Raw genomic sequence first — 56,326 nt, forward strand, 5'->3', positions numbered from 1 at the left:
TCGACGTCGGCCTTGATGCGCTGCAGTGCGTCGAGCAGCATCTTGTCGGTGTCTTTCAGCTCGACGGTGACGTCTTGCATATAGGGCTTCGAATCCTTGTCCGGATCGTAGCGGTAGATCTTCAGTTGGACAGTGCGTGCCATTGTTTTTACCTTTGGTTGGGACCTCGCAAACCCTGCTGCGCGTTGCAATGTCGCCCTGCGATGCTCGCCGTACCTTAAGTACGGCTGCGCTTCTCGGACAACATTGCTGCCGCTCGCGACGGTTTTTCCAGGTCCTTTAGCTATGTTTGTTAGAACGTGCGTGGCTTCGGTTTGAAGGTGTCGACCGTCAGCGGCTTGGTAATGACCGGCTTGTAATCCAGGCGGTTACCTTCCGAGAAGAACAGCGAGTGCTTCATCCAGTTGTCGTCGTCGCGGTTCGGGAAATCGCTGTGGGCGTGGGCGCCGCGCGATTCCTTGCGCGCCGCGGCCGAGACGATGGTCGCCTTCGCCACTTCGATCAGGTTGTCCAGTTCGATCGCTTCGATGCGCGCGGTGTTGAACACCTTCGACTTGTCCTTGAACGAGACGTGCTTGCGGCGCTCGTCCAGCTTCATGATCTCGCGCACGCCTTCGTCCATCAGGGCCTGGGTACGGAACACGCCGCAGAACTTCTGCATGGTGGCGCGGATGTCGTTGGCCACGTTCTGCACCTTCTCGCCGCCGGTCGAGTTTTCGAGGCGGTTCAGGCGGTCCAGCGCGTAGTCGGCGAAGTCCTTCGGCAGCGCGCGGTTGCCCTGCGCCTTCAGGTTCTGGCCGACGATGTGGTTGCCGGCCGCGCGGCCGAACACCACCAGGTCGAGCAGCGAGTTGGTGCCCAGGCGGTTGGCGCCGTGCACCGAGACGCAGGAGCACTCGCCGATCGCGTACAGGCCGTTGACGATCTTCTGGCCGCCGGTGCCGTCCGGCGCGATGACCTGGCCGTGGATGTTGGTCGGGATGCCGCCCATCTGGTAGTGGATGGTCGGGACCACCGGGATCGGTTCCTTGGTCGCATCGACGTTGGCGAACTTGTGGCCGATTTCCAGGATCGACGGCAGGCGCTTGCGGATGGTGTCCGCGCCGATGTGGCGCAGGTCCAGCAGCACGTGGTCCTTGTTCGGGCCGACGCCGCGGCCTTCCTTGATCTCCTGGTCCATCGAGCGCGAGACGAAGTCGCGCGGCGCCAAGTCCTTCAGGGTCGGCGCGTAGCGCTCCATGAAGCGTTCGCCGTTCGAGTTGATCAGGATACCGCCCTCGCCGCGCACGCCCTCGGTGATCAGGACGCCCGCGCCGGCCACGCCGGTCGGGTGGAACTGCCAGAACTCCATGTCTTCCAGGGGCAGGCCGGCGCGTGCCGCCATGCCCAGGCCGTCACCGGTGTTGATGAAGGCGTTGGTCGACGCGGCGAAGATACGGCCGGCGCCGCCGGTGGCGAACACAGTGGTCTTCGCCTGCAGCATCATCACGTCGCCGGTTTCCATTTCCAGCGCCATCACGCCCAGCACGTCGCCGTCCTGGTTGCGGACCAGGTCCAGCGCCTGCCACTCGACGAAGAAGTGGGTGCGCGAACGGACGTTACGCTGGTACAGGGTGTGCAGCAGCGCGTGGCCGGTACGGTCGGCGGCCGCGCAGGCGCGCTGCACCGGCTTCTCGCCGAAGTTGGCGGTGTGGCCGCCGAACGGACGCTGGTAAATCGTGCCGTCCGGATTGCGGTCGAAAGGCATGCCGAAGTGTTCGAGTTCGTACACGACCTTCGGCGCCTCGCGGCACATGAATTCGATCGCGTCCTGGTCGCCCAGGTAGTCCGAGCCCTTGACGGTGTCGAACATGTGCCAGTACCAGTCGTCTTCGCTCATGTTGCCCAGCGAAGCACCGATGCCGCCCTGGGCAGCCACGGTGTGCGAGCGGGTCGGGAAGACTTTCGACAGCACGGCGACGTTCAGGCCGGCTTCCGACAGTTGCAGCGCGGCGCGCAGGCCGGAACCGCCGGCGCCGACGATCACCACGTCGAAGTGGCGGGTAGGGATTGAAGAATTGAATGCTGCCACGATTAAACGCTCCAGAGAATTTGCACAGTCCAGGCGGCGCAGCCGAGCAGCCACAGCATCGTCAGGGTCTGCAGGGTCAGGCGGATGCCGACCGGTTTGATGTAGTCCATCCAGATATCACGGATGCCGACCCAGACGTGGTAGAACAGGCCGAAGAAGGTGACCATCGTGAAGAGCTTGAACCACTGGCGCGAGAACAGCCCGGCCCAGCCTTCATAGCTGAAATTCTGGCCGGTCAGGAAGGAGACCAGCAGGACGATGGTGAAGACCGCCATCAGGATCGCGGTCAGGCGCTGGGCGAGCCAGTCGCGCATGCCGTAGTGGGCGCCGACGACCAGGCGGCGCTGTCCGATATTCTTTTTAGTGTTGGTGGATTGCATGATTTAAAACACTCCGAACAGTTTGAGGGCAACCAGCACGGTCAGCGCCAGGCTGATGACCAGCACCCAGCGCGCGGTCTTTTGCGACGCGTCCTTGTCCAGGGCAATGTGGTTGTCCATGAACAGGTGGCGCACGCCGGCGCAGAAGTGGTGCAGGTAGGCCCACGACAGGCCCAGGATGATGATCTTGGTGAACGGGTGGCCGACAACGCCGGCGAAGTGCGCGAACGAGATTTCCGAGCGCAGGCTTTCCTGGAGCAACCAGAGCAGGAACGGCAGGAACAGGAACAGACCGGCGCCGCTGACGCGGTGCAGGATCGAGACGATCGCCGACGGCGGCTGTTTGTAGTAACCGCGGTACGTGATATCGCCAAAGTCGACATTACGGATCACGGGTCGGCCCTTCTTTTGAGCCTCTCTCACGGCTTCGGACATTGCAACACCTCCCTCAAATACTGACTAAATTTATCCAACCCAAATTCATCGATTTTGTGACCTGCGCGGATCCGTTTCCGGACGCCGGGGAACGCCGGCCGGGCTTCGCCAACGCTTTCCCAAAATCAATCCATTTTACTCGCTCGAGGCGATTCCTGCACCAGCATAGATCTAGCACAAAAACTTATCAGGACAATTCATTCTGGTAATGGTGCGAGGTGGTCAGATACAGACCACGGCGCAGTTCCACTGCCTTGTCTCCATACGTAAACGAAATCCGGTCGGCGCACAGCAGCGGCGTGCCCTCCGGCACTTTCAGGTACTCGGCCGCGCCGGCATCGGCCACCACCGCGCGGATCTTTTCCGTCGCGCGGATCATGCGGGTGCCGAACTCGGATTCGAACAGGCCGTACATCGCGCCCTTGTATTCCGCCAGGCGCTCGGCCGTCAGGCCCTTGAACAGCTGTCCCGGCAGCCACAGCTCTTCGAGGATCGTCGGCGCGCCGTCGAAGGACATGGTGCGCTTGATATAGACGACCGCGTCGCCCGACTTCAGGTCGAGCAGGCGCGCCACCTCGGCCGGCGCACGGATGCGCTTGACTTCGAGGTAGTGGTGATCGGCAGGATGGGGAACGCCCTCGTCGGGCATCAGCTTCAGGAAGCGGAAGTGGGCGCGCGCCTCGTTGTGGCTGGCCACGAAGGTGCCCTTGCCCTGGCGCCGCACCACCAGGTGCTCGGCCGCGAGTTCGTCGATCGCCTTGCGCACCGTGCCCTGGCTGACCTTGTAGCGGCCGGCCAGCTCGACTTCACTGGGGATGAGTTCGCCCGGCTTCCACTCGCCGGACTGCAGGCTCTGGGTGATCAGGGCCTTGATCTGCTGGTACAGCGGAGAAAACGTGGGAGACGTGCTCGTCGGGGACATGCCCGTTCCGGAGGCGCCTCCGGCACTGCCCGCATTGTTGTTGCCTGCGGCGCCATTGCTGTTCGGATTGGACGGGACCTGATTCATAGCCTGCGATTTTTTCACAAATCCCTCTCTGCGTCCAGTGGGCGGAGCGTAAGATTATCTGTCTTATATAAGACATATGATATGAATTGACAGATGGAATATTGGAGGTCTAAACTCGCGGTCGACTAAGCGCCCGAAGCTGGATGCGCTTTTGGTATGATTGCAGTTTCTCGAACTGGCGTATCCTCGGCGTCGCTTGCGAGGTCGTCCGCGAGGTCGACCGTATTCTTTCCCACTTTTGGAGATTCATCATGGCTAAAACCCCAATGCGCGTCGCGGTTACCGGCGCGGCCGGCCAGATCGGCTATTCCCTGCTGTTCCGCATCGCCAACGGCGACATGCTGGGCAAGGACCAGCCGGTCATCCTGCAGCTGCTCGAAATCGACAACGAGAAGGCACAGAAGGCGCTGAAGGGCGTCATGATGGAAATCGACGACTGCGCATTCCCCCTGCTGGCCGGCATGACCGCCCACAGCGATCCGATGACCGCATTCAAGGATGCCGACGTCGCCCTGCTGGTCGGCGCCCGTCCGCGCGGTCCGGGCATGGAGCGCAAGGACCTGCTGGAAGCCAACGCCCAGATCTTCACCGTGCAGGGCAAGGCGCTGGACGCCGTCGCTTCGCGTAACGTGAAAGTCCTGGTGGTCGGCAACCCGGCCAACACCAACGCCTACATCGCCATGAAGTCGGCCCCGAACCTGCCGGCCAAGAACTTCACCGCCATGCTGCGCCTGGACCACAACCGCGCCCTGTCGCAGGTCGCCGCCAAGACCGGCAAGCCGGTCGGCTCGATCGAGAAGATGGTCGTGTGGGGCAACCACTCGCCGACCATGTACGCCGACTACCGCTTCGCCACCGTCGACGGCCAGTCGGTCAAGGACCTGATCAACGACGACGTCTGGAACCGCGACACCTTCCTGCCGACCGTCGGCAAGCGCGGCGCAGCGATCATCGACGCCCGCGGCGCCTCGTCGGCAGCCTCGGCCGCCAACGCAGCGATCGACCACGTGCGTGACTGGGTCCTGGGCACCAACGGCAAGTGGACCACCATGGGCATCCCGTCGGACGGTTCGTACGGCATCCCGGAAGGCACCGTGTTCGGCTTCCCGGTGACCACCGAAAACGGCGAGTACAAGATCGTTCAGGGCCTGGAAATCGACCAGTTCTCGCAAGAGCGCATCAACCACACGCTGAACGAGCTGAACGAAGAGCGCGCCGGCGTCGCTCACCTGCTGGGTCAGTAATATCGTAGGGTGGGCTCGCCGAGCCCACCAACCGCGTGGGCACGGTGTGCCCACCCTACATTCATTTTCAATCATGCATCCTTCCGAGGTTTTATTCCAGGGTCAACGCCAGCCGCTGCTGCTGCCCGCCTGCGATCACTATGCCGGCAGCGAAAAGCTGATGCGCAAGTCGATGGCCCTGCAACAAGAGCTTGGCCCGGTATTCGACATCACCTTCGACTGCGAGGACGGCGCCGCCGCCGGCAACGAAGCGGCCCATGCCCGCCTGGTGGCGAGCCTGCTGAACGACGACGCGAACCGCTTCGGCCGCATCGGCGCGCGCCTGCACGACGTCGGCAGCGAATACTTCGAGCAGGACGTCGAGTTGATCGTCGGCAACGCGGCGCAGCGGCTTGCCTACGTGGTATGCCCGAAGCCGAACGGCATCGACGATGTGCTGCGTGCACAACGGATCGTCAATGCCGCAGCGGAAAAGGCCGGCCGTCCGCACCTGCCGCTGCACGTGCTGATCGAGACCCACGGCGCGCTGCACGATGCCTACGCGATCGCCGCCCTGCCCCAGGTCGAATGTCTTTCGTTCGGCATCATGGACTTCGTGTCGGCCCACTATGGCGCGATTCCGGCAAGCGCCATGCGCACTCCGGGGCAATTTACCCATCCTCTCGTAGTACGGGCAAAGCTGGAGATGGTTGCGGCATGTCATGCGCATGACAAGGTCCCCTCCCATAATGTGACGACCGATATCAAGGATAGTGCGGTCGTCGCCAACGACGCCACCCGCGCCGCCGGCGAATTCGGGTTCACGCGCATGTGGAGCATCCACCCTGACCAGATCAAGCCGATCGTCAAGGCCTTTACCCCGCGCGTGTCGGAAGTAAACGAAGCAAGCAGCATCCTGCTCGAAGCAATGGCAGCAGATTGGGGGCCGATTGCCCAGCATGGCCGCTTGCATGACCGCGCCAGCTACCGATATTATTGGGCGGTGTTGCAGCGCGCGAAGCTGGCCGGCCTTGCGCTGCCAGATGCGGCGGCGGCAATCGTCAATCAACCGGAATCCATCTGATGGCCATCACCCTGAAACAACTCACCGCTGCCTGCGCCGTCGCGCTCGCGGCCGCCAGCCTGTGCGCGCCCGCGTCCGCCGCCAACAACGTCCACGAATCGCATCCCAAGGCCACCAAGGTCTTGAAGGAAAAGGCCAAAAAGGCCACAAAAGGGAAAAAAGAAGAAGCGAAGCAGGAAGTCGCCGACGACGAACCCGAACCGGACATCACCGACACCGTCGTCACCGACTATGCCTGCGAATTGAGCAACAAGGTCACCATCTATACCAACGAAAAGGATAGTGGCCACATCGCACTGCGCTGGAAGAACCGCCTGCACCGCCTGTCGCGCGTGGGCACCACCACCGGCGCGCTGCGTTTCGAGAATACCAAGTTCGGCCTGATCTGGATCGGCATCCCGTCGAAGGGCATCCTGCTCGACTCGAAGCAGAACCGCCAGCTGGCCAACGAATGCAAGAACGCCGAACAGGCCAAGCCGCTCGTTGCGGCTGTGCCGACGGAAAGGAAAAGCTGACGCCGGCGATCGGTCTTAGCTCATAGCTGTACTAAAAGGGGCTCGAGAAACCGTAGCGAGCGGCAGCAGTTCTGGCCGAGAAGCGCAGCCGTACTTGCGGTACGACGAGCATCGCAGGCCAGAAATGCAACGCGCAGTAGGTTTATCGAGCCCCCACCATAACTGAAGGAGAGTTTATGTCCCACAACACCTTGAACACGCTGAAGGATTTCCCGCTCCTCGCGGGCCAGACCGGCCAGTTTTACTCGCTGCCGGCACTGGGCGAAGCCCTGGGCGTGAACCTGTCGCGCCTGCCGGTGTCGATCCGTATCGTTCTGGAGTCCGTGCTGCGCAACTGCGACGGCAAGAAGGTCACCGAAGAACACATCCGCCAGCTGGCGAACTGGGGCCCGACCGCTGCCCGCACCGAAGAGATCCCCTTCGTCGTCGCCCGCGTCGTGCTGCAGGACTTCACCGGCGTGCCGCTGCTGGCCGACCTGGCCGCCATGCGCAACGTCGCCGCCAAGATGGGCGCCAACGCCAAGAAGATCGAGCCGCTGGTCCCGGTCGACCTGGTGGTCGACCACTCGGTCACCATCGACCACTTCCGCACCCCGGATTCGCTCGACCTGAACATGAAGCTGGAATTCCAGCGCAATAACGAACGCTACCAGTTCATGAAGTGGGGCATGCAGGCCTTCGACACCTTCGGCGTCGTTCCTCCGGGCTTCGGCATCGTCCACCAGGTCAACCTCGAGTACCTGGCGCGCGGCGTGATGAAGAACGGCGGCATGTACTACCCGGACACCCTGGTAGGCACCGACTCGCACACCACCATGATCAACGGCGTCGGCGTCGTCGGCTGGGGCGTGGGCGGCATCGAAGCGGAAGCCGGCATGCTGGGCCAGCCGGTCTACTTCCTGACCCCGGACGTGATCGGCGTGAACCTGACCGGCTCGCTGCGCGAAGGCTGCACCGCGACCGACCTGGTGCTGACCATCACCGAAATGCTGCGTAAAGAGAAGGTCGTCGGCAAGTTCGTCGAATTCTTCGGCACCGGCACCGCCTCGCTGTCGACCACCGACCGCGCGACCATCGGCAACATGGCGCCGGAATACGGCGCGACCATGGGCTTCTTCCCGGTCGACGAAAAGACCGTCGACTACTTCCGCGGCACTGGCCGTACCGAAGAAGAACTGGCTGCCTTCGAAAACTACTTCAAGGCCCAGCAGCTGTTCGGCATCCCGCGCGAAGGCGAGATCGACTACACCCGCGTGGTGTCGCTCGACCTGTCGACCGTGACCCCGTCGCTGGCCGGCCCGAAGCGTCCGCAGGACCGTATCGAACTGGGCGCGATGAAGTCGACCTTCACCGACCTGTTCTCGAAGCCGACCACCGCGAACGGCTTCAACAAGTCGGCCGACGACCTGAACAAGGTCTACGAGACCACCAACGGCGTGCGCGTGAAGAACGGCGACATCCTGATCGCCGCCATCACCTCCTGCACCAACACCTCGAACCCGAGCGTGCTGCTGGCCGCCGGCCTGCTGGCCAAGAAGGCCGTCGAGAAGGGCCTGACCGTCGCGCCGCACATCAAGTCCTCGCTGGCTCCCGGCTCGCGCGTCGTCACCAACTACCTCGAAGCCGCCGGTCTGCTGCCTTACCTGACCCAGCTGGGCTTCGGCGTCACCGCCTACGGCTGCACCACCTGCATCGGTAACGCCGGCGACCTGACCCCGGAACTGAACGCGACGATCACCTCGAACGACATCATCGCCGCCGCCGTCCTGTCGGGCAACCGCAACTTCGAAGCGCGTATCCACCCGAACATCCGTTCGAACTTCCTGGCCTCGCCGCCGCTGGTCGTCGCCTACGCGATCGCCGGCAACGTCAACAAGGACCTGATGAGCGAGCCGGTCGGCAAGGGTTCGGACGGCGTCGACGTCTACCTGGGCGACATCTGGCCGACTTCGCAGGAAGTCCAGGACCTGATGAAGTTCGCGATGAACTCGGAGGTCTTCAAGGCCAACTACGCCGACGTCAAGGGCAACCCGGGCCAGCTGTGGGAAGCCGTGTCCTCGACCTCGGGCCAGGTGTACGACTGGCCGGTGTCGACCTACATCGCCGAACCGCCGTTCTTCGCCGACTTCGAGATGACCCCGAAAGCCGCCGCCACCGGCGTCGCAGGCGCGCGCGCACTGGGCGTGTTCGGCGACTCGATCACCACCGACCACATCTCCCCGGCCGGTTCGATCAAGGAAGATGGTCCGGCAGGCAAGTACCTGAAAGAGCACGGCGTGCTCAAGGCCGACTTCAACTCCTACGGCTCGCGCCGCGGCAACCACGAGATCATGATGCGCGGCACCTTCGCGAACGTCCGCATCAAGAACAAGATGATCCCGCCGAAGGCCGACGGTTCCGCGGTCGAGGGTGGCATCACCATCCACCAGCCGAGCGGCGAACAGATGTCGATCTATGACGCCGGCATGAAGTACATCGCCGAAGGCACCCCGACGATGATCTTCGCCGGCGAAGAGTACGGCACCGGCTCGTCGCGCGACTGGGCCGCCAAGGGCACCCAGCTGCTGGGCGTGAAGGCCGTGATCGCCCGTTCGTTCGAGCGTATCCACCGTTCCAACCTGGTCGGCATGGGCGTGCTGCCGCTGCAGTTCCTGGGTGACGACAGCGTCGAGACCCTGGGCATCACCGGCAACGAGACCTACGACCTGAAGGGCCTGGAAGGCGAGATCCGCCCGCAGATGCAGGCAACCCTGGTGATCCACCGCGCCGACGGCTCGGTCAAGGAAACCCAGGTGCTGCTGCGTATCGACACCCCGATCGAAGTCGACTACTACAAGCATGGCGGCATCCTGCCGTTCGTGCTGCGCCAGTTGCTGGCTGCGTAATCAGTCTTCCTGCCCGCTTCGCGCGGGCAGCGCAAGAAAGGCCGGAACCCGCGAGGGCTCCGGCCTTTTTCTTTCCACAAAGATTTCCCGTGACCCGAAGCTTCTGTGATAGGCTGTCCGGTGCCCGATGCTCGGGCCCCCGCCTCTCTTCGCCTGCCAAGACTCTGCAGGCCCCTCAACGGCATCGTTTGCCAACGCATTGCAGAGTCCATGACCCTACCCATACCGCAGGCCAACCGGCGCCTGCTTCTTGTCGATGACAACGTCGACGCGCTTGACCTGATGCAGATGCTTCTCACTGTTCACGGATTTACTGTGGAAACGGCCAGCAATGGCGAAGATGGACTGGCAAAGGCGCGCGCCTTCCTGCCCCAGGTCGTTTTTCTCGATCTCGGCATGCCCGGCATGTCGGGCTATGAAGTAGCCGACCGGCTCCGGTGCATCCCAGGACTCGAGCAGGTCTTCCTGCTGGCCCTGACCGGCTGGAATGACCAGGCAACGCGTGCGGCAGTGATCAAGGCGCGTTTCGATCGGCACCTGCTCAAGCCGCCCCAGTACGAACAGATCACCGGCATCCTGGAAGAATACTTTGCCGGTGTTGCATGAGTTCCCCTTAGGTCTCCGCCCACTGCCGCAGCAGGTTGTGATAATGCCCGGCCAGGCCCACCAGCTCCGGCCCGTCCCCATGCTTCGCGCGCAAGGACTGGATGTTCGCATCCAGCTCGTACAGCATCGCCCTCCTCCAGTCGTCCCGCACCATCGATTGCACCCACAGGAAGGACGCGATGCGTTCGCCGCGCGTTACCGGCTGGACCTCGTGCACGCTGGTCGCCGGATAGACGATCGCATCGCCCGCCGGCAGTTTCACCTCGTGCGTGCCGTAGGAATCGATGACGGTCAGCTCGCCGCCCTCGTATTCATCGGGATCGGACAGGAACACCGTGCAGGAGACATCGGTGCGGAGCGGCGAAGCGCCCCGCTGCGCGCGGACCGCGCCATCGACGTGCGGGCCGTAATGCTCGCCGCCGGCGTAGCTGTTGAAGAAAGGCGGCAGGATGCGCAGCGGCAGGACGCTCGAAAAGAACAGCGGATTCGCGCTCAGGGCCGCGCTGACGAGCTGGCCGAATTCCAGCGCCAGCGGCGACCCTTCCGCCAGCTGGCGGTTGCGCTTGACCTGCGCTCCCTGGCTGCCGACGCTGGCGCGGCCGTCGATCCAGTCGGCGGACGCCAGGCGTTCACGCATCGCCTTCACTTGCGCCGGCGACAGCACGCCAGGGATATGCAGCATCATGATGGCCTCGGACTCAGAACTTGAAGTTGGCGGTCAGCGTCGCCGAACGCCCCGGCGCCACGCCCGCGTAGTGCGGCGACGACACCTTGTCGAAGTACAGTTTATCAGTCAGGTTCTGCAGGTTCAGCTGCAGCGAGACGTCCTTGTTCAGCGCATAGCTGGCCATCGCATCGAAGCGCGCATAGCCCGGCGCGTATTTGTTGTTGTTCACGTTCGCATAGACCCTGGACATCGCGCTCATGCCGAAGCCGGCGCTGAAGTCCTTGCTGAAGGCATAGCTGGTCCACAGGGTGGCGCTGTGCTTCGGCGTGGTCGGGAAACGGTTGCCGTTGTAGGGCGACGGGGTCCAGACCGGGCTTGCGGTCGTGCCGGTGTTCACATAGCCGTTGTCGGCGATTTCCGCGTCCAGCCAGGTGTAGCCGCCGAACACGGTCCAGGCGCTGGCGAGCTTGCCCGAGAAGCCCAGTTCCACGCCCTGCACCTGCTTGCGGCCGACGTTCTGGCTGCTGCCGTCCGGCGCCGTGACGCGGGCATTGTTCATGGTGCTCTTGAACAGCGCGCCGGTGACGGACAGGCGGCCGCCCGGCAGCAGGTCCCATTTGCTGCCCAGTTCGAGGTTGCGGCTGCGCTGGGGCTGCAGGTTCTGCACCGCCGCGCTCAGGGCATCCAGGCCGTCGCCGGCGTCGTTGCCCGGCGGGGTCGCCGAGCTGGCGTAGGACAGGTACACGCTGCCGTTCCTGGCCGGCTTGTAGACGATGCCGGCCTGGGTGCTGGCGAAGCTGGTGTCGACCGTGGCATGGGCGGCGGCCGTGGTGGCGGTCGCCAGGGTGTCCAGCGTGCTCTGGAAATCGTCCCAGCGCAGGCCCAGGTTCAGCAGCCACTGCGGGTTGATCTCGATGGTGTCGAAGGCGTAGGCGGCGCGGGTCCTGGTGCGCACATGGGTCAGCGCGCCGGACAAGGCGCGGCTATAAACCCACGGGTCGTAGGGATTCGGATCGACCAGGGTGGTGCAGTTGTACAGCGTGGCCGCGCCGGACGTCGGGCAGGTGAAGGTGCCGGTCAGCGGATTGTTGGTGCCGGGCGTGAACACATAGGCGGCGCGGTCGGTCGTCTCGCGGTCGAATTCGACGCCGGCGTTGAAGCTGTGCTTGAAGCCGGCGGTCGTCAGCTCGCCGGTCAGGCTGGTGACGTTGGCAAGGGTACGGGTCTCGGCGGCGCGGGTGTTGGCGCGGCGCCAGACGGTGCCGTACAGGACGGTGTTGCCCTTCGAATCGTCGGGCTGGGTCCAGACGTAGTCGTTGCTCGACTTGCCGTAGCGGGTCACGTTGCGAAGCGCCAGGCTGCGACCCGGGACGGAACTGAACTCGTGGCGCAGGTCGATGGTGCCGACGTCGCTCTTGGTGTCGCGGAAGTCGCGGTTGGCCAGGCCGTAGAAGGTCTCGCGGTCGACCGCGAACGGGGCGCCGTTGCCGTTCTTGCCGACGTTGGCGCCGGTCGCGATCGGGTTGTTGAAGGGGATGCCGGTGTCCGGGATCTCGTGCGAGGTCAGGTGGTAGAGGCTGACGATGGCGCGGTCCGGTCCCTGCAGGCCGAAGGTGACGGTCGGCGCCACGCCCCAGCGCGTGCCGCCGACGACCTTGCGGCCGGGGACGTCGTTCTCGTGCGCCATCACGTTCAGGCGGAAGGCGCTGTTGCTGCCGAGCGCGCGGTTCACGTCGCCGGTGATGCGGCGGTACTTGTCGCTGCCCACGCCGACCGAGGCGCCATTGAAATCGTAGGCCTGGGCGGTCTTGCTGATCAGGTTGACGCCGCCGCCGGCCGAGGACCGGCCGCCATAGGCCGAGTTCGGGCCCTTCACCACCTCGACCTGCTCGAGGTTGAAGACTTCACGCGACTGCGAACCGGCGTCGCGGATGCCGTCGATATAGGTATCGGTCTGGGCGTTGTAGCCGCGGATGAAGAGATTGTCGCCGACCGGGTTGCCGCCCTCGCCCGCGCCGATGGTAATGCCGGGCACGGTACGCAGGGCGTCGGTCAGCGACACGGCGCCGGTCTGCGCGATCACGTCGCTCGATACCACGGTGACCGACTTCGGCGTGTCCAGCAGCGGCGCCGTGAATTTCTGGTTATCCGAGACCGGCGCCCGGCTCGCGCCCGTCACCTGCACGGTCGGGATGCTCTGGTCGATCGCATTGTCCGGCGCGGCATGGGCGACCGGCATGCCGAGGCTGGCCAGCAAGCTCAGGGCCAGTGCGGGCGCGGGCGCCGGCAACGCCGAACGGACGGACACCGCATGCTTGCGGCTCTTGATGAAGGATGCTTGCTGCGCTGTGGTCGAGGTCATGGTGCCGGCGTGTGAATTTAAATGAGAACGATTCGCATTATGATTCTTATTGTGGTCTTTGACAAGACGGATGAGAAAATCGTTCGCCGGCCGAGCTTGCCTGTGTGTTACAGGCATGTGGCCGAATCAACTACAATACCGTGGATAAGGGTTTATCATGCCCCTCTGGACCATCGTTCCACATTCAATTACCTACTATGCGTCGCTCCTCCAAAGACTCACCCAAACTATCGGCAGAAAGCCAGCGTCTAGTCAGTACCAGCCAAGCCATCGTGCAGGCCGCCAGCCGCGTTGAAGAACGAACCTGGGAGCGCAATCTCGACTCGCAGCTGCAGAAGCTGCTCAAGACCAACCACCAGGACAGCATCGACGCCGCGCTGAACGTCCTGTTCAAGGGCGACCTCGCGGTCTACGACGTGCTGATGGACAGCGTCGAGGCGGTCAGCGAATCCTCGACCATGACGGAACAGGCCAACGGCGCCGAAGTCACCTGGCAGGCCCTGCTGGTGGCCGCGCCCGTGCTCGCCTGGACCCGCTTCTCGATCGCGTCCGGCACGATCCCGAACGAGATCGTGAGCACGCTGTCGGCCCACTTCTCGGCCCACCTGCTGGCCGAGGGCGCCCGCATGGCGATGGCGCCGACCCTGTATTCGCTCGACCAGCTGCCGCGCACCCATGCCGAAACCTACGGCCTGACGCACAAGCTGGCCCAGGCCGCGCACAAGGGTTCGAGCGTGAAGCCGGCCGCGCCGGGCCCGGACGCGTCCCAGTTCCTGGCCGACACCCGCTACCTGCTGGTGGCCGTCATCGCGCCGGTGGGCGCTCCGCTGTTCCGCTGGCAGGAGCCGCAGCACCTGCTGAACTTCGAAGCCGAACGCGAAGCCGCGCTGGAGCAATGGCGCGCGCAGGCCGGCCCCAGCGTCGCACGCCTGCTGCCGGGCTGCGGCACCGAGCTGCTGCTGCCGGAAGCCTATTACGTGGCCTGCCGCGAGGCGGACAAGCTGATCCGGCCGGTGTCGGTGCGCGCCGCCGTCCACTATCTCACCTACACGCTGGGCGTCGAGGCGGGCGACCTGCGCGCCGTGATCGCCGGCTTCGGCGACGAAGTGAACGACAGCCAGGTCGACGAATACCGGGTCGGCTTCACCCTGCGCCAGTCCCCGGACGTGGTGTACGGCATCGTCTGGCCGCTGTACGGCCAGGAAGACGAAGAAGGCACGCCGATGGAAGGCCCGGTGCACGGCGACCGTCCGCTGGCGCCGATCGACGAGATCGTCAAGCACCTGAACGAAATGGGCATCGCCCACGTCAAGCGCATCGGCGAGCGCTATGTCGCCGAATACTGCGACGACTGCGGCGCCCCGCTGTTCGCCGACCCGAGCGGCGAACTGGTGCATGCTGAGATGCCGGAGGACACGCCGGCGGGGAACGAGCACTTCCACTAAACCCCGCCATGTCGTCTCCGCGCAGGCGGGACCCTGGTTCTGCATGCGTTACCGTAGCGCCGGCAAACTTGGATCCCCGCCTGCGCGGGGACGACGAGCTGGCGCGGGGATGACGGCTTAATTGGCCAGATAAGCATGAATCTGCGCCACCACCGCCGCGCCCTCCCCGGCCGCGGCGGCGACGCGCTTGGTCGACCCCGCGCGCAGGTCTCCCACGGCAAACACCCCATCCACGCTGGTTTCCAGCGCGCGCGGATGATGGTCGCGCCCGGCCTCGCGCCCGGTCAGCACGAAGCCCTTGTCGTCCAGCGCCACGCCGCATTCGCCCAGCCAGTCGCTGTTGGGATCGGCGCCCACGAACAGGAACATGTGACGGGTTTCGAACTCGACCATCCGGCCGTCCGCGATGCCGCGGCAGCGCACTTTGTTCAGGCCGCCCTCGTCCCCTTCCAGTCCCGCCGGTTCCAGGCGGGTGTGCAGCACGATGTTCGGCGCTGCCGCGATGCGCTCGATCAGGTAGCTCGACATCGTCTCCTCCAGCCCGGCGCGGCGCACCACCAGGTGCACCTGCGAAGCATGCGCCGACAGGAACACGGCGGCCTGCCCGGCCGAGTTGCCGCCGCCGACCAGCAGCACCGGCTGCTTGCGGCACAGCCCGGCCTCCACCGGCGAGGCCCAGTAGTAGACACCGCGCCCTTCCCAGCGCCCGAGGTCCGGCATGTCCGGCCTGCGGTAGCGCGCGCCGGCTGCCAGCACCACGGCGCGCGCGCGCAGGCAGCTGCCGTCCGCCAGTTCCACCTTCAGCGGCCGCTCATGGCACAGCAGGCGGGTCGCCTGGGCCGGGATCGCAATTTCGGCGCCGAACTTGATCGCCTGCACGTACGAACGTCCCGCCAGCGCGCGTCCCGAGATGCCGGTCGGGAAGCCGAGAAAATTCTCGATGCGCGCGCTGGCCCCGGCCTGGCCGCCATATGCGCGCTGGTCCAGCACCAGCACCGACAGGCCCTCGGAGGCCGCATACACGGCGGTCGCCAGGCCGGCCGGTCCGGCGCCGACCACCAGCACATCGAAGACCTTGCCGTGCTCGATCCGCGGCAGCGTGCCGAGGCAGCGTCCCAGTTCCACCAGGCTCGGATTGCGCATCACGAAGCCGTCGGGCAAGGCCACCAGCGGCCAGTCGGCCTCGTCATGCCAGTGCTCGCGCACCAGCTGCGCGGATTCGGGGTCCGAGGCCGGGTCGCGCCGCGTGTAGGGATAGGCGTTACGGGACAGGAAGTTCTCGAGTTCGAACAGGCCGGCATGCGCGGGCGGGCCGATCAGGATCGGGCCGCCGGGATGGCCGCCGATCAGCAGCACCCGGCGCAGGATGAAGGCGCGCATCAGGCGTTCGCCCAGTTCGGCCTCAGCCATCAGCAGGGCATGCAGCGACTCCCTATCGACCGCCAGGGCCTCGAGCACGCCCACCGCGACGCCATCGACCAGCGGCGGACGGCCGGACAGGACCGCCACCTCGCCGCTGAACTGGCCGGGTCCGTATTCGACCACCTCGACCCGATTGCCGAGCGCATCGGTGCGGCTGCACAGCAGGTGGCCGGCCAGCACCACGATCATGCCGGGCGAGGCGCCGCAGGCGTGGAATACGCACTCGCCATCGTGCCAGCGGCGCGGGACGCCGAAGCGCTGCACCCGCCGGATATCGTCGGCGCTCAGGACGGGAAAGATCTGGTGGCCGCGTGTGGCGAGGTCGACCGCGGCACGGGATTCGGCATCGGCCCCGAAGGCATCGGGACCGAATACGGGAAGCTGGTCTGGCATGGCGCGTATCTCTCGATGAGGATCGTGCCCGCCAATCTACCTTACTTTTGCCTGATCGCCGCGATCACGCGCCTGGCAAACTCCGCCGGATTGCCCGCATGCCAGCGCCACACGATGAGCAGGTCGTGCTCCGGCGACACCACGATGTCGTTGCTGCCCGCGCCCAGCGCCGCGAAGGCGGTGGCGGGCAGGCCCGGCAGGTTCTTGCCCCTGGTGTTCAGCCACCACAGGTAGCCATAATCGGGGCCGTGCTCGCTCGGGCTGAGGGCCGCCTTCACGTAGCCGGCCGGCACGATCTGGCGGCCGTTCCAGGCGCCGCCACGCAGCCACAGGTAGCCGAAGCGCGCCATGTCCCAGGAGTCGATCCACATCCCGCCGCCCCAGCGCGTGCCGCCGCTCACCGAGGGCACCAGCTTGCCGTTCAGCTCGACGTAGCTGTTGGTGTAGGGCACCCACTTCCAGCCATGCGAGGCGCCGATCGGGTCCATCACTTCCTGCTGGAACACGTCCGGCACCGGCTTGCCGAACACGCGCAGCAGCGACAGCGCGAAGCGGTTGATGCGCGCGTCGTTGTATTCGTAGTGCTGGCCCGGCGCTTCCAGCGCGCGCGGCTTGCGCTCGCCGGCACCGAAAGCGTCGTGGCCGACGAAATCGGCGTTCTTGCCCCACATGCTGCCTTCCCACTCGCTCTCCTGCTGCAGGTGGTGCTTCCAGGTGATCGGCGCGTTGTGCGGCGAGGCGTAGCCGCCGTCCTGCACGGTCTGGCCGACCGGCTGGTTCAGGTCGGCGATCCTGCCCTCGCGCACGGCGATCCCGGCCACCGTCGACAGCATGCTCTTCGCCACCGAATAGGTCGGGTCGACGAAGTGCGTGTCGCCGAACTCGGCCACCACATAGCCCTTGTAGATGACGACGCCGTTGGTCGCGGCGCGCTGCGTGGGCAGCGAGCCGAGCGGTTCGCCGAAGGTCTTGCGCTGGTCCGAGAAATCCTTCGCGCGCTCGGTCTCGTGCGCGCTGGCGTAGGCGACGGCCTCGGCCAGTTTGGCCGGGTCCATGCCCAGCGCCTCGGGCGACTGGCGGGCCCAGTTGCCGGCTGGCGGGAAGTAGGTCTGCGCGGAAGCTGCGGCACAAGCCGCGAGGGGAAGGAATAAAGCCAGCGACAGCAGGGAGCGGCGCATCATGCGGGTTTTTCCCACTTGGCGTAAGGCAGCCGGATCAGGCTGGAGTTGTAGTAGCGCGGCTCGCCCGTCACTTCCTTGCCGATCCAGTCGGGTTTCTCGAAGGCCTCTTCTTCACTGCCCAGTTCGATCTCGGCCACCACCAGGCCGGCGTTCTCGCCCTGGAACTCGTCGACTTCCCAGGTGTGGCCGGCATGTTCGATGCGGTGACGGACCTTCTCGACCAGCGGCTGCTCGCACAGGCGGTCGAGCAGTTCGGCGGCATCCGGCACGGGAACCTCGTATTCCCACTCGCCGCGGCTGGCGCCGGTGCTCTTGCTCTTGATCGTGATGACGGCCCGCTCGCCCTCGATGCGCACGCGCACGGTGCGCACCGGATCGGCCACCAGGTAGCCCTGGCGCATCAGGGTCGGCTGGCCGAGCCCGCGCCAGCCGTCGCCGTTGAGGAGGAACTTGCGCTCGATTTCGATGCCCATGATTCCTCCCCCGCCTCAGTCGTCCAGCGACAGCAGGATCGGCTGCAGCATCGCCGCGCCGAGCGCGCTGCTGCGCGCACCGTTCCAGCCGACGTGCGGGTCGGGCAGGTTGGCGTTGTCCTTGAACGGCATTTCCAGCGTCAGCGACAGGCATTTATAGGTGTGGCCGATGTACTTCGACGCCAGGGTCAGCAGCTCCTCGTTGTACTTGCTGGCGGCGTAGCCATGGACGTTCTGGAAGTCCGGGCTGGACGCCATGTAGCGCTCGATGAAGGCGTTCTGGCTTGCCAGGCGCTCGGGCGTGAAGTCGGTCAGCATCTCGCTGCCGGCCACGAAGTTGTAGGGCAGCGCTTCGTCGCCGTGGATGTCGAAGAACATGTCGACGCCGGTTTCCTCGATCTTGTTCTTCACGCACAGCACTTCCGGGCTGCGTTCCGGCGACGGCGTCATCCACTCGCGGTTCAGGTTGGCGCCGGCCGCGTTGGTGCGCAGGTTGCCGCGCACCGAGCCGTCCGGGTTCATGTTCGGCACGATGTAGAACACGGCGCGGGCCAGCAGCTTGCGCGAGACCGGATTCGAATTGTCCAGCAGCGCATCCATCATGCCCTCGACGAACCACTCGGCCATCGTCTCGCCGGGGTGCTGGCGTGCGATCACCCAGATCTTCTTTTCGGCGTTCGGATTGCCGATCACCACCAGGTTCATGTCGCGGCCGTCGACCGTGGTGCCGATGTCGTGCACGCGCGCGATCGGGTTCTCGGCGACTTCGCCCAGCAGGCGCAGGTGGCGCTCCCAGGTGTAGGGCTCGAAGTAGGCGTAGTAGATGCTGTCCAGTTCCGGCGTGTGGTTAACGGTCATCACCTGGCCGTCGAAGCTGGTCGGCACCCGGAACCAGTTCTCGGTGTCGTAGCTGGCGGCGACCTGGTAGCCTTCGAAGCCTTTCGGATAGGTCGCCTGGCCGGCGTTCAGGAAGCGAATCGTGCAGGCCTGGCCGCGCGCGCCCTGCAGGCGGAAGTGGAACCACTGGTGGATGTCGGCATGCGAATCCTTGCGCAGGTTCAGGTCGATCCGGCGCGGATTGTCGGCATTCACGACCTCGATGGCGCCGGAATCGAAGTGCTGGCTGATCTTGATGGGCATGATGGCTCCTTCCTTATGCTTCGAGGTCGATCAGGTCGCGGCTGTAGGCGGCCAGGATCTGGCGCATCATCTCGACATTGCTGCGGTCCAGGACCAGGGTCAGGTCCGGCTTGACGTCGAGGTTGAAAGTCATGCTGATCTTGCCGGGCAGGACCTTGCAGTTGACCGTGAAGGCGCGCGGCAGGTTCGGACTGTCCCAGTCCCACTGGGTGATCTGCGGCGGCGCCGGCGGCGGCTGCAGGGTGGGATCCTGGTTGACCGGCAGGTTCTTGAGCAGGAAGAACACGATCGAGGCCGGGATGACGAAACAGATGTCATTCGCCCCCTGGGCGGAGAACTTGGCCAGCAACAGATTACCGACCCGGTCGCAGGACATGGCCATGCTCTTGACTTGACGGATGACCGCAGATTTCACGACAACTCCTATGAGATTGGACAAAAAGGCGCAGCGATTCTACCGCATCCCATACGCGAATTGTGTGAAAGAAAAACAAAACGGGGAGCCTGCGCTCCCCGGTTTTTTACTGGCTCGGAGGGGCGGCGCCGCCACCGCCCTTCCCAGCCCGCACTTACTGCTTGTTGCCGCGCGACGAGCTGCGCGACGAGCCCGATGCCGACTGGCGATTGCCGTGGCTCATGCTGCCTGCGCGACGCGCCTCTTCCGAGGTGAACTCGTGCGCGGTGCCTTTCTGGTGAGCAGCCTTGCCGCCCTGGCTGGCGATCTCGCGCTGACGCTCGGGGTCCATCGACGCAAAACCGCGGTTTTTGGTACCGCCACTCTGTTTGTTGCCCTGGTTATTCGATGCCATGATGCTCTCTCCTCGTTGCTCTAAAAACCGCCGCGTCCTGCGGCAGGCCAATTCCGACGCTCTCGGCTAACACCGATGAGTGCTCGGTCGGATTCATCTTAGGCATGCAGGATGGATGAGGCTATAGGACGTTTTCAGATGACTTTGTAGGACAATGTGAGACAGAAAATGCACAGCTGAAATCTACTTCCAGTAGTAAATTGTTAAGCGTGCAGTCGTCAGTATTAGTCCTACAATCACCCGCCGTCTCTTCCTATACTGAAATGCGCATGGAGGGCGCATTATCTTAATGAGAATGCATCGTTCCAGTTGAAAGGAGACGACCATGGACGCAAACCAACGTAGTGAAGTCAACAACCAGACGAATAACGTCGCCAACGAAAAATGGACGCCCGGCTCGAAGGGCAAGACCGCGGACGACGGACCGCTCGACCACACCTATCCGCAAGGCCTCGGCGCGCAGCAGCAGGGCAACCAGGGCATCGACACCATGGGCACGCAGCAAAGCGGCGCCGGTCCCGGCGCACAGCCCGGCGGCATGGGCGGCCGCGAGGACGCGGGCAAGCGCTCCGAGGTCCCGGGCGGCTCCATGCAGACCCAGATGAGCGGCGGCTCGGGCCCGGTGCAGGGCATCACCGACAGCCACCAGCGCCAGATGGAACAGAAGTCCGGCGCCTACGGCATACTGGAAGAGGCTGTCGGACACCGTCCGAAAGATTCCGGCGTGGATCTGAAGCATGAGCGCAATATGCAGCGCGACGTCGTGCGCGGCCAGATGGCCTCGCAGAATGCGGCGCAGCCGGACTTGCAGGGCGGCTCGCTGGGGCCGAACCATGGCAATATGCAGGCGAGTTCGCAGGGCACCAGCGGCGGCGGCATGCATGGTCCGCAGAGCCCGCCGACCAGCCTGAACGCCGGTTCGGTCGGCAACCGCCAGCAGGGCAGCAGCCTGTACGTGTCCGACAACTCCACCCGCAGCGGCGGCGGGATGCGCGGCCCGCAGGACGCATCGCAGGACCTGCCCGGTGAAGAAGCCCAGCGCGGCAATACCCAGCTCGGCGTGGCCGGCTCGCATTCGATGGCGAACCAGGCACCCAGCATCGGCGGCGTGCACCAGTCGAACGACGTGGCCGGCGGCCTGCCGCGCTCGCCGGGCAACACCGGTGCGCAGCATGCGGCGAGCAGCACCGACCGCCTCGGCTCGCAGACCGGCGATCACCAGTCGAACGACGCCGCCGGCGGCTATCCGCGCAGCCCGGGCTACGCCAACCGCCTGAACGGCGACGAGAACATGGACGACGACACCGGCTTCAAGCGCAAGCCCTGAACCCGTGAGCGCCTAGACCCGACGCGGCCCTTCCCGGGCCGCGTTTTCTTTTGATTCAGATTCAGGCTCTCCACCGGCAAGGGAACCCTGCCGTTCCACCGCAGTCGAACCGGTCACATCATCGACGAGGGGAAAAGGCCATGCGCCGCCTGAACATCCTGACCTGGCACACGCACGGCATCCGCGTCACCGCGGTGGTGGCCGGCGGCATGCGCACGCCCTTCCTGCCGGACCGCTTCCCCGCGCTCGATCCCGCGCTGCCGGTGCGCGAAACCTCCTGGCCCTGAGCGTATGAAAGCGGTTTTCCTGGACAAGGACGGCACCCTGGTCGACGACCTGCCCTACAACGTCGAGCCCGGACGCATCACCCTGTGCAGCGGGGCCGGCGCGGCCCTGCGCCTGCTGTCGCGGCTCGACTACCGGCTGTTCGTCGTCAGCAACCAGGCCGGCATCGCCTTCGGGCGCTTCCCCGAGGCGGCGATGGACACCGTCCACGACCGCCTGCAGGACCTGCTGTTCAGCGAGCAGCTCGCGCTCGACGGCTTCTACTACTGCCCGCACCACCCGGACGGCAGCGTCGCCGCCCACGCCCATGGCTGCCACTGCCGCAAGCCCTTGCCCGGCCTGCTGCTGCGGGCGGCGCAGGACCATGGCATCGACCTGCGCGCCTCGTGGATGATCGGCGACATCCTGCACGACGTCGAAGCCGGCAACCGCGCCGGCTGCCGCACCCTCCTGCTCGACAAGGGCAACGAGACCGAATGGCGGCTCGGGCCGCGCCGCATCCCGACCCGCATGGCGCCCGACCTGTATGCGGCGGCGGTGCTAATCGCCAGCCACGGAGATCCAGCGTGAGGCCGGCCCCGATGCAGGCCCCGCTGCCGACCCGGATGCAGGCATGGGAAGGGGCGCGCCGCGTCCTGTGCGTGCGTCTCGATGGGCTCGGCGGCGTCCTGATGTGCACGCCGGCGATGCGGCTGCTGCGCGACGCCCTGCCCGGGCGCAGCCTGACCCTGCTGACCTCGCCCTCCGGCGCGGCGCTTGCCCCCTTCGTCCCGGAAGTCGAGGACACCATCGTGCATGCGGCACCCTGGATGAAGGAAGGCGCGCCGGCCGCGCCGGCGGAACTGCCGGCCCTGGCCGCGACCCTGGCCGCGCGCCGCTTCGATGCCGCGGTCGTGTTCACGAGCTATACGCAAAGCGCCCTGCCGGCCGCCCTGCTGTGCTGGCTGGCCGGGATTCCGCTGCGGCTGGCCCATTGCCGCGAGAATCCCTACCACCTCCTCACCGACTGGATCGCGGAACCGGAGCCGCAGGCCATGGTGCTCCACGAGGTGCAGCGCCAGCTCGAACTGGTGCGGCATGCCGGCGCGCAGCGCCAGGCCGGACCGGCGCCGGGCCTGTCCTTCGCGCTGCGCGCCGCCGACCTGGCCGCGGTGCGCGTGCGCCTGCTCCGCCTCGGCATCGACGCCGACCGGCCCTGGTTGCTGCTGCATCCGGGCGCCAGCGCGGCCTCGCGCCGCTATCCGGCCAGCCACTGGGCGCGCGCGCTCGACCTGCTGGCGCGGCGCTGCGCCCTGCCCGTCGTCCTTGCCGGGAGCAGCGCGGAGACCGAACTGGTCGAGGAAATCCGCGCCGGCTGTGGGGTGGCGGTGCACTCCCTCGCCGGCCAGCTGAGCCTGGGCGAGCTGGGGGCGGCGCTGCACCTGGCCGCGGTCGCACTGACCAACAACAGCGGGCCGGCCCATGTGGCGGCTGCGGTCGGCACCCCGCTGGTCGACCTGTATGCGCTGACCAGTCCCCAGCACACGCCCTGGCGCGTGCGCAGCCGGGTACTGTTCCAGGACGTGCCCTGCCGCTTCTGCTTCAAGAGCAGCTGCCATGCCGGCCACCACGCCTGCCTGGCCGGGGTGGCGCCGGAGCGCGTGGTCGATGCGGTGCTGGAGCTGCTGCCGCCGGACGCCCGCTCCCCTCCCGTGGCGGCCGCCGATACCGGCGCGGTCGGCCTCGGCACCGGCTGACCCGGTGCCGGCTGGCTCAGTGCTTGCCGGCGCGCGCCACCGCGCTGGTGCTGCCGGCCACGCTGCTCAGGCTGCGGAACAGCTGCAGCGGAATCGCGTTGGCCATGGCCTGCATGCCGAGGTCGTTCGGATGCAGGTGGTCGCCGCTGTCGTAGGCCGGCAGCATGCGGGTCGGATGGCTCGGGTCGCGGACCGCGCGGTCGAAGTCGATCACGCCGTCGAACTCGTCGCCCGAGCGGATCCAGTTGTTGACGGCCTGGCGGATCTGCTCCTTCGCCGGCGTGTAGTAGCCCGGGAAGATCGTGCCTTCGAACGGCGTCAGGGTGGCGCCGTAGATCGCGATGCCTTTTTCGTGGGCGCGGGCGATCAGCTGGCGGTAGCCGGCGATCAGGTCGGCCGGGGTCGGTTCTTCCGAGATCGGGATGGTGCCGGTGCCCGGATGGCCGATGTCGTTGATGCCGATCAGGAGCACCATGTAGCGCACGCCGGCGGTGGCCAGCACGTCACGGTCGAAGCGCTCCAGCGCGGCGCGGCCGAACAGCGGCTGCTCGCCCGGATCGCGCAGCAGGCGGTTGCCGCCGATGCCGCGGTTGACGACGCCGAGACGGGCGCTCCAGGCCACCAGGCCGGCCGTGCCCAGCGCCGGCCTGCCGGCCTTGCTCTTGACCACGGCGAGCGGCTCGCGCGCGGTCTGCAGGCGCAGGGCCAGCAGGTCGGGCCAGCGGTGGTTGGCGTCGACCATTGTGTTGGAACCGTCGGTGATCGAATCGCCCAGCGCCACGATGGCGGACGCGCCCGGGGCGTTGACGTCGACCTCGGTCAGGAAAGGCCAGGAGGTGATGGTCCGCTCCAGCGGGAAGGCGGCGGCGCCGGTGAAGTTCCCCGGCAGCGAGACGTAGTTGGTCTGGAAGGCCGAGGCGTGGATGGTGGTGGCCTGGACGCTGCCCGGCAGGTGCAGGCTGACCGCCAGGTCCGACAGCGCCGGCACCTCGAGGTCGACCGGATCGGACAGCACCGGCGCGCCCGGCGGCACCGTGATCGAAGCGCTGCCGCTGAAGGTCAGCGGGCGGTCGCTGCCGGCGACGATGCTGGCGCCGTTCCGGCGCAGCGCGATGTGGGCTTCGCCGATCCGCAGCGGCGCCGCGCCAAAGGTATTCGAGATCCGGATCCGGACCTGATTTCCTCCGATACTGGTGTGCACGATCAGGCGCAGGGTCTGGTCGTTGAAGGTCATCACCTGGGTGCTCAGCGGCGGGCCGGCCGGCCCCGTGCCCCAGGTGCCGACCCACTGCTCGGTGGTCCAGCCGGACTGGGCCATGGCGGGCAGCAGGGGCAGCGCCACGCCGGCCATCGCCAGCAGGCTGGCCGCCAGCAGGCGCCTGGCCGATTGCGCGGGCCGTCGGCGGCGCCAGGCGAACAGGCCCGGCAGCACGGCGGCGCGGACCCGGTGGAGCAGATCGGAAACTGGCGGCGGCTTGCGCTTCATGATGGTCTCCTCGGTATGGGAATCGGGAAGCCGCCGGCGCTGCTTGGATAAGCGAACTCGACGGCACGGACCAATCTAGCCACCGCCAAGGGGCGCAACAAGACAGGGTCGATGAGGACTCTTGCGCCATATCGAGAAGAGCGAATGAATGTGATGAAAGCCGGAAATGCTTACTTGATGACCACTTCCTGAGAGCTAGAAACGGCCTGTTCCTTGCGCAGCAGCAGGTCGAGCGCCTCGCGGTCGACGGTTTCTTTTTCCAGCAGCGCATGCGCCAGCGCATCGAGCAGGCGGCGCCGCTCGCGCAGGGTCGCGCGCACGCGCTCATGGGCCTCGTCCAGCAGGCGCGCGATATCGGCGTCGATCATGCGCGCGGTGCGCTCGCTGTACTCGCGGCGCTGGCCGGGCGGCATCGCGTACAGCGTGCTGTTGGGCGCCTGCTCGAAGGCCGCCAGGCCCAGCCGCTCGCTCATGCCGTACTGCGTCACCATGTGGCGCGCCAGCTCGGTCGCCATCTGCAGGTCGTTCTGGGCGCCGGTGGAGACGTCGCCGAAGGCCAGCTCCTCGGCTACCCGGCCGCCGAGGTAGACGTCGATCCGGTCCAGCAATTCGCTTTTCTTGAGCAGGTAGCGGTCTTCGAGCGGCAGCTGCTGGGTATAGCCGAGGGCGGCAATGCCGCGCGGGATGATCGAGATCTTGGCCACGCGGTCGGCGTGCTGGCGGAACTCGGCCACCAGCGCATGCCCGGCCTCGTGCCAGGCGACCGTCTCCTTCTCGAGCGGATTGATCAGGCGCGAGCGCTTTTCCATGCCGGCAATGACGCGGTCGATCGCCTCGTCGAAGTCGACGCGCTCGACCCGGTCCTTGCCGCGCCGCGCCGCCAGCAGCGCCGCCTCGTTGACCAGGTTGGCAAGGTCGGCGCCGGACAGCCCCGGCGTGCGCGCGGCGATGCGGGCCAGGTCGACGTCGCCGGCGAGCGTCACCGTCCGCGCATGCACCTGCAGAATCTGCTGGCGTCCGCGCAGGTCGGGGCGGTCGAGGGCGACGTGGCGGTCGAAGCGCCCCGGGCGCAGCAGGGCCGGGTCGAGGATCTCGGGACGGTTGGTGGCGGCCAGGATGATCACGCCCTTGCCGGTGTCGAAGCCATCCATCTCGACCAGCAGCTGGTTCAGGGTCTGCTCCTGCTCGTTGTAGCCGCCGATGGCGCCGGCGATGCCGCGCGCCCGGCCCAGCGCGTCCAGCTCGTCGATGAAGATGATGCAGGGCGCCACCTTCTGGGCCTGCACGAACAGGTCGCGCACGCGCGCCGCGCCGACGCCGACGAACATCTCGACGAACTCCGAACCGCTGATCGAGAAGAACGGCACCCCGGCCTCGCCGGCCACGGCCTTGGCCAGCAGGGTCTTGCCGGTGCCGGGCGCGCCGACGATCAGCACGCCTTTCGGGATGCGTCCGCCGAGGCGGTGGTAGCGCTGCGGGTGCTTCAGGAATTCGACGACTTCCATCAGCTCTTCCCTGGCCTCGTCGGCGCCGGCCACGTCGCCGAAGCTGACCCCGGTCTTGCTCTGCATATGGACGCGGGCGCGGCTCTTGCCGATGTCAAACAGGCCGGCCGTCATGCCGCCGCGCTTGAGCATGCTGCTCCACAACCAGAACAGCAGCAGGATGGGCAGCACCCAGGACAGCAGGCTCGACAGCAATTCGCTGTGCGCCTGTCCGGCATAGCGCACCTTGGCCGCCTCGAGCTCCTTGGCCAGGTCGGGGTCGGTCACGCGCACCGTGGTGAAGGGGCAGCTGCCATCGGCGCCGCACTTGATCGACGCCGCGCGCGCCTTCGGCAGCACGGCGTCGAGGCCGCTGTCCTTGAGGGTGCCGGAGACCGTCGTGTCCGACACCGTGACTTCCTTCACCTGGCCGGCGCGCAGCAGCTGCTTGAACTCGCTGTAGGCAAGCGGCGAGCTCGTCATCAGCTCGAACAGGGACTGCGACAGCATGAACAGCAGCAGCCCGAACATCCAGTACCACAGGAAGGGCCGGATCGCCCCGTTTTTATCATCGGCTTTGTGGTCGGGTTGGTCCTCGGCCTTGTTGTCGGCCTTGCTGTCCACGCGCGTTCTCCTGGCGGCTGCCGTGCCGCGTCATTCATACGTTGTTCTTCAGAATAGTCCTTGCTTTGACCTTAATCAAACCCGGCCCGTGACTCACAGCGTTTCGCGCACCTGGCGCACTGCCTCGGCGGCATCGTGGGCGATCTCGGCGATGTCCTTGCTGCGGCGCCGCTCGAACCACAGCAGCAGCGCACCGACGACCCACCAGGCCGGCAGCCCGGCCAGCACCACGAAGGGGGTGGCCGCCAGCAGCACGCCGAGTTCGGCCGGCCCGCCGGCCAGCACCGCGAACTGCCCGCCCGACGCGAACAGGGCCGGCCACCAGCAGTAGGCGGCGATCGCCAGGCATGGCCCCGCCACCGCGCAGCCCAGCAGCGTGCAGGCGAAGCGCGCGGCCGCCTCGCGTCCCGACTTCGGCCACAGGAACAGGAAGCCGAGGCCGGTCGCCGCCAGGCCGGCGGCAAACGGGACGGCGGCGAGCTTGAAGAATATGAACGCGTGCATGGCGGGGTCTCCGATGGTTGATCTTCGGCTTCCGAAGGTTTAGTATTTCGATTAAAGTATAGAACTCTAAACTGATAAACGTCAAGAATACTAAACCAATCGAGTTTAGGATGCTAAACATGAATACACTCTCAGAACGCCTCGATCGCATCTACCGCGACCTGCCCCAGCTGGAAGGCGAACGCGGCCAGACCGGCCTCGTGAAAGCCTCCGGCGCCTCGAAGAGCGTGGTCAACCAGTGGCTGACCGGGAAGATCAAGTCGATGGATATCCGCTATGCGCTGAACATCGAGCGCGCGCTGGGCTTTTCCCACATCTGGCTGATGACCGGCGACGGCGACCCGCAGCAGGCGCCGCTGCACGGCATCAGGAATGCGCTGCCGGTACGCGCCGCCGCCAACGACGATGCCGACTTCGTCGAGATCCAGATGGTGAAACTGCGCCTGTCGGCCGGCATCACCGGCTACCAGACCGAGCCGGAGCGGCGCGACGGCGGCACCCTCGGCCTGCGCCGCTCCTGGATCGAGCGCCACCAGCTGCGGCCCGAGCACCTGATCGCCATCCTGGTCAAGGGGGAAAGCATGGAGCCCTCGCTGTACGAGGACGACATCGTGGTCGTCAATACCCTCGACACCCGGCCGGTCGACGGCGCCGTCTACGCCTTCAACTACGAGGGGGAAGCGGTGGTCAAGCGCCTCGCGCGCGACGCCGGCCAGTGGTGGCTGACCTCGGACAATCCGGACCAGCGCAAGTACCATCGCAAGCTGTGCAAGGGCGCGGAATGCCTGCTGATCGGGCGCGTGGTGCGCAAGGAAAGCGACCGGATCTGAGCGCGCATCCGATACCATGAAGATCCGGGTCGCGGTGACGGTATTGAAGGGGGTGCGGGTGGCGGTGGCCTTCCCGCCGCCGGCCTGGGTCGTGCCCGGCATGGGCGACGCGCTGCTGGCGCGCCTGCAGCCGCACTTCCCTGCCCTGCCGGTGATGCTGGTGTCGAAGCAGGCGCATGCCCTGCGGGCGCATGCGGCCTTCCAGGCCCAGGCCCTGGCGGAGGGCGCAGACCTCGACGCCTTGCCGACGGTCGAGATCGACCTCGACGCGCCGCCGGCGGCGCCGGAGGAAGCGCCGCCTTTCTAGCGGTCGGGCCGCCGCGGGTGCGCCAGGCCGGGCATCCGGCTGGTCATCGATCGATGTCCGTTCGAAAACAGGCGTCATGGCTGGCCGAAATCCGGGACAATTGATTCCCTACCTCAAAACCGGGAGCGAGGCCGGATGCCAGATCGACGGTTTTCCACACTGCGCAAGATTCCACGCCCGATCTGGGTGCTCGGCTTCGTCAGCATGCTGATGGATATCTCTTCCGAAATCGTCCACAGCCTGCTGCCGATGTTCCTGGTGTCGGGGCTGGGCGCCAGCGTCGCGGCGGTCGGGCTCATCGAAGGCATTGCCGAGGCGGCCGCGCCGATCGTCAAGGTGTTCTCGGGCGGACTCAGCGACTACCTGGGCAAGCGCAAATGGCTGGCCGTCGCCGGCTACGCACTCGGCGCGGCGAGCAAGCCCTTCTTCGCCATCGCCACCTCGGCGAACCTGGTCCTGGCGGCGCGCTTCGTCGATCGCATCGGCAAAGGCATCCGCGGCGCGCCGCGCGATGCGCTGGTCGCCGATATCGCGCCGCCCGAAAGCCGCGGCGCCGCGTTCGGCCTGCGGCAGTCGCTGGACACCCTCGGCGCCTTCACCGGCCCCCTGATCGCCGTCGCCCTGATGTTCCTGTGGGCGAACGACTATCGGCGGATTTTCTGGATCGCCGTGATACCGGGCGCATGTGCCGTGCTGCTGCTGGCGCTGGGCGTGAAGGAACCCAGACATGCGTCCGCATCCAGGGGCATCAATCCGATCCGCAGGGAGAGCCTGCGCAAGCTGTCGGCCGACTATTGGTGGGTGGTCGCGATCGGCGCCGTGTTCGCCCTGGCGCGCTTCAGCGAAGCCTTCCTGGTCTTGCGCGCCATGGAGGGCGGCATGCGGCCGGCCCTGGTGCCGCTGGTGATGGTCGCGATGAACCTGGTCTATACCCTGTCCGCCTACCCGTTCGGAAAGCTGGCCGACGCCATCAGCCACCCGCGCCTGCTCGTCATCGGACTGGGTTTTCTGGTGCTGGCCGACCTGGTGCTTGCGCAAGGCAATGGCTGGCCGGTGGTGCTGCTCGGGGTCAGCCTGTGGGGGCTGCACATGGGCATGACCGAGGGCCTGCTGGCCGTGATGGTCGCGAATACCGCGCCGCCCGAACTAAAAGGGACGGCGTTCGGCTTTTTCAACCTGGTGTCCGGCATCGCCATGCTGCTGGCGAGCCCCCTTGCCGGCCTGCTGTGGGAAGGCCACGGCGCCGCGGCCACCTTCCATGCCGGCGCGGCGTTCAGCATGCTGGCCGCCATGCTGATCGTCGGCCTCGGCAGGCGGCAAGCATGAATTGAATTCGCCGTCCCTTGAGTTTTCCTCGTTTGGCGGCGCGCCCGCAATCCGGGAACATGGCGTCACCATCGAATATCAAGGAGACATCCATGTTACTGAAAGAACGAGTGGCCATCGTCACGGGCGGCGCCGGCGTCAACGGCCTGGGTTTTGCAACGGCGCGCATGCTGGCGGCGCACGGGGCCCGCGTCGTGATCCTCGACCTGGCGGCGAGCAAGCCTGCCGGCGCCGCGGCTGAGCTCGGGCCGGACCACCTGGGCCTGGTCGCCGACGTCACCAGCAAGGAACAATGCGAATCGGCCGCCCGCGCGGTGCTGGAGCGCTACGGCCGCATCGACATCCTGTTCAACAACGCCGGCATCACCCAGGCGCGCAAGACCGTCGACATCTCGGAAGCAGACTATGACGCCGTGCTCGACGTCAGCCTGCGCGGCACGCTGCTGATGTCGCAGGCCGTCCTGCCCGCCATGCAGGCCCAGAAGGGGGGCAGCATCATCTGCACCTCGTCGGTGTCGGCGCAGCGCGGCGGCGGCATCCTGGGCGGACCGCACTACTCGGCCGCCAAGGCCGGCGTGCTCGGCCTGACCCGGGCCATGGCGCGCGAATTCGGCCCGGACGGCATCCGCGTGAATGCGATCACGCCGGGGCTGATCGCCACCGACATCATCAAGGGCAAGCTGACGGAAGAACGCAAGGGCGAGATCGCCTCGGATATTCCGCTGGCGCGCCTGGGCCGGGCCAGCGACATTGGCGGCGCGGTCGTGTTCCTCGCCAGCGAACTGTCCGCCTACTGCACCGGCATCACGCTGGATGTGAATGGCGGGATGCTCATTCACTGAGCCCGCTACCGTCAGCGTCGAAGTCCGCAAATCCCCGCATCCACTCCAGGACCGTCTTCACGGCCTGGAGCCCTTCCCTGCTCTTCGGCACCGCCAGGTGATGCGCGGTGGCGTCGATCGCAAGCTCGCCGAACGGGCAGACCAGCCTCCCCTGCTGCAGGTATTCGTGCACCAGCACGGTACTCTCGATGCACATCCCGAGTCCGTTTTCCGCCGCGCCGAGCGTCATGAAGGCCCGGTCCAGGCGCAGGCCGCGGACCGGGTGGCCGCAGCCTGGCACAAAGCGTGCGATCCATTCGTCCCATGAGGTCAGCGAGACGTCGTTCTGGATCAGGTAGAAATTCTCGATGTCGCCGGGCGGCAGCGGCAGGGTCCAGCCGTCGACCAGCGTCGGGCTGCACACCGGCAGAAACCGTTCGCGGCGCGAGATCGGCTCGACGTGCACGCCGGCCGAGGCCGCGGGGCGGCCATACGTGACCGCGACGTCGACGCCGCTGTTCGAAAAATCCGGCGCCTGGTGCACCGCCCACAGCCGCACGTCGAGGTCGGGATGGGCGCGCAGGAAGGCGGGCAGTCTCGGCATGATCCAGATCGCGGCGAAGCTGGGCGCGCTCTGGATCGTCACCACCTGCTGATGGCGGCCGCGGTCGAGGATGGTGCGCAATTCGTCGTCGATGTCGCCGAAGGAACGGCGGATCACCTCATACAGCCGGGCGCCCTCCTCGGTCGGCACCACGCCGCGCCGCGCGCGCTCGAACAGGAGCGTGCCGAGCGCTTCCTCGAGCGTCTGGATCGCGTGGCTGACGGCCGAGGCCGTGATCGAGAGCTCCTGGGCCGCGGCGGCAAACGAACGGTGCATGCAAGCGGCCTCGAAGGCCTGCAATCCCTTGAGTGAAGCCTTGCGCAGGGCGCGGTATCGCTGAACTGGTTTCATCTATCACCAAGAATTACTCGCTATACGGTTCATGTGTCACTTCATACACTGGAATCGATTCGAACAACGTACTGGAGACACACATGGAACACCAACAGGAGCAACAGCACTCCCTCGCCGGGCTGAAGAGCGCGGCCTACCGGATCCGCCGCTACGCACTGCGCATGGGGGAGGTCCAGGGCCAGGGCTACGTCGGGCAGGCCCTCGGCATGGCCGACATCCTGGCCGTCGCCTACCGGCACGCGCTGAATTATCGGCCGGATGAGCCCGAATGGGAAGGCCGCGACCGCTTCCTGCTGTCGCACGGCCATTATGCGATCGCGCTGTACGCCGCCCTCCTCGAAGCCGGCATCCTGCCCGAATCGGAGCTGGAAACCTACGGCAGCGACGACAGCCGCCTGCCGATGTCCGGCATGGCCACCTACACGCCCGGCATGGAAATGTCCGGCGGCTCGCTGGGCCAGGGCCTCTCGATCGCGGTCGGCATGGCGCTGGGCCTGCGCCGGAAGAACAACCCGGCCTTCGTCTACAACTCCATGTCGGACGGCGAACTCGACGAAGGTTCGACCTGGGAAGCCGCGATGTCGGCCGCCCACTTCGGCCTCGGCAACCTGATCTGCCTGGTCGACATCAACAACCAGCAGGCCGATGGGCCGTCCGGCAAGATCCTCGGCTTCGAGCCGCTGGCCGACAAGTGGGAAGCCTTCGGCTGGCTCGTCCAGCGCGTGAAGGGCAACGACATCGGCGCCGTCCTGCACGCGTTCGATACCGCGCGCAGCCACCCGCAGCCCCGGCCGCGCGTGATCCTGTGCGACACCCTGATGGGCAGCGGCGTGCCCTTCCTCGAACAGCGCGACAAGAACCATTTCATCCGCGTCGAAGCCGACGAATGGCAGCAGGCCATCGCCATCCTCGACAAAAACCAGGCAGGAGACATGCAATGAACGCCCCGATCACGAATAAACCGCGCCTGACCACCTCGGCGATGATCGCCTCGATCGCCGCCGAGGGCCAGCGCACCAGGAGTGCACCGTTCGGCAATGCCCTGGTGGAACTCGCTGCCCGGCGCCCTGACATCGTCGGCATGAGCGCCGACCTGGCGAAATACACTGACCTGCACCTGTTCGCCCAGGCCTACCCGGAACGCTTCTTCCAGATGGGCATGGCCGAGCAGCTGCTGATGGGCGCCGCCGGCGGCATGGCCAAGGAAGGCTTCACACCCTTCGTCACCACCTATGCCGTGTTCGCCTCGCGCCGGGCCTACGACTTCATCCACCAGGTGATCGCCGAAGAACACCTGAACGTCAAGATCGCCTGCGCCCTGCCGGGCCTGACCACCGGCTACGGCCCCAGCCACCAGGCCACCGAAGACATCGCCATCTTCCGCGGCGTGCCGGGCCTGACCATCGTCGACCCGTGCGACGCGCTCGACACCGAGCAGGCGGTGGCGGCCATTGCGGCGCACCAGGGCCCGGTCTACATGCGCCTGCTGCGCGGGAAAGTCCCGCTGGTGCTGGACGAGTATGATTACAAATTCGAGCTCGGCAAGGCCAAGCTGCTGCGCGACGGCCGCGACGTGCTGGTGGTTTCGAGCGGCATCATGACGATGCGCGCGCTGGAAGTGGCGGAGGCGCTGAAGGCAGACAAGGTGGGCGTGGCCGTGCTGCACACGCCGACCATCAAGCCGCTGGACGAGGAAGCGATCGTCCGCGAAGCGCGGCGCAGCGGCCGGCTGGTGGTGGTGGCCGAGAACCACTCGGTGGTCGGCGGCCTGGGCGAAGCGGTCGCGGGCACCCTGCTGCGGGCCGGCGTGGCGCCCGCCTTCCGCCAGGTCGCCCTGCCCGACGCCTTCCTCCACGCCGGCGCGCTGCCGACGCTGCACGACCGTTACGGCATCTCGGTGGAGGCAATGGCGGCCAGCATCAAGTCCTGGCTGCGCTGAGCCGCAGTTCGAGCGCGCGGCAAGAAGGCAGCAAGACCTTCGTGCGCCGCGCAAAAAAACAGAACGATTTGGAGACAATGATGAAATCACCTTCGGTCACCCCCGCGGCGGCAGGCGCCACGGCCACCCCGGCCGGCGCCGCCGACCTCGAAACGCGAGCCTATGCCAAGGTCACGCGCCGGCTGGTCCCCTTCCTCATGCTGTGCTACCTGGCGGCCTACCTCGACCGCGTCAACGTCGGCTTCGCCAAGCTGCAGATGCTCAGCGACCTGCACTGGAGCGACACCGTCTACGGCCTCGGCGCCGGCATCTTCTTCATCGGCTACTTCCTGTTCGAAGTGCCCAGCAACCTGATCCTGCACCGCTTCGGCGCACGCCGCTGGCTGGCCCGCATCATGATCACCTGGGCCATCATCTCCGCCAGCTTCAGCGTGGTCGGTTCGCCGACGCTGTTCTACGTCATGCGCTTCCTGCTCGGCGTGGCCGAAGCCGGCTTCGCACCCGGCGTCATCCTCTACATCACCTACTGGTTCCCGCAAGCGCGCCGCGCCAAGGTGATGGCCCTGTTCTTCATGGCGATCCCGCTGGCCAGCATCGTCGGCGCGCCGCTGTCGGGCTGGATCCTCGAGACCTTCTCGGGCGCGCACGGCCTGCAGGGATGGCAATGGCTGTTCGCGCTGGAGGCGCTGCCCTCGCTGCTGCTCGGCCTGGCCATCCTGTCTACCTGGACGACAGCATCGAGGCGGCCAGATGGCTGAGCCCCGAAGAGAAGACCATCCTGCAGCGCAATATCGCCAGCGAGGACAGCGGCAAGCTTGCTCACCATACGGCCGCCGCCTTCCTGGCCGACCGCCGCCTGTGGCTGCTGACCGCGATCTACTTCTGCATCGTGATGGGCCAGTACGGCATCACCTTCTGGCTGCCGGCCCTGGTCAGGAACGCCGGTGTGAGCGGCACCGGCATGGTCGGGCTGCTGGCGGCGATCCCGTATGCAGTGGCGCTGGCCTGCCTGCCGCTGATCGGCCGCAGTTCCGACCGCACCCGCGCCCGGCGCCTGCACTGCGGCGTGCCGATGCTGGTGGCGGCCGCCTCGCTGTTCGCGCTGCCCTTCACCAGCGGCGTCGGCGTCGCCCTGGTCCTGCTCAGCACCGCGGCTGCGGGCGCCATCGGCTGCACCTCGCAGTTCTGGACCCTGCCGACCGCCTTCCTGGGCGGCATGACGGCCGCGGCGGGCATCGCCACCATCAACTGCATCGCCAACCTGGCCGGCTTCTTCTCGCCCTCGCTGGTCGGCTGGCTGAACGACCTGACCGGCACGCAGGGAGCGGGACTGATGCTGACCTCGGGGGTTTTGCTGGTGGGCGCCTGCTTGCTGGTGCTGGTGCCGAAGCAGGTGGTGGATCGCTGAGCAACACCCCAGCTTTCCCCACCGTCAGTCGCGCTGTCGGACGCCTCGCACGGCGAGGCGCTCACGCGGAGGATGCGTATCAATAATATGCGCTGCAGTCGGACCGGGTCGTATTCAGGGAATTGCGCTTTTTGATGGCGCTGATCCGGCTTGCCTTGGCTTTAGGGCAGAACTTGCTCAAATCGAGTTTGTATTCCGCCTCGAACACCGGTTTATTGAGCGTCAGGAAATTGGAGAAATATCCACACTCGTTGTACTGGAAGCACTGCTCGCTCACGACGAAGTCGAAAGTGTTATAGATGCGAGCGTCGTGTGCCTGGTTAATGTCGTTTTTAAGCGCGACCAGCATCCCTCTGGCATGGGTTTGCTCAGCCACCCAGAGGTTAAAGTAGATTTGATCCTCATACGTTAGCGGAAAACCGCTATTGCTATGCGCCGTTGTGTCATAACCGTCGACATTATCCGGTTCGATCGCATCGCAGCCCATGGCCTTTGCTCGATCCAGTCGAGCCAAAAGAATGGTTGCAAGCGCCATGCCGGTCTGAGACTTGGTGTAAAGGCCGTGATGGGTGGTCTTCGGGACACCCAGTGCTTTTTCAATCGCACATGGTGCGAATTGCTTGGCCTGATTTGTTCAGCACGATGAATAGGAGGGACGGCAACCGGGATGCCCCGGCAAAGAGAGCATGCCTCGATGCCAAGCAACGGACAAGCTCGGTGAAATTAAGGATAGGACCCGATCTGTGCCGGGTCAAATAGACAGCGTCTATTACTGAAAAGGCGAAAAGTCCGTAAATACAATAGATGCGGATTGCTTGAAGCAAGTCTCGGGCTGCAAATAAGCACCTGGAGCGGCGCTTGCGAAAATGGCTTGCGTTGGACGGAGCAAATAAAGCTTGCGCTGGACGACCAAAAACAAAAAGGGCCAGCTTTCGCTGGCCCTTTTTGGCTTGCTTTGAATTCATTGGTCGGGGCGAGAGGATTCGAACCTCCGACCCCCTGCACCCCATGCAGGTACGCTACCAGGCTGCGCTACGCCCCGACTCAGCCTGCAATTATATCAGAGCCGGGCAGGATGATAAGTTTTTTGTCACGAAGAATCTATTTCCAGTCTCCCCGCAGCGCCAGCACCTGCTCGTACAAGCCTTCCGGCGTCACCTCCTGCGGCGGCACCGGCCGGCCCACCACCAGCGCCAGGCGCGAGCGCCAGCCGCGCGAGAAGGAGCGCTCGAACACGTTCGACGGGTCGCGCGAGAACACGCTGCCCCACAGGCCGCGCAGGGCCATCGGGATCACCGGCACCTTGCTGCGCTCGGTGATCTTGGCGATGCCGCCGCGGAACTCGTTCATGTCGCCGGTGCGGGTCAGCCTGCCTTCCGGGAAGATGCAGACCAGGTCGCCGTCGTGCAGGGCGTGGGCGATGTCGACGAAGGCCTTTTCCATCAGCCACGGGTCTTCCGCCGCCGGCGCGATCGGGATCGCCTTGGCGGTGCGGAAGATGAAGCCCAGCAGCGGCGTCCTGAAGATGCGGTGGTCCATCACGAAGCGGATCGGGCGCGGGCTGGCGGCCATGATCACGATCGCGTCGACGTAGGACACATGGTTGCAGACCAGGACCGCCGCGCCCTCTTCCGGAATGCGGTCGGTACCCATGGTCGAGACGCGGTGGATGGTATGGATCAGCAGCCAGGCCAGGAAGCGCATCAGGAATTCCGGCACCAGCGAGAAGATGTAGATGGCGACCAGCGCGTTCAGCAGCGCCGTGGTCAGGAACATCTCGGGAATCGTGAAGCCCTGCCCGATCAGGAACACGGCCACACCGGCCGCCGCCACCATGAACAGCGCATTCAGGATGTTCATGCCGGCGATGGTGCGCGATACGTGGGCCGGGTCGCAGCGAGTCTGGATCAGGGCGAACAGCGGCACGATGAAGAAGCCGCCGAACACGCCCAGCAGCAGCAGGTCGGCCAGGATGCGCGCGGTGCCCGCCTGCCGCAGCAGGCCGATGAAGTCGACCGGCGCGGTATTCGTGTAGCCCTGGCTGGCGAAGTACAGGTCGATGCCGAACAGCGACAGGCCGATCGCGCCGAAGGGCACCAGGCCGATCTCGACCTTCCGGCCCGACAGCTTTTCGCACAGCAGCGAACCGGCGCCGATGCCGAGCGAGAAAATCGTCAGCAGCAGCACGAACACGCTGTGGTCGCCGTGCAGGTAATCCTTGGCGTACAGCGGAAACTGCGACAGCACCAGCGCGCCGTAGAACCAGAACCAGGAATTGCCGAGCATGGACAGGAACACCGTGCGGTTCTTGCGCGAGAACGCCAGGTTGCGCAGCGATTCGGCGACCGGGTTGCGGCTGATGACGAGACCGGGCTCGGGCGCCGGCGAGTGCGGGATGCGCCAGCTCGTGACCAGGCCCAGCACCGCAACCAGCAGCGTCCCGCCGGCCACCAGGTGGACGCCCGCGGCGCCATGGCCGGCCAGCACCGCGCCCACCACCTCGCCCAGCAGGATGCCGACGAAAGTGCCCATCTCGATCACGCCATTGCCGCCGACCAGTTCGTCCGGACGCAGGTGCTGCGGGAGGTAGGCGTACTTCACCGGGCCGAACAGGGTCGAGTGCACGCCCATGCCGGCCACCGCAGCGATCAGCAGCCACAGCGTGTGCGTCATCCAGCCCAGCGCCGCCACGCCCATGATGCCGATCTCGAGCAGCTTGACCCAGCGCGCCAGCCTGCCCTTCTCGACCTTGTCGGCGATCTGGCCGGCGGTCGCCGAGAACACGACATAGGGCAGGATGAACAGGCCGGGGATCAGGTTGTTGAGGAGCGCCGGCGGCAGCGTGGTCCAGGACAGCGCGTCGTAGGTGATCACCACCATCAGCGCGGTCTTGAACAGGTTGTCGTTGAAGGCGCCGAGGAACTGGGTCCAGAAGAAGGGGCCGAAGCGGCGCTGCGCCAGCAGGGCGAACTGGCTGCTATGGCTGGCATGGCTTGTGAGATTGGTATCGCTCATGCGGGCCATGTTATCGCACAAGCCCGCACTTGCCTACCTGGCCGGACCGCGTTCAGCGCAGCCTGGCCCAGGCGCGGTACAGCGGACCGATCGCGAGCACCACGACCACCATGCGCGACACATGGAAGGCCGTCACCACCGGCACGCCGAGGTGCAGCACGCGCGCCGTCAGCGACATCTCGGCGATGCCGCCGGGCGAGGTCGCCAGCAGCATGGTGCCCGGATGCAGGTCGGTGATCTGGGCCAGGCACAGGGCGAAGGCGGCGGCCAGCATCATCGTCACGACCGTGCAGGCGGCCACGCTGGCCAGGTAGCGCGGCGCGGTGTGCACGAAGCGCGGGGTGAAGCGGGTGCCGAGCGAGACGCCGATGAACAGCTGGCCAGTGCGGATCATCCACTCCGGCAGGCGCGAGAGTTCGATGCCGGCCGCGGTCAGCATCAGCGCCACCAGCAGCGGGCCGATCACCCAGGCGTTCGGCAGTTGCAGGCGCTTGAACAGCAGCGCGGCGATGGAGGTCAATGCGATCAGGACCAGCAGGCCGCCCGGGCGCACGGTGGCGGCCAGCGGCACGAAAGGATCGATGCCGGCGCCCCAGCCGTGGCTGCTCCACCAGCGCACCGCGAACGGAATCGTGGCGACCACCATCATGATGCGCAGACTGTGGGCGGCGGCCACGTGCTCGACCACCGCGCCGTGGCGCTCGCCCTGCACCGCCATCTCGGAGGCGCCGCCGACCGCCATCGCGAAGAAGGCGGTCGCTTCGTCGCTGCCGGACAGGCGGCGCAGCATGGCGGCGGCCGCCATGCCGAGGCAGACGGCAAAGGCCACCGCCAGCGCGATCCAGGGCAGGTTGCGCGCCAGCGCGGCCAGCACGGGTGCGCTGAAATACAGCCCGAGCGCGGTGCCGATGGCCCACTGGCCGGCCTCGCGCGCCTGCACCGGCGCGCCCAGGCGCGCGCCCAGCATGCAGGCCAGCGCGGTCGAGAACAGCGGCCCGATCATCCACGGCAGCGGCGTGTCGAGCGCGATGCAGGCCTCGGCCGCGGCAAACGCCAGGGCCAACGCCGGCAGGAAGGTGCGCAGCGCTCCTTTTAGAACACCCACAGCTTCTCGGCCGGCATCTCCAGCCAGTACTGGCCCGGATCGATGCGGTGCTTCGAATAGGCGCGCACGCTGGCCTCGCCCTGCTTGAACAGGCATTCCCAGCGGTCGCCGAGGTACATGCAGGTCGACAGCGGCATCTGGATGCCGTTCTCCACCTGCTGGCGGCCGATGCGCACTTCCTCGACGCGGATCAGGGCGGCAGGTTCGGCTGCGCCCGCGGCGCTGTCGCCGGCGCCGCGCGTGGTCGCGTTCAGCGCCATGCCCTCGACCTGCAGCCGGGTCGTGCCGCCGTTGCGGCCGACCACGCGCGCCGGCAGGCGGTTGTTACTGCCCATGAACTCGGCGGTGAACAGGGTGTCCGGCGATTCGTACATCGACTGCGGGGTGCCCTGCTGTTCGATCTTGCCGTTATTCAGCAGCAGGATGCGATCCGAGATCGCCATCGCTTCGGCCTGGTCGTGGGTCACCATCAGGGCGGACAGGCCCAGGCGCACGATCAGTTCGCGCAGGAAGGCGCGCGCTTCCTCGCGCAGCTTGGCGTCCAGGTTCGACAGCGGTTCGTCGAGCAGGATCACGGGCGGGTTGTAGACCAGCGCGCGGGCGATCGCCACGCGCTGCTGCTGGCCGCCGGAGAGCTGGTGCGGGAAGCGCTCGCCCAGGTGGCCCAGGCCGAGCTGGGACAGCACCTCGTTCACCTTCTCCTTGGTATCGCTGGCGGACAGCTTGCGCAGCTTGAGGCCGTAGGCGACGTTGTCGAACACGGTCTTGTGCGGCCACAGCGCATACGACTGGAACACCAGGCCCAGGTTGCGCGCCTCGGCCGGCAGTTCCATCTTCCTGGCGCCGTCGAACACGCGGCGCTCGCCGATGTCGATGGTGCCGGCTTTCGGGCTTTCCAGGCCGGCGACGGCGCGCAGCAGCGTGGTCTTGCCGCTGCCCGAAGGGCCCAGCAGCGCCACCACCTCGCCGCGCTGCAGGTGCATCGACACGCCTTTCAGGATCGGGTTGGCGGTAGCGCCGCTGCCGTAGTCGAGGTGCAGGTCGTTGACGGTCAAAACGTTCATGGTGAGGTCTCGCAATGATTTAGTTATGCAGCTTGACGCCGAAGCGCAGCGCGATGCCCAGGCCGATGGCCACGAGCGTGATATTGATGAAGGACAGCGCCGCCACCAGGTCGGTCGAGCCGCCGGCCCACAGCGACACCAGCATCGCGCCGATCACCTCGGTGCCCGGCGACAGCAGGTACACGCCGGTCGAGTATTCGCGTTCGAAGATCAGGAACACCATCAGCCAGGCGCCCAGCATGCCGAACTTGATCAGTGGGATGGTGACGTCGCGGGTCACGCGGCCACGGCTGGCGCCGACCGCGCGGGCCGCCTCTTCCAGTTCCGGACCGACCTGCAGCAGCGAGGTCGAGACCAGGCGCATGCCGTAGGCCAGCCACACCACTGAATAGGCCAGCCACAGCGCGAAGATGGTCGAGCGGACCTGGCGCAGCGCCGGGATGAAGTGCGCCGACAGCCAGCGCGCAAGGTCGTTGTCGAAATTGTGCAGGAAGCCGTCCAGCCAGCTCGGCACGAACAGGAACACCCACAGGAAGGACAGGCCGGCCAGCAGGCCCGGCACGGCGCGCGGCACCAGCACGCTGTAGTCGAGCAGGCGGGTCACGCCGTCCTGCTTGCGGTGCATGGCCAGCGCGATCGCGGTGTAGCACAGCACGGCCACGCCGCCGCCGATCACGCCGATCAGGATGGTGTTGACGATGCCGCGCACCAGCGAAGGCTGTTCCCAGATGTCGCGGAAATGCTGCAGGGTCAGCACGTCGCCCAGCTTCACGCCCTCGCCCCAGTACTCGACGAAGGAGCGCAGCACGATGCCGGACAGCGGCAGCACCACGGTCACCAGGACCCAGGCGAGCAGCACGCCCATCGCCAGCCACTTCCACTTGCCCAGCGGGAGCGGCTTCTGGCGCGCGCCCTTGCCCTTGATCGACACGTATTTGTTGGCCGACTTCAGCAGCCAGCGCTGCAGCATCACCAGCGGCATGGTCACCGCCACCAGGCACACGGCCACGGCCGCCATCAGGTGGTAGGACGGCGTGCCCAGCTTATTCGTCAGTTTGTACAGGTAGGTCGCCAGCACCAGGTGGCCTTCCGGGTCGCCCAGCACCAGCACCAGGCCGAACACCTCGAAGCCGAGGAAGAACACCAGCACGCCCGCATAGGCCAGCGCCGGCATGATCATCGGCAGCGAGACGTTGAACATCACCTGCCACGGCGAGGCGCCGGAGACGCGCGCAGCTTCTTCGACGTCCGAACCCAGGCTCTTCAGCGCCGAGGAGGCGTACAGGTAGACGTGCGGCACGTGGGTCAGGCCGGCGATCACGACGATGCTGGTGAAGGAGTACACGTTCCACGGCGTGACGCCGAGCAGCTGGTGCACCCAGGTGGTGTAGAAGCCCACCGGGCCCATCGACACCACGTAGCCGAAGCCCATCACCATCGGCGAGACGAAGATCGGCACCAGCAGAATCGGCGCGATCCAGCTGCGGCCCGGCAGGTCGGTGCGCACCATCAGGAAGGCCAGCATGCCGCCCAGCGGGACGGCGATCGCGGCCAGGCCGGCGGCGAGGATCATGCCGTTCTTGAACGCCAGCCAGAAGTCGGCGTCGTCGAAGATGAAGCGGAAAGCGTCCAGCCCGAGCTGTTTGTCGGGCATGAAGAAAGGCGCCGTCAGGAAGCTCTGGTAGAACACCAGGAACAGCGGCAGGAAGATCGCCACGCAGGTGAGCAGGACGACGATGGCGCGGGGCCAGTTCAGGCGCCGCTTGCGCGCGGCCGCGGCGTCAAGCGCGGCGGCGGATTTCTCGCGGGCGCCTGGCAGGGAAAAGGTAGACATGGGAGATCCGATCAAACGGCGTAAAACGGTTCGGCAGGCGGGCGGGCAGGCCGTGAACCGGCCCGCCCGGATGCTGGGTAATGCTTACTTCTTGCCGGCGGTGGCTTTCCACTCCTTCAGGAAGGCCATGCGGATCGCCGGATCCAGGTACTCGGCGACGGCCGGGCTGACCGGCAGCGGCTTGATGTTCTTCTCGCCGACCATCTTGATCAGGTCGCTCGAAGTGGTTTCGCCGGTGACGTCGGCGCGGATCGCGTACAGCTTGGCGCCGTTGGCGACGACGGTCTGGCCGCGGTGCGACAGCAGGTAGTCGGTCCACAGCTTGGCGGCGTTCGGGTGCTTGGCCGACTTGTTGATGAAGTGGACGCGCGAAATGATCAGCGTGTAGTCCTTCGGCAGCACCACGCCCAGCGACGGGTCGGTCTTGGCGCGCACCAGGGCGTAGGAACCCAGCACGTTATAGCCGATCAGGTTTTCGCCCGAGGAGATCCGCTCCAGCATGGTGCCGGTCGAGGACTGGACGCGCACCCTGGCGGCGCCGAAAGCCTGTTCCAGCTGCTTGAACTGCGGGAAGTCTTTCTCGTCCTGGGTCATGAACATGAAGCCGACGCCGGATTTCTCGATGTCGTAGGTGGTGACCTTGTCCTGGAACTTCGGCTTGCTGATGAGGCTTGCGAATTCGGCGTGGGTATGCGGGACTTCGGCTTCCGTCACCAGGCGCTTGTTGTAGACGAAGGCGGCCGGCTCGAAGGTGGTGCCGTAGGCGGTGTCTTTCCACACGGCCCAGCCCGGGATCTTCGAGGCTTCGACCGATTTATAGGGCATCGCGTAGCCGCCGGCGGCCAGCTTCATCTGCAGGTCCATGGCCGAGGACCACAGCACGTCGGCGGTGTCGCCGCCGGCCGCGGATTCGGAGATGAAGCGGTTGTACACTTCGGTCGAGTTCATGTCGTTGTACTCGACGCTGATGCCCGGGTAGAGGGCATTGAAGTCCTTGATCAGCGGCGCCGCGGCCTTGCTGTCGGTGGCGCCGTAGATCACCAGCTTGGCTTCCTTCTTGGCGCCGTCGACCAGTTGCTGGTAGTTGGCGGGATAGCCGGCCGGCACCTGGGCCAGGGCCAGCGGGGCGGCCAGCATGGCGGCTGCGGCGGCGATGAGGGTTTTCGTGAAATGCATGTCGTCTCCTTGTTTATCGGTCTTTGTCGTATGGTCAGCGGACCAGGTTGAACTGCCTGGCCTGCCGGTTGTAGTCGGCCACGGCCTGTTTGATATAGCGGGTCAGCGCGTCGCCGGTGAGCGAGAACGGATAGAGCCCGGCCTCGACGCGCATCTGGGCGAAGCCAGGCGACGCTTCGAGGCGGTCGAAGGCCTCGACCCAGCGCTTGTAGTCGGCGTCGGATACGCCCGGGCCCACCCACACGCCGCGGATCACCGGCCACACCACGTCGTAGCCCTGCTCGCGCGCGGTCGGGACTTGCGACAGCACGCCCGGCAGGCGGTGTTCGGCCAGCACCGCCAGCACGCGCACCTTGCCGGCGACGGCGTACAGCGTGGCTTCCGAGGTGTCGCCGGAGACCACCTGGACGTAGTTGGCCTGCATCGCGGTGAACTCTTCGCCGCCGCCTTCGAGGGCGACGAAACGCAGCTGCTTCGGATCGACGCCCGCCAGGCGCGCCAGCAGCGCCATCTTGATCCAGTCCTGGCTGCCGATGGTGCCGGACATGCCGATCAGGACCTTCTGCGGATCGCGCCGCAGGGCCCCGACCAGGTCGCCGAGGCTGTGGTAAGGCGAGTCGGCGCGCACCGCGATCATGCCGTAGTCGGCGCCGACGGCGGCAACCCAGCGCACGTCGTCGGCGCTGGCCTTGCCAAACTTGCCCTGGGCCAGGTTGAGCAGCGAACCGCTCGAGAAGGCGACCAGGGTGTCCGGCTCGGCGCGACGCTGCGATTCCATGGTGTGCCATGCAACCGCACCGATCCCGCCCGGCAGGTAGCTCAGCTTCATGCGTGGCGCATCGGGCCTGGCCTCCAGCGCCTTGCGGGCCAGCTTGCAGGTCAGGTCCATGGCGCCGCCCGGTTTGGACGGCACCACGCATTCGGCGGCGGCGCCAATTGCCGGGATGGCCGCCGATGCCAGCAAGCTGGCAAAGGCGGCGGCGCGCAGGGTGCGGAGTGCTTGCATGGCTAGCATGATACCGGCGTGCCCGGGTCGCGGCGCTTGTTAGAAGCGGTGCTGGATGCCGGCGGTGAAGCCGTTCTGGGTCGAACCGAAGCCGGCGTCGTCGCGCGACAGGCCGACCAGCTGGCCGTGGTCGGCCTTGGCGTGGGCGGCGACCATGTACAGGTCGGTGCGCTTGGACAGGGCGTACAGCGCGCGCGCCACGAACATGGTCGGGTCGGCGTCCTTCTCGCTCGGCAGGTTCTTGGTGTTGACGTGGTAGACCGCGCCGGTCAGGGTCCACGGATTGATGGTATAGCTGACGCCAGCCCAGTAGGTGTCGCCGCGCACGTCCGGGGTCGCGGCCTTGCCCGACTCCAGCTTGTAGCCGCGCATGGCGGCGTCGAGGCGCCACGGACCGACCTTGTAGTCCGCGCCGACGTGGAAGGCGGTGGTTTCGTCGCGGTTGCCGGTGGCGGCCACGGTGTTGCCGTTGATCTGCTCGTAGGATGCCATCACCAGCAGGCCGCCGCCGGTCCAGGAACCGCCGACCGCGTATTTGCGGCCGTCCGCCTGGCTGTTGGTCTGCTCGCCCAGGCCGATGGTGGCGCCGTAGGTGAAGCCGCCGGTGTGGCCGGTGTACTTGATCAGGTTGTCGAAGGCGGTCGTCATGCCGTACTTCGACGGGCCGCTGGCGTTGCCGCTGGTGGCCCAGGAGTAGTTGGGCGCGAAGCCCATCGGGTCGACCTTGATCACCAGGTCATAGGTCGTGGTGAAGGAACGGCCGATCACCACGCGGCCGAAGGCGCCTTCCAGGCCGACGTTGGCCTGGCGCTTGAACAGGGCGCCGTCCTGGGCGCCGGTATCCAGCAGAATGCCGCCTTCCAGGTTGAACACCGCTTTCAGGCCGCCGCCCAGGTCCTCGGTGCCGCGGAAGCCCCAGCGCGAGGTGTTCTTGCCGCCCGAAATCACGCGGGTCATGTCGGCACCGTTAGGGCCGGCATTGGTCAGGTGTTCGACGCCGGCGTCGATCAGGCCATAGACCTGGACGTTGGTTTGGGCTTGGGCTGCGGTGTTCAGGGAAAGCGCTGCCAGAACGGCGAGCGCGAGGGCCGACTTCTTCATGGTGTCTCCGGTTGTGAAAAATCTTTTTTGTACTTCTTTTGTACTGCTTATGAAGTCAACTATATGCGGCCCAAGCTTTCAATCAGCTTTCAGTCGGCTTTCAGTTGCCTTTCGCCGGCTTACAACGGGCACTATCCGGCGCCGGCCGTTTGCGCTTACACTAAAAAAATGCGAATCCTGTTAGTCGAAGACCACGTCGAACTGTCCCATTGGGTCTCCAAGGCCCTGCGCGACGCCAAGCTCACCGTCGAATGCGCGGCCACCGGCACCGATGCCGATGCCCTGCTCCACACCCAGGACTACGCCCTGGTGATCCTGGACCTGACCCTGCCGAAGATGGACGGCCTGGACGTGCTGCGCCGCCTGCGCACGCGCGGCGGCCCGCGGGCGCGCACGCCGGTGCTGATCCTGACGGCGCGCGGGGGCCTCGAGGAAAGGGTGCAGGGCCTGAACCTGGGCGCCGATGACTACCTGGCCAAGCCCTTCGAACTGGCCGAACTGGAAGCGCGGGTCAAGGCCCTGCTGCGGCGCAGCGTCGGCAACGAGGCCCTGGTGCACCGCTGCGGGCAGCTCAGCTTCGATACCGTGGCGCGCATGTTCAGCTACTGCGGCGAGCCGCTGCAGCTGACGCCGCGCGAGCACGCGCTGCTGGAAACGCTGATCGCACGCCCGGGCTGCGCGCTGTCCAAGGAAAAGCTGTTCGACGCCGTGTTCGCGCTCGACGACGACGCCAACCTCGACGCCATCGAGCTGTACATCCACCGCATCCGCAAGAAGCTCGACAAGCGCGAGGACGGCGGCGCCGCCATCGTCACCCTGCGCGGGATCGGCTACCTGCTGCAGGAGCGCCCTGCCGTGGCGGACAAGCCGGCCTGACGATGACGGTCGCGCGGCTGGCTTCCTTCCTGCGCCGGCTGCCCGGCGCGGCCCCGTCCGCGGCGCCGGCCAGGCCGCTCGGCAGCCTGCGCAGCCAGCTGCTGCGCTGGCTGATCGTGCCGCTGGTGGCGCTGGTCGCGCTGAACGCGGTCTCGCTGTACCGCGACGCGCTCGAGGCGGCCGATCTCGCCTACGACCGCTCGCTGCTGTCCTCCGCGCGCGCGCTGGCCGAACGGGTCTCGGTGCAGGGCGGGAAGGTGGTGGCCGACGTGCCCTATGTGGCGCTGGACAGCTTCGAGACCGACACCCTGGGCCGCATCTACTACCGGGTCGGCGGCCTGCATGGCGAAACCGTGTCCGGCTACGACGACCTGCCGCCGGTGCCGAAGAACGTGCCGCGCTCGGAACTGTATCCGGCCCTGGTGCGCTTCTACCACGCCGACTACAACGGCGAGCCGGTGCGCATCGCCGCCCTGCTGCAGCCGGTGTACGACGATTCGATGCGCGGCATCGCCCTGATCCAGGTCGGCGAGACGCTGGAAGCGCGCACCGCGCTGTCGCGCCGCATCCTCGTGAATACCCTGCTGCGCCAGGCGCTGCTGGTGCTGGCGGTCGCGACCCTGGTGTGGTTCGCGGTGCGCCTGGTGCTGCAGCCGCTGATGCGCCTGAAGCAGGTGGTCGAGACGCGCGCGGTATCCGACCTGTCGGACGTCGACGCCGCCATGGTGCATCGCGAAGTGCGGCCGCTGGTCGCGGCGCTGAACGGCACCATGAACCGCATGCAGGGCCTGATCGCCAGCCAGCGCCGCTTCATCGCCGACGCCTCGCACCAGCTGCGCACCCCGCTGACGGTGCTCAAGACGCAGGCCGAGCTGGCGCTGCGCGAAAACGATCCGGCCGCGATGCAGGCCATCGTGCGCTCGATCGCCGCGACCACCGATTCCACCATCCACCTCGCCAACCGCCTGCTGACGCTGGCGCGCATCGAGCACGGCAACGGCAGCGCGGCCGGCTTCCCGGTCTCGCTGGGGGCGCTGGCCCAGCAGGTGGGGCTGGAGCTGGCCCTGCCGGCGGTACAGAAGAACATCGACCTGGCGCTCGAGGCCGACGACGGCGACACCACGGTGCTCGGCCAGGAGCTGTTGCTGCACGAGCTGCTGAGCAACCTGACCGACAATGCGATCCGCTACACCCCGCCCGGCGGCGGCGTGCTGCTGCGGGTGAGCCGGGTGCCGGCCGGCGTGCTGCTGCAGGTGCAGGACAGCGGCCCGGGCATCGACGAGGCGGAATACGAGAAAGTGTTCATGCCCTTCTACCGCTCCCAGGTCGCGCTCGAAGCGAACCCCGGCGGCACCGGCCTCGGCCTGGCGATCGTGCGCGACATCGCCAACCTGCACGGCGCCGTGCTGAGCATGGGCCGCGCCGACGGCGGCCGCGGCCTGAAGGTGGGGGTGCTGTTCCCCGCCGCGGCAAAGCCGGCGGGCGCCGACGACCTTGCTCTTTCTCAAGCGGACCCGGGATGAGCGCCGGATCGCTGGCAGGGACTGCCGGACGGGACGTCCGGTATCGTTAAATGCCGCCAAACAGGAGCTGTTTGGCAACGCATATTGCGCCTAGCCAAGCATGCGAAGCAGCAAAACTTTGTGGATTTGAGCGAGCACAAACCGCCCTGCCGAACGGCCTTCTTGTGCAGTGCAGCGCGGTTAGAATGCGCGGATGAACACGACTATCCACGCCTCCATTCTCTACGGGTGCAGCGCCGCCGAGGCGCTGCTCGACCAGGTCGAGCACGACCTGCTCGTCCTCACCACAGCGTCGCTCGATGGCCGCGCCGGCGCGCCGCCGGAAGCCGTCGACGAATTCGCCGACGACTTCCTGAGCAGCTGGAGCATGCCGCCCGATGCGGGCGCAGGGCGGCACGGGCTGGCGGGCTAGATCAGCCCAGCGATTCCAGGCGGATGCGCACCACCTGCCCCACCACCGTCGACAGCTGCTCGATCTTGGCGATCGCCGCGTTGACGTATTTTTCGCGGGTCTGGTGGGTGATGATGACGATGTCGGTACGGGCCTTTTCGCCCGGCTCCTTCTGCAGCACGGCGTCGATCGAAATGCCGGCCTCGGCCAGGATGCGGGTCAGCTCGGCCATCACGCCCAGCTGGTCCTGCACGTACACGCGCAGGTAGTAGGCGGTGCGGATCTCTTCCATCGGCAGGATCGGCAGGTCGGCCAGCTCGGCCGGCTGGAAGGCCAGGTGCGGCACGCGCGAGTACGGGTCGACGGTGGCCAGGCGGGTGACGTCGACCAGGTCGGCAATCACCGCCGAGGCGGTCGGCTCGGCGCCGGCGCCCTTGCCGTAGTAGAGCGTGGTGCCAACCGCGTCGGCCTTCACCAGCACCGCGTTCATCGCGCCTTCGACGTTGGCGATCAGGCGCGTCGATGGAATCAGGGTCGGGTGCACGCGCAGCTCGATGCCCTCGGCGCCGTCGACCACGGTGCGGCGCGTGATGCCCAGCAGCTTGATGCGGTAGCCCAGCTGTTCGGCGTAGCGGATGTCGACCGCCTGCAGCTGGCTGATGCCTTCCACGTGGCTGCTGGCGAACTGCATCGGGATCCCGAACGCGATCGCGGCCATGATGGTCAGCTTGTGGGCGGCGTCCACGCCTTCGATGTCGAAGGTCGGGTCGGCTTCCGCATAGCCCAGTTCCTGCGCCTGCTTGAGCACGGTGCCGAAGTCCAGGCCCTTGTCGCGCATTTCGGACAGGATGAAGTTGGTGGTGCCGTTGATGATGCCGGCCACCGACTCGATGCGGTTGGCGGACAGGCCTTCGCGCAGCGCCTTGATGATCGGCACGCCGCCGGCGACGGCGGCCTCGAAGGCCACCATCACGCCCTTGGCCTGGGCCGCTTCGAAGATTTCATTGCCGTGCAGGGCCAGCAGCGCCTTGTTGGCGGTGACCACGTGCTTGCCGTTGGCGATCGCCTGCAGCACCAGCTCGCGCGCCAATTCGTAGCCGCCGATCAGTTCGACGACGATGTCGATCTCGGGATTGTTCACGACCGCGAAGGGATCGGCCACGACTTCGACCTCGGCGCCCACGATGCGGCGCGCGCGTTCGATGTTGCGCGCGGCAACCATGCTGACTTCGATGCCGCGGCCGGCGCGGCGGCGGATTTCTTCCTGGTTACGCTGGAGCACGTGATAGGTGCCGGCGCCGACGGTGCCGATGCCTAACAAGCCTGCTTTGATGGGTTTCATATATTTAAAGAATTCTACTCTGTCGTTCTCAGCGCGTGTAGCGGCGCCGGTAGCCGTCGAGGAAGCGCGCGATGCGGCCGCACGCGTCGGTCAGGTCGTCGGAATTGGGCAGGAACACCAGCCGGAAGTGATCCGGGGCGATCCAGTTGAAGCCGGTGCCTTGCACCAGCAGGACTTTTTCCTCGGACAACAGCTCGCAGATAAATTGCTGGTCGTCAGCGATCGGGTAGATCTTGGGGTCGAGGCGGGGGAACATGTACAGCGCCGCTTTTGGCTTGACGCAGGACACCCCCGGAATATCGGTAAGAAGTTTGTGGGCCAGGTCGCGCTGGCGCGCCAGGCGGCCGCCGGGCGCCACCAGGTCGGCGATGCTCTGGTAGCCGCCGAGCGCGGTCTGGATCGCGTACTGGCCCGGCGCGTTGGCGCACAGGCGCATCGAGGCCAGCATGTTCAGGCCTTCGATATAGTCCTTGGCATGGCGTTTTTCGCCGGACACCACCATCCAGCCGGCACGGTAGCCGCAGGAACGGTAGTTCTTGGACAGGCCGTTCAGGGTCACGAACAGCACGTCGTCGGCCAGCGAGGCCAGCGAGACGTGCTCTTCGCCGTCGTACAGGGTCTTGTCGTAGATCTCGTCGGCGTAGATGATCAGGCCATGCTGGCGCGCCAGCTCGACGATTTCCAGCAGCACGTCGCGCGAATACAGCGCGCCGGTCGGGTTGTTCGGGTTGATGACGACGATCGCGCGGGTATTCGGCGTGATCTTCTTGCGCATGTCGGCAATGTCCGGCATCCAGCCGGCCTGCTCGTCGCAGATATAGTGGACCGGGCTGCCGCCTGCCAGGCTGACCGCCGCCGTCCACAGCGGATAGTCGGGGGCCGGCACCAGCACCTCGTCGCCGCTGTTGAGCAGGCCCTGCATCGCCATCACGATCAGCTCGGAAGCGCCGTTGCCCAGGTAGATGTCGTCGATCTTCACCCCGACGATATTCTTTTCCTGGGTGTAGTGCATGACCGCCTTACGCGGCGCAAACATGCCTTTCGAGTCGGTATAGCCGGCCGCGCTGGGCATGTTGCGGATCATGTCCTGCACGATCTCGTCCGGCGGGTCGAAGCCGAACACGGCCAGGTTGCCGATGTTCAGCTTGATGATCTTGTGGCCGTCGTCCTCCATCTGGCGCGCTTTCTCGAGCGCGGGGCCGCGGATTTCGTAGCATACGTCATCCAGCTTGTTCGATTTCAGAATCGGTCGCAAAATATCACCCTGCCAATGTAGTTTGTTGCAATGCGAAAAATCCCATTCTGCCCAATAAGGAGGGATTAAGCAACCCGACCGCTGGCGTTGTGGAAAAACCCATTACAATACGCGGCTCGCGCGCCCACTCGCGCATTTACCGTATGCACAACCACGGCTTTCGACATGAAGCTCCATTCCAGCAATACCGAAAAGTACCAGACCGTCACCGGCTACGACCAGTCCGGCGTCGAGATCAACGCCACGCGCTACGAGTACAGCGTGCTGGTGATGCCCGAAACGCCGCCGCGCCCCTGGAACGTGACCCGCTTCGAAGACCTCAGCGCCGCCCATTTCGAACAGATCGCCGCCGACAAGCCCGACGTGGTCGTGCTCGGCACCGGGGAGCGCCAGCGCTTCGTCCACCCACGCCTGATCGCCAGCCTGTCGGAGCTGCGCGTGGGCGTGGAAAGCATGGACAGCCATGCGGCCTGCCGCACCTATAACATCCTGATGGGAGAAGGCCGCAAGGTGACGCTGGCCCTCATCATCGAATGAAAGAGCTCCACAAGAACAAAACCTTCGTCTGGAGCCTGTTCCTCCTTTTCGCCGCCGTCCTGCTGGGCGTGCTGAGGGCGCGTACGCTGGTGCCGCCCGACGAAGGCCGCTATGCCGAGATGGCGCGCGAGATGTTCGCCAGCGGCGACTGGATCACCACCCGCCTGAACGGCATCAAGTACTTCGAAAAGCCGCCGCTCCAGACCTGGATGAACGCCCTGACCTTCGAGCTGTTCGGGCTCGGCGACTGGCAGGCGCGCCTGTGGACCGGCCTGTGTGGCCTGCTGGGCGTCGGCCTGACCGGCTATGCGGGCCTGCGCGTGTTCGGCGCGCGGATCGGCTTCTACGCCGCCCTGGTGCTGGGTTCCTCGCTCTACTGGGTGATCTGCAGCCAGGTCAACTCGGTCGACATGAGCCTGTCCGCGATGATGACGGTCGCCCTGTGCGCCCTCCTGATTGCCCAGCGCGACGAGGCCACGCCCGCCGAGCAGCGCAACTGGATGCTGGTGTGCTGGGCCGGGATGGCCCTGTCGGTGCTGGCGAAAGGCCTGATCGGGCTGGTGCTGCCGGGCGGCGTGCTGGTGCTGTACACCCTGTTTGCGCGCGACTGGAAGATCTGGACGCGCCTGCACCTGGTCAAGGGCCTGCTGCTGTTCTTCCTGATCGCCACGCCCTGGTTCGTGCTGGTCGGCATGAAGAATCCGGAGCAGCCCCACTTCTTCTTCATCCACGAGCACTTCGACCGCTTCCTGAAGAAGGAGCACCACCGCGAAGCCGCCTGGTACGTCTTCTTCGTCCTGCTGGCCGCCGGCAGCGTGCCCTGGGTCGGCGTGCTGGTGCAGAGCCTGGTGCTGGGCGCGAAGCGCGCCACCGAGCCGGGCCGCTTCAAGCCGCGCCTGATGCTGCTGGTCTGGACCGCCTTCATCATCCTGTTCTTCACCAAGTCGAACTCCAAGCTGCCCGGCTACATCGTGCCGGTGTTCCCGGCGGTGGCGCTGCTGATCGCGAACTACCTGGAAGGCGGCACCCGCCGCGGCCGCATGCTGACCGCCGGCCTGACCGCCCTGCTGGGCGCGGGCCTGCTCGCCTTCGTGCCCTTCATGCTGCGCCTTGCGCACCGTCCGGGCGAGGATGCGCTGTACGCGGCCTATCAGCCGTGGGTGCTGGCGGCCGGCCTGGTGCTGCTGATCGGCGGCGCGCTGGCGATGCTGTACGCGCGCCAGATGCAGCGCGACCTGACCGTGCTGGCGCTGGCGATCGCCGGTTTCGCCGGCACCCAGCTGCTGATAGCAGGCTTCGAGCCGATCGGCCAGATACGCGCCGGCGTCAACCTGCTGCCGGCCATGAAGGCCGCCGGCGCCGCCAACCCGGCGACCCGCGTGTACTCGGTCGGCATCTACGAGCAGTCGCTCACCTTCTACCTGGGCCGCACCGTGACCCTGGTCGACTACCTGGACGAATTCAGTTTCGGCCTGGAGCAGGAGCCGCAGCTCGCGATCCCGACCATCCCGGCCTTCGTCGAGCGCTGGCGCGCCGACGCGGCGTCCGGCGTGAAGAGCATCGCCATCACCCGCCCCGAGATCGTGGCCGACCTGCGCCGCCAGGGCGTGCCGCTGCGCGTCGTCGCCGGCGATTCGCGCCGCACCGTGATCGCCACGCCGTGACCCCCACTTCCGAATCATGAACCTCACTACCTTCGCTTTCATCATTTCCGGCGTGCTGCTGAACGCCTGCGCCCAGGTGCTGCTCAAGGCCGGCACCAACGCCCTGGGCGGCGCCATCCACCTTACCCTGGGCAATGCGTTCGAGACCTTCATCCGGGTCGCGTCGCAGTTGCCGATCCTGGCCGGACTGGCCTGCTACGCCCTCTCGCTGGTGGTGTGGATCATGGGCCTGTCGCGCACCGACGTGACCATCGCCTACCCGATGCTCTCGCTGGGCTACGTGGTGGCGGCGGTCGGCGCCTGGCTGTTCCTGGGCGAAACGATCTCGCCGCAACGCCTGCTGGCGATCGCGGTGATCATGATCGGCGTCGTGCTCCTGGCGCGCTCCTGAGAGCCGGCTTTTGAAGCGCGGCTGATAAAATCACACCTGTATTTCCACCAATAACAAATCGACTAACCACTCCATGACTGCCGAGCTGCCCTTCCTGCCATTTTCCCGGCCTACCATCGACGAAGAAACCATTGCTGCCGTCGGCGAGGTGCTGCGCTCCGGCTGGATCACCACCGGTCCGAAGAACCAGGCTTTCGAAGCCCTGTTGTCCGAGTATTTCGGCGGCCGTCCGGTGCGGACCTTCAATTCCGGCACCTGCACCATGGAGATCGCGCTGCGCATCGCCGGCATCGGGCCGGGCGACGAGGTGATCACGACCCCGATCTCGTGGCCGGCCACCGCCAACGTCATCATCGAAGTCGGCGCCACGCCGGTATTCGTCGACATCGACCCGGTCACCCGCAACATCGACCTCGACAAGCTGGAAGCCGCGATCACCCCGGCGACCCGCGCGCTGCTGCCGGTCTACCTGTCCGGCCTGCCCGTCGACATGGACCGCCTGTACGCGATCGCCGCCAGATACAAGCTGCGCGTGATCGAGGATGCGGCCCAGGCCATCGGCTCGCAGTGGAAGGGCAAGCGCATCGGCTCCTTCGGCGACATGGTCTCGTTCAGCTTCCAGGTCAACAAGAACATCACCACCGGCGAAGGCGGCTGCCTGGTGCTGAACAACGAGGAAGAGGCGCGCCTAGCCGAGAAATACCGCCTGCAGGGCGTGAGCCGCAGCGGCGTGGACGGCATCGACGTCGACGTCCTCGGCGGCAAGTACAACATGAGCGACATCATGGCCGTGATCGGCCTGGGCCAGATGAAGAACCTGGAAAAGGTCACCGCCCACCGCGCGATGCTGGCGCAGCACTACTTCGACTGCTTCGGCGAGGACTTCGAAGCGAAGTACGGCGCCCAGCTGCCGGTGAAGGCCTTCGGCACCAGCAACTGGCACCTGTTCCAGATCATCCTGCCGGACCATGGCCCGGGCACGCGCGCGGGGTTCATGACCCGGATGCAGAAGGAACACAATATCGGCACCGGTTTCCACTATGCGCCGATCCACCTGTTCACGCTGTACCGCGAGCGCGGATTCAAGGAAGGCATGTTCCCCGTGGCCGAGAAAATCGGCCGCCTGACCGTGACCCTGCCGATGTTCTACGCCATGACCAAGGCCGACGTCGAGCGCGCGGTGGCGGCCGTGAAGTCGGTGCTGGATTCGGCGGTGCTGTCCAAATGACGCTGCACGCCATGAAACCGGAACTGTCGATCGTCATCCCCGTCTATAACGAGGAAGCCGGCCTGGCCAACCTGTTCGCGCGCCTGTATCCGGCGATGGACAAGCTGGCGATCCCCTACGAAGTCGTGTTCGTCAACGACGGCAGCCGCGACAACTCGGTCTCGATCCTGGCCGAGCAGTACCGCAAGCGCCCGGACGTGACCCGCGTGGTCCTCTTCAACGGCAACTACGGCCAGCACATGGCGATCCTGGCCGGCTTCGAGCAGACCCGCGGCGAGATCGTGATCACGCTCGACGCCGACCTGCAGAACCCGCCGGAAGAGATCCACAAGCTGGTCGCCAAGATGCGCGAGGGCTACGACTACGTGGGCTCGATCCGCCGCAAGCGCCAGGATTCGGCCTGGCGCACGGTCGCCTCGAAGATGATGAACCGCCTGCGCGAGCGCATCACCAACATCCACATCACCGACCAGGGCAATATGCTGCGCGCCTACGGCCGCAACGTCATCGACCTGGTCAACCAGTGCGGCGAGGTGAACACCTTCGTGCCGGCGCTGGCCTATAAATTCTCGCGCAAGCCGACCGAGATCGTGGTCGAGCACGAAGAGCGCGCGGCCGGCGAATCGAAGTACTCGCTGTACAGCCTGATCCGCCTGAACTTCGACCTGATGACCGGCTTCTCGCTGGTGCCGCTGCAGATGTTCTCGCTGCTGGGCATGACGCTGTCGATCTTCTCCGCGCTGCTGGTGCTGCTGCTGCTGATCCGCCGCTTCATCATGGGCGCCGAGGCCGAGGGCGTGTTCACCCTGTTCGCGATCGCCTTCTTCTTCATGGGCGTGATCCTGTTCGGCATCGGCCTGGTCGGCGAATACGTCGGCCGGATCTACCAGCAGGTGCGCGCGCGGCCGCGCTATGTGGTGCAGACCATCCTGCAGGGAGCGCCGGGCGGCGAAACGGAAGCGGAAGTGGCGGAAAAGCGGCAGGTCGTGCGCTGACAAAATCACCGTCGTTCCCGCGCAGGCGGGAACGACGGATCAAGCTATCGCGGTGAACTTTCACGTAATCACATGACCCAACAATCCAAACGCGCAGTCGTCTTCGCCTACCACAACGTCGGCGTGCGCTGCCTGAAAGTCCTGCTGGCCGGCGGCGTCGACGTCGCCCTGGTCGTCACCCACCAGGACAGCGCCACCGAGAACATCTGGTTCGAGTCCGTGCAATCGCTGTGCGAGACCGAAGGCATTCCCTTCATCACGCCGGAGGACGCGAAAGGGCCGGAGCTGCTGGCTCGCATCCAGGCCGTCAAGCCGGACCTGATGTTCAGCTTCTACTTCCGCCACATGCTGCCGCAGGCCATCCTCGACATCGCCCCGGCCTACAATATGCACGGCTCGCTGCTGCCGGAATACCGCGGCCGCGCGCCGACCAACTGGGCGGTACTGCATGGCGCCACGCAGACCGGCGCCACGCTGCACGAGATGACGATCAAGCCGGATGCCGGCGCCATCGTGTCCCAGCAGGCCGTGCCCATCCTGCCCGACGATACCGCGTTCGAAGTGTTCGGCAAGGTCACGGTGGCGGCCGAACTGGCGCTCTACAAGGTGCTGCCGGCGCTGCTGGCGGGCAGCGCGCCGCGCACGCCGAACGACCTGAGCAAGGGCGGCTACTTCGGCGGCCGCAAGC

51 protein-coding genes, 1 tRNA gene and 2 pseudogenes (2 of these 54 only partly in view) are annotated in these 56,326 nt (G+C 66.3%); 26 read left to right on the plus strand and 28 right to left on the minus strand.

The window, feature by feature from the left end:
• The 5 genes from AM586_RS08090 to AM586_RS08110 form a co-directional block, all read right to left on the minus strand.
• Positions 1-143 carry the 5' end (the start) of a succinate dehydrogenase iron-sulfur subunit gene (locus tag AM586_RS08090; RefSeq protein ID WP_047823982.1) on the minus strand. It extends 568 nt beyond the left edge of the window, so the window shows 143 of its 711 coding nt (coding positions 1-143); it begins with the start codon at positions 141-143; the stop codon falls past the left edge of the window.
• 149 nt (positions 144-292) lie between these two features.
• Complete coding sequence (gene sdhA / locus AM586_RS08095; protein WP_047823980.1) at positions 293-2,071, minus strand: succinate dehydrogenase flavoprotein subunit; 1,779 nt, start codon at positions 2,069-2,071, stop codon at positions 293-295.
• A gap of 2 nt (positions 2,072-2,073) precedes the next feature.
• Complete coding sequence (gene sdhD / locus AM586_RS08100) at positions 2,074-2,451, minus strand: succinate dehydrogenase, hydrophobic membrane anchor protein (protein WP_047823978.1); 378 nt, start codon at positions 2,449-2,451, stop codon at positions 2,074-2,076.
• A 3-nt stretch (positions 2,452-2,454) separates the two neighbouring features.
• Positions 2,455-2,886, minus strand: coding sequence for a succinate dehydrogenase, cytochrome b556 subunit (sdhC, locus tag AM586_RS08105; protein ID WP_197416400.1), 432 nt, complete (start codon positions 2,884-2,886; stop codon positions 2,455-2,457).
• A gap of 187 nt (positions 2,887-3,073) precedes the next feature.
• Entirely contained in the window at positions 3,074-3,895 is an 822-nt protein-coding gene (locus AM586_RS08110; protein WP_047823976.1) for a GntR family transcriptional regulator, read from the minus strand.
• A 251-nt stretch (positions 3,896-4,146) separates the two neighbouring features.
• Here AM586_RS08110 and AM586_RS08115 point away from each other — a divergent pair, with 251 nt between their 5' ends.
• From AM586_RS08115 to AM586_RS08135, 5 genes are all read left to right on the plus strand, one after another.
• Positions 4,147-5,139 (plus strand): malate dehydrogenase, encoded by a 993-nt coding sequence (locus AM586_RS08115; RefSeq protein ID WP_047823975.1) that lies wholly within the window; start codon positions 4,147-4,149, stop codon positions 5,137-5,139.
• Between the two features lie 73 nt (positions 5,140-5,212).
• Positions 5,213-6,202 (plus strand): CoA ester lyase, encoded by a 990-nt coding sequence (locus AM586_RS08120; RefSeq protein ID WP_047823973.1) that lies wholly within the window; start codon positions 5,213-5,215, stop codon positions 6,200-6,202.
• Positions 6,202-6,717, plus strand: a complete 516-nt coding sequence (locus AM586_RS08125) for a hypothetical protein (RefSeq protein WP_047823970.1) — start codon at positions 6,202-6,204, stop codon at positions 6,715-6,717. Before AM586_RS08120 ends, AM586_RS08125 begins: the two co-directional genes overlap by 1 nt.
• A gap of 176 nt (positions 6,718-6,893) precedes the next feature.
• Complete coding sequence (gene acnA / locus AM586_RS08130; RefSeq protein WP_047823968.1) at positions 6,894-9,602, plus strand: aconitate hydratase AcnA; 2,709 nt, start codon at positions 6,894-6,896, stop codon at positions 9,600-9,602.
• A 210-nt stretch (positions 9,603-9,812) separates the two neighbouring features.
• Positions 9,813-10,208, plus strand: a complete 396-nt coding sequence (locus AM586_RS08135) for a response regulator (RefSeq protein ID WP_047823966.1) — start codon at positions 9,813-9,815, stop codon at positions 10,206-10,208.
• A 7-nt stretch (positions 10,209-10,215) separates the two neighbouring features.
• Here the strand turns inward: AM586_RS08135 and AM586_RS08140 are convergent, their stop codons facing one another.
• Together AM586_RS08140 and AM586_RS08145 are read right to left on the minus strand one after the other, a co-directional pair.
• Positions 10,216-10,893 (minus strand): Fe2+-dependent dioxygenase, encoded by a 678-nt coding sequence (locus AM586_RS08140; protein WP_047823964.1) that lies wholly within the window; start codon positions 10,891-10,893, stop codon positions 10,216-10,218.
• 13 nt (positions 10,894-10,906) lie between these two features.
• A complete protein-coding gene (locus AM586_RS08145) occupies positions 10,907-13,237 on the minus strand; it encodes a TonB-dependent siderophore receptor (protein ID WP_047823962.1) in 2,331 nt (776 codons plus the stop codon).
• 197 nt (positions 13,238-13,434) lie between these two features.
• Here AM586_RS08145 and AM586_RS08150 point away from each other — a divergent pair, with 197 nt between their 5' ends.
• On the plus strand, positions 13,435-14,682 hold the full coding sequence (locus tag AM586_RS08150) for a DUF2863 family protein (RefSeq protein ID WP_047823960.1): 1,248 nt from the start codon (positions 13,435-13,437) through the stop codon (positions 14,680-14,682).
• 117 nt (positions 14,683-14,799) lie between these two features.
• Here AM586_RS08150 and AM586_RS08155 read toward each other — a convergent pair whose 3' ends face one another.
• The 6 genes from AM586_RS08155 to AM586_RS08180 form a co-directional block, all read right to left on the minus strand.
• Positions 14,800-16,497: an FAD-dependent oxidoreductase gene (locus AM586_RS08155; protein ID WP_047823959.1), complete on the minus strand. Its 1,698-nt coding sequence runs from the start codon at positions 16,495-16,497 to the stop codon at positions 14,800-14,802.
• 41 nt (positions 16,498-16,538) lie between these two features.
• Entirely contained in the window at positions 16,539-17,678 is a 1,140-nt protein-coding gene (locus tag AM586_RS08160) for a serine hydrolase (RefSeq protein WP_047823957.1), read from the minus strand.
• Positions 17,675-18,151 (minus strand): CYTH domain-containing protein, encoded by a 477-nt coding sequence (locus AM586_RS08165; protein WP_047823956.1) that lies wholly within the window; start codon positions 18,149-18,151, stop codon positions 17,675-17,677. The genes AM586_RS08160 and AM586_RS08165 overlap by 4 nt, the downstream gene beginning before the upstream one ends.
• 15 nt (positions 18,152-18,166) lie before the next feature.
• Positions 18,167-19,291 (minus strand): M14-type cytosolic carboxypeptidase, encoded by a 1,125-nt coding sequence (locus AM586_RS08170; RefSeq protein ID WP_047823954.1) that lies wholly within the window; start codon positions 19,289-19,291, stop codon positions 18,167-18,169.
• A gap of 13 nt (positions 19,292-19,304) precedes the next feature.
• On the minus strand, positions 19,305-19,706 hold the full coding sequence (locus AM586_RS08175; protein WP_229411091.1) for a hypothetical protein: 402 nt from the start codon (positions 19,704-19,706) through the stop codon (positions 19,305-19,307).
• Positions 19,707-19,860: 154 nt separating this feature from the next.
• Positions 19,861-20,100, minus strand: coding sequence for a KGG domain-containing protein (locus AM586_RS08180; protein WP_047823953.1), 240 nt, complete (start codon positions 20,098-20,100; stop codon positions 19,861-19,863).
• 325 nt (positions 20,101-20,425) lie between these two features.
• Between AM586_RS08180 and AM586_RS08185 the strand changes: the two genes are divergently transcribed.
• The 4 genes and pseudogenes from AM586_RS08185 to waaF all read left to right on the plus strand — a co-directional run bounded on the left by AM586_RS08185 (position 20,426) and on the right by waaF (position 23,448).
• The gene (locus AM586_RS08185) at positions 20,426-21,427 is read left to right on the plus strand and encodes a hypothetical protein (RefSeq protein WP_047823950.1); all 1,002 of its coding nucleotides are present in this window, start codon (positions 20,426-20,428) and stop codon (positions 21,425-21,427) included.
• 176 nt (positions 21,428-21,603) lie between these two features.
• Positions 21,604-21,714 (plus strand): annotated as a pseudogene (locus tag AM586_RS28785) (short-chain dehydrogenase); the annotation flags it as partial.
• A gap of 4 nt (positions 21,715-21,718) precedes the next feature.
• A complete protein-coding gene (locus AM586_RS08195; RefSeq protein WP_047823948.1) occupies positions 21,719-22,282 on the plus strand; it encodes an HAD-IIIA family hydrolase in 564 nt (187 codons plus the stop codon).
• Positions 22,279-23,448 (plus strand): lipopolysaccharide heptosyltransferase II, encoded by a 1,170-nt coding sequence (gene waaF, locus AM586_RS08200; protein ID WP_162600531.1) that lies wholly within the window; start codon positions 22,279-22,281, stop codon positions 23,446-23,448. Before AM586_RS08195 ends, waaF begins: the two co-directional genes overlap by 4 nt.
• A gap of 16 nt (positions 23,449-23,464) precedes the next feature.
• Here the strand turns inward: waaF and AM586_RS08205 are convergent, their stop codons facing one another.
• The 3 genes from AM586_RS08205 to AM586_RS08215 form a co-directional block, all read right to left on the minus strand.
• Positions 23,465-24,934, minus strand: a complete 1,470-nt coding sequence (locus tag AM586_RS08205) for an SGNH/GDSL hydrolase family protein (RefSeq protein ID WP_082439708.1) — start codon at positions 24,932-24,934, stop codon at positions 23,465-23,467.
• Positions 24,935-25,104: 170 nt separating this feature from the next.
• The gene (ftsH, locus tag AM586_RS08210) at positions 25,105-26,949 is read right to left on the minus strand and encodes an ATP-dependent zinc metalloprotease FtsH (RefSeq protein WP_047824660.1); all 1,845 of its coding nucleotides are present in this window, start codon (positions 26,947-26,949) and stop codon (positions 25,105-25,107) included.
• 186 nt (positions 26,950-27,135) lie between these two features.
• Positions 27,136-27,546 (minus strand): hypothetical protein, encoded by a 411-nt coding sequence (locus AM586_RS08215; protein ID WP_047823943.1) that lies wholly within the window; start codon positions 27,544-27,546, stop codon positions 27,136-27,138.
• A 119-nt stretch (positions 27,547-27,665) separates the two neighbouring features.
• On the opposite strand from AM586_RS08215, the gene AM586_RS08220 reads away from it, so the two are divergent.
• The 4 genes from AM586_RS08220 to AM586_RS08235 all read left to right on the plus strand — a co-directional run bounded on the left by AM586_RS08220 (position 27,666) and on the right by AM586_RS08235 (position 30,851).
• On the plus strand, positions 27,666-28,376 hold the full coding sequence (locus AM586_RS08220; RefSeq protein ID WP_052233402.1) for a S24 family peptidase: 711 nt from the start codon (positions 27,666-27,668) through the stop codon (positions 28,374-28,376).
• Positions 28,377-28,392: 16 nt separating this feature from the next.
• Entirely contained in the window at positions 28,393-28,683 is a 291-nt protein-coding gene (locus tag AM586_RS08225; protein ID WP_047823941.1) for a hypothetical protein, read from the plus strand.
• A gap of 135 nt (positions 28,684-28,818) precedes the next feature.
• A complete protein-coding gene (locus AM586_RS08230) occupies positions 28,819-30,009 on the plus strand; it encodes an MFS transporter (protein WP_047823939.1) in 1,191 nt (396 codons plus the stop codon).
• A gap of 92 nt (positions 30,010-30,101) precedes the next feature.
• Positions 30,102-30,851 (plus strand): SDR family NAD(P)-dependent oxidoreductase, encoded by a 750-nt coding sequence (locus tag AM586_RS08235; RefSeq protein ID WP_047823937.1) that lies wholly within the window; start codon positions 30,102-30,104, stop codon positions 30,849-30,851.
• Here the strand turns inward: AM586_RS08235 and AM586_RS08240 are convergent.
• A complete protein-coding gene (locus AM586_RS08240; protein WP_047823935.1) occupies positions 30,841-31,785 on the minus strand; it encodes a LysR substrate-binding domain-containing protein in 945 nt (314 codons plus the stop codon). The genes AM586_RS08235 and AM586_RS08240 overlap by 11 nt on opposite strands.
• Before the next feature lie 83 nt (positions 31,786-31,868).
• Between AM586_RS08240 and AM586_RS08245 the strand changes: the two genes are divergently transcribed.
• The 3 genes and pseudogenes from AM586_RS08245 to AM586_RS08255 all read left to right on the plus strand — a co-directional run bounded on the left by AM586_RS08245 (position 31,869) and on the right by AM586_RS08255 (position 35,135).
• Positions 31,869-32,729 carry a transketolase gene (locus AM586_RS08245; RefSeq protein ID WP_047823934.1) on the plus strand — a complete coding sequence of 287 codons (861 nt, stop codon included), beginning with the start codon at positions 31,869-31,871 and terminating at the stop codon, positions 32,727-32,729.
• The gene (locus AM586_RS08250; protein WP_047823932.1) at positions 32,726-33,727 is read left to right on the plus strand and encodes a transketolase family protein; all 1,002 of its coding nucleotides are present in this window, start codon (positions 32,726-32,728) and stop codon (positions 33,725-33,727) included. The genes AM586_RS08245 and AM586_RS08250 overlap by 4 nt, the downstream gene beginning before the upstream one ends.
• Positions 33,728-33,807: 80 nt before the next feature.
• A pseudogene (locus tag AM586_RS08255) lies at positions 33,808-35,135 on the plus strand (MFS transporter).
• Between the two features lie 79 nt (positions 35,136-35,214).
• Here the strand turns inward: AM586_RS08255 and AM586_RS08260 are convergent.
• The 9 genes from AM586_RS08260 to AM586_RS08300 form a co-directional block, all read right to left on the minus strand.
• Positions 35,215-35,670, minus strand: coding sequence for an endo alpha-1,4 polygalactosaminidase (locus AM586_RS08260; RefSeq protein ID WP_082439709.1), 456 nt, complete (start codon positions 35,668-35,670; stop codon positions 35,215-35,217).
• Positions 35,671-36,100: 430 nt separating this feature from the next.
• Positions 36,101-36,177 (minus strand) — tRNA-Pro (locus AM586_RS08265).
• Positions 36,178-36,236: 59 nt separating this feature from the next.
• A complete protein-coding gene (locus AM586_RS08270; RefSeq protein WP_047824654.1) occupies positions 36,237-38,150 on the minus strand; it encodes an MFS transporter in 1,914 nt (637 codons plus the stop codon).
• A gap of 52 nt (positions 38,151-38,202) precedes the next feature.
• Positions 38,203-39,255 (minus strand): AbrB family transcriptional regulator, encoded by a 1,053-nt coding sequence (locus AM586_RS08275; RefSeq protein WP_047823930.1) that lies wholly within the window; start codon positions 39,253-39,255, stop codon positions 38,203-38,205.
• Entirely contained in the window at positions 39,243-40,319 is a 1,077-nt protein-coding gene (locus tag AM586_RS08280) for an ABC transporter ATP-binding protein (RefSeq protein WP_047823928.1), read from the minus strand. The genes AM586_RS08275 and AM586_RS08280 overlap by 13 nt, the downstream gene beginning before the upstream one ends.
• A 19-nt stretch (positions 40,320-40,338) precedes the next feature.
• A complete protein-coding gene (locus AM586_RS08285; RefSeq protein ID WP_047823926.1) occupies positions 40,339-42,153 on the minus strand; it encodes an iron ABC transporter permease in 1,815 nt (604 codons plus the stop codon).
• A gap of 84 nt (positions 42,154-42,237) precedes the next feature.
• Positions 42,238-43,329, minus strand: coding sequence for an ABC transporter substrate-binding protein (locus AM586_RS08290; protein ID WP_047823924.1), 1,092 nt, complete (start codon positions 43,327-43,329; stop codon positions 42,238-42,240).
• Between the two features lie 34 nt (positions 43,330-43,363).
• Positions 43,364-44,335, minus strand: a complete 972-nt coding sequence (locus AM586_RS08295) for a tripartite tricarboxylate transporter substrate binding protein (protein ID WP_047823922.1) — start codon at positions 44,333-44,335, stop codon at positions 43,364-43,366.
• A gap of 39 nt (positions 44,336-44,374) precedes the next feature.
• Complete coding sequence (locus tag AM586_RS08300) at positions 44,375-45,436, minus strand: porin (RefSeq protein ID WP_047823921.1); 1,062 nt, start codon at positions 45,434-45,436, stop codon at positions 44,375-44,377.
• A 168-nt stretch (positions 45,437-45,604) separates the two neighbouring features.
• On the opposite strand from AM586_RS08300, the gene AM586_RS08305 reads away from it, so the two are divergent.
• From AM586_RS08305 to AM586_RS08315, 3 genes are all read left to right on the plus strand, one after another.
• Positions 45,605-46,312, plus strand: a complete 708-nt coding sequence (locus AM586_RS08305; RefSeq protein WP_047823919.1) for a response regulator — start codon at positions 45,605-45,607, stop codon at positions 46,310-46,312.
• Between the two features lie 2 nt (positions 46,313-46,314).
• Positions 46,315-47,835: a sensor histidine kinase gene (locus AM586_RS08310; protein ID WP_047823918.1), complete on the plus strand. Its 1,521-nt coding sequence runs from the start codon at positions 46,315-46,317 to the stop codon at positions 47,833-47,835.
• A 193-nt stretch (positions 47,836-48,028) separates the two neighbouring features.
• Complete coding sequence (locus tag AM586_RS08315) at positions 48,029-48,247, plus strand: hypothetical protein (protein WP_047823915.1); 219 nt, start codon at positions 48,029-48,031, stop codon at positions 48,245-48,247.
• A 1-nt stretch (position 48,248) separates the two neighbouring features.
• Here the strand turns inward: AM586_RS08315 and AM586_RS08320 are convergent, their stop codons facing one another.
• Both AM586_RS08320 and AM586_RS08325 read right to left on the minus strand, forming a co-directional pair.
• Complete coding sequence (locus tag AM586_RS08320) at positions 48,249-49,568, minus strand: homoserine dehydrogenase (RefSeq protein WP_047823914.1); 1,320 nt, start codon at positions 49,566-49,568, stop codon at positions 48,249-48,251.
• Positions 49,569-49,596: 28 nt separating this feature from the next.
• On the minus strand, positions 49,597-50,823 hold the full coding sequence (locus tag AM586_RS08325; protein ID WP_047823912.1) for a pyridoxal phosphate-dependent aminotransferase: 1,227 nt from the start codon (positions 50,821-50,823) through the stop codon (positions 49,597-49,599).
• Positions 50,824-50,988: 165 nt separating this feature from the next.
• On the opposite strand from AM586_RS08325, the gene AM586_RS08330 reads away from it, so the two are divergent.
• The 6 genes from AM586_RS08330 to AM586_RS08355 all read left to right on the plus strand — a co-directional run.
• Positions 50,989-51,360: an Mth938-like domain-containing protein gene (locus tag AM586_RS08330; protein ID WP_047823910.1), complete on the plus strand. Its 372-nt coding sequence runs from the start codon at positions 50,989-50,991 to the stop codon at positions 51,358-51,360.
• Complete coding sequence (locus AM586_RS08335) at positions 51,357-53,024, plus strand: glycosyltransferase family 39 protein (RefSeq protein WP_047823908.1); 1,668 nt, start codon at positions 51,357-51,359, stop codon at positions 53,022-53,024. Before AM586_RS08330 ends, AM586_RS08335 begins: the two co-directional genes overlap by 4 nt.
• Positions 53,025-53,040: 16 nt before the next feature.
• On the plus strand, positions 53,041-53,415 hold the full coding sequence (locus AM586_RS08340) for an EamA family transporter (protein ID WP_047823906.1): 375 nt from the start codon (positions 53,041-53,043) through the stop codon (positions 53,413-53,415).
• A 73-nt stretch (positions 53,416-53,488) separates the two neighbouring features.
• Positions 53,489-54,643, plus strand: a complete 1,155-nt coding sequence (locus AM586_RS08345; protein ID WP_047823904.1) for a DegT/DnrJ/EryC1/StrS aminotransferase family protein — start codon at positions 53,489-53,491, stop codon at positions 54,641-54,643.
• Between the two features lie 11 nt (positions 54,644-54,654).
• On the plus strand, positions 54,655-55,638 hold the full coding sequence (locus AM586_RS08350) for a glycosyltransferase (protein ID WP_047824652.1): 984 nt from the start codon (positions 54,655-54,657) through the stop codon (positions 55,636-55,638).
• A 72-nt stretch (positions 55,639-55,710) separates the two neighbouring features.
• Positions 55,711-56,326 carry the 5' portion of a formyltransferase gene (locus tag AM586_RS08355; RefSeq protein WP_047823902.1) on the plus strand. 317 nt of this gene lie beyond the right edge of the window, so only the first 616 of its 933 coding nucleotides appear in the window; the start codon lies at positions 55,711-55,713; the stop codon falls past the right edge of the window.

The organism is Massilia sp. WG5, assembly GCF_001412595.2.
Lineage (GTDB): Bacteria > Pseudomonadota > Gammaproteobacteria > Burkholderiales > Burkholderiaceae_D > Telluria.

What these genes read in the sequence shown, in the direction of transcription:
- AM586_RS08285 (WP_047823926.1), bottom strand. Translation starts at nt 42,153, where the DNA reads ATGTCTACCTTTTCCCTGCCAGGCGCCCGCGAGAAATCCGCCGCCGCG.
- AM586_RS08305 (WP_047823919.1), top strand. Translation starts at nt 45,605, where the DNA reads ATGCGAATCCTGTTAGTCGAAGACCACGTCGAACTGTCCCATTGGGTC.
- AM586_RS08335 (WP_047823908.1), top strand. Translation starts at nt 51,357, where the DNA reads ATGAAAGAGCTCCACAAGAACAAAACCTTCGTCTGGAGCCTGTTCCTC.
- AM586_RS08135 (WP_047823966.1), top strand. Translation starts at nt 9,813, where the DNA reads ATGACCCTACCCATACCGCAGGCCAACCGGCGCCTGCTTCTTGTCGAT.
- AM586_RS08160 (WP_047823957.1), bottom strand. Translation starts at nt 17,678, where the DNA reads ATGATGCGCCGCTCCCTGCTGTCGCTGGCTTTATTCCTTCCCCTCGCG.
- sdhD (WP_047823978.1), bottom strand. Translation starts at nt 2,451, where the DNA reads ATGCAATCCACCAACACTAAAAAGAATATCGGACAGCGCCGCCTGGTC.
- AM586_RS08235 (WP_047823937.1), top strand. Translation starts at nt 30,102, where the DNA reads ATGTTACTGAAAGAACGAGTGGCCATCGTCACGGGCGGCGCCGGCGTC.
- acnA (WP_047823968.1), top strand. Translation starts at nt 6,894, where the DNA reads ATGTCCCACAACACCTTGAACACGCTGAAGGATTTCCCGCTCCTCGCG.
- AM586_RS08310 (WP_047823918.1), top strand. Translation starts at nt 46,315, where the DNA reads ATGACGGTCGCGCGGCTGGCTTCCTTCCTGCGCCGGCTGCCCGGCGCG.
- AM586_RS08215 (WP_047823943.1), bottom strand. Translation starts at nt 27,546, where the DNA reads ATGCACGCGTTCATATTCTTCAAGCTCGCCGCCGTCCCGTTTGCCGCC.
- AM586_RS08270 (WP_047824654.1), bottom strand. Translation starts at nt 38,150, where the DNA reads ATGAGCGATACCAATCTCACAAGCCATGCCAGCCATAGCAGCCAGTTC.
- AM586_RS08120 (WP_047823973.1), top strand. Translation starts at nt 5,213, where the DNA reads ATGCATCCTTCCGAGGTTTTATTCCAGGGTCAACGCCAGCCGCTGCTG.
- AM586_RS08125 (WP_047823970.1), top strand. Translation starts at nt 6,202, where the DNA reads ATGGCCATCACCCTGAAACAACTCACCGCTGCCTGCGCCGTCGCGCTC.
- AM586_RS08245 (WP_047823934.1), top strand. Translation starts at nt 31,869, where the DNA reads ATGGAACACCAACAGGAGCAACAGCACTCCCTCGCCGGGCTGAAGAGC.
- AM586_RS08260 (WP_082439709.1), bottom strand. Translation starts at nt 35,670, where the DNA reads ATGGCGCTTGCAACCATTCTTTTGGCTCGACTGGATCGAGCAAAGGCC.
- AM586_RS08170 (WP_047823954.1), bottom strand. Translation starts at nt 19,291, where the DNA reads ATGCCCATCAAGATCAGCCAGCACTTCGATTCCGGCGCCATCGAGGTC.
- AM586_RS08220 (WP_052233402.1), top strand. Translation starts at nt 27,666, where the DNA reads ATGAATACACTCTCAGAACGCCTCGATCGCATCTACCGCGACCTGCCC.
- AM586_RS08320 (WP_047823914.1), bottom strand. Translation starts at nt 49,568, where the DNA reads ATGAAACCCATCAAAGCAGGCTTGTTAGGCATCGGCACCGTCGGCGCC.
- AM586_RS08180 (WP_047823953.1), bottom strand. Translation starts at nt 20,100, where the DNA reads ATGGCATCGAATAACCAGGGCAACAAACAGAGTGGCGGTACCAAAAAC.
- AM586_RS08150 (WP_047823960.1), top strand. Translation starts at nt 13,435, where the DNA reads ATGCGTCGCTCCTCCAAAGACTCACCCAAACTATCGGCAGAAAGCCAG.
- AM586_RS08155 (WP_047823959.1), bottom strand. Translation starts at nt 16,497, where the DNA reads ATGCCAGACCAGCTTCCCGTATTCGGTCCCGATGCCTTCGGGGCCGAT.
- AM586_RS08145 (WP_047823962.1), bottom strand. Translation starts at nt 13,237, where the DNA reads ATGACCTCGACCACAGCGCAGCAAGCATCCTTCATCAAGAGCCGCAAG.
- AM586_RS08295 (WP_047823922.1), bottom strand. Translation starts at nt 44,335, where the DNA reads ATGCAAGCACTCCGCACCCTGCGCGCCGCCGCCTTTGCCAGCTTGCTG.
- AM586_RS08225 (WP_047823941.1), top strand. Translation starts at nt 28,393, where the DNA reads ATGAAGATCCGGGTCGCGGTGACGGTATTGAAGGGGGTGCGGGTGGCG.
- AM586_RS08165 (WP_047823956.1), bottom strand. Translation starts at nt 18,151, where the DNA reads ATGGGCATCGAAATCGAGCGCAAGTTCCTCCTCAACGGCGACGGCTGG.
- AM586_RS08345 (WP_047823904.1), top strand. Translation starts at nt 53,489, where the DNA reads ATGACTGCCGAGCTGCCCTTCCTGCCATTTTCCCGGCCTACCATCGAC.
- AM586_RS08205 (WP_082439708.1), bottom strand. Translation starts at nt 24,934, where the DNA reads ATGAAGCGCAAGCCGCCGCCAGTTTCCGATCTGCTCCACCGGGTCCGC.
- ftsH (WP_047824660.1), bottom strand. Translation starts at nt 26,949, where the DNA reads ATGTTCGGGCTGCTGCTGTTCATGCTGTCGCAGTCCCTGTTCGAGCTG.
- AM586_RS08140 (WP_047823964.1), bottom strand. Translation starts at nt 10,893, where the DNA reads ATGATGCTGCATATCCCTGGCGTGCTGTCGCCGGCGCAAGTGAAGGCG.
- AM586_RS08240 (WP_047823935.1), bottom strand. Translation starts at nt 31,785, where the DNA reads ATGAAACCAGTTCAGCGATACCGCGCCCTGCGCAAGGCTTCACTCAAG.
- AM586_RS08350 (WP_047824652.1), top strand. Translation starts at nt 54,655, where the DNA reads ATGAAACCGGAACTGTCGATCGTCATCCCCGTCTATAACGAGGAAGCC.
- AM586_RS08330 (WP_047823910.1), top strand. Translation starts at nt 50,989, where the DNA reads ATGAAGCTCCATTCCAGCAATACCGAAAAGTACCAGACCGTCACCGGC.
- AM586_RS08110 (WP_047823976.1), bottom strand. Translation starts at nt 3,895, where the DNA reads ATGAATCAGGTCCCGTCCAATCCGAACAGCAATGGCGCCGCAGGCAAC.
- AM586_RS08290 (WP_047823924.1), bottom strand. Translation starts at nt 43,329, where the DNA reads ATGCATTTCACGAAAACCCTCATCGCCGCCGCAGCCGCCATGCTGGCC.
- AM586_RS08115 (WP_047823975.1), top strand. Translation starts at nt 4,147, where the DNA reads ATGGCTAAAACCCCAATGCGCGTCGCGGTTACCGGCGCGGCCGGCCAG.
- AM586_RS08300 (WP_047823921.1), bottom strand. Translation starts at nt 45,436, where the DNA reads ATGAAGAAGTCGGCCCTCGCGCTCGCCGTTCTGGCAGCGCTTTCCCTG.
- AM586_RS08280 (WP_047823928.1), bottom strand. Translation starts at nt 40,319, where the DNA reads ATGAACGTTTTGACCGTCAACGACCTGCACCTCGACTACGGCAGCGGC.
- AM586_RS08230 (WP_047823939.1), top strand. Translation starts at nt 28,819, where the DNA reads ATGCCAGATCGACGGTTTTCCACACTGCGCAAGATTCCACGCCCGATC.
- AM586_RS08340 (WP_047823906.1), top strand. Translation starts at nt 53,041, where the DNA reads ATGAACCTCACTACCTTCGCTTTCATCATTTCCGGCGTGCTGCTGAAC.
- AM586_RS08185 (WP_047823950.1), top strand. Translation starts at nt 20,426, where the DNA reads ATGGACGCAAACCAACGTAGTGAAGTCAACAACCAGACGAATAACGTC.
- AM586_RS08250 (WP_047823932.1), top strand. Translation starts at nt 32,726, where the DNA reads ATGAACGCCCCGATCACGAATAAACCGCGCCTGACCACCTCGGCGATG.
- sdhC (WP_197416400.1), bottom strand. Translation starts at nt 2,886, where the DNA reads ATGTCCGAAGCCGTGAGAGAGGCTCAAAAGAAGGGCCGACCCGTGATC.
- AM586_RS08315 (WP_047823915.1), top strand. Translation starts at nt 48,029, where the DNA reads ATGAACACGACTATCCACGCCTCCATTCTCTACGGGTGCAGCGCCGCC.
- AM586_RS08195 (WP_047823948.1), top strand. Translation starts at nt 21,719, where the DNA reads ATGAAAGCGGTTTTCCTGGACAAGGACGGCACCCTGGTCGACGACCTG.